This is a genomic window from Nostoc sp., from assembly GCF_036916985.1.
In the GTDB taxonomy this organism is placed as follows: Bacteria; Cyanobacteriota; Cyanobacteriia; order Cyanobacteriales; family Nostocaceae; genus Nostoc.
In genome coordinates this window covers 115,343-162,360 of record NZ_JBALFD010000041.1, presented here as the reverse complement: position 1 = coordinate 162,360, position 47,018 = coordinate 115,343, and the positions used below count along the sequence as shown (strand labels likewise).

Sequence of the window (47,018 nt, the reverse complement as noted above, 5' to 3'; positions counted from 1 at the left end):
TGGGAAGTTCCTCAAACCAATGGAGCGGTTGATAGCGAATAGCCTCTCCATTTTTCCATAAACTCACAGATTTAGTTTTGACAGACCACTAGTCCGCTTGAGCGGACTTCAGCTATGAGCCAGGAAATTGATTTCCTGGCGGTTGTGGGTAAGCTAAGTGGCCTCAGTTTAGTTGAATCTGCTACCACTCACCCCAGCCAACCAGCTAATTATCGAGTGACGACAATTTTAGAATCGTTGCTAGAAAAAGTGTTGATTCAGGAAGAATGGCAAGCAGCGCGACAGCAAGCGGTGAGGGAAATCCATCAAGTTTGGTGGGAAGAGAATCACAACCGCACGGAAGCAGAAGGACTGGAAATTGTGCGGTTGGGACTGCTGGCGAAAGAGCAGGAGATTGCTGTCAGCGTTGGAGATAGAATTGGAAAAAATTGGGTAAACAATTCCCGCTTTTTGGAAGCTTTGGAGTTATGTAAGCAAGTTCTGGCAGTTTTTCAGGATTACCGCATCTTGGGAACAGTCTCCTATGCTGAAGAAGTTTTGGGTTTTGTGCAAGAGGCTGTTATCCATTATCAGCAAGCTTTAGACCTTTGCCCTGAAGAGGAATTAACAACAAAAGCCACTACCCTTAACAATATGGCACGGATAATCGCCCAACAAGGAGACGTTGCAAAAGCAATCGCACTGTGGGAAGAATCCTTAGAACTATTTGAGCAGATTGATTATGCCAAAGGCAAAGCTGCTACTATCAACAATATGGCACGGATAATCGCCCAACAAGGAGACGTTGCAAAAGCGATTGCACTGTGGGAAGAATCCTTGAAACTATTTGAGCAGATTGATGATGCCAAAGGCAAAGCTGCTACTATCAACAACATGGCACAGATAATCGCCCAACAAGGAGACGTTGCAAAAGCAATTGCACTATGGGAACAATCTTTGGAAATAAAAGAGCAGATTGGCGATGTCAAAGGCACAGCCACTACCCTCAACAATATGGCACAGGTAATCGCCGACCAAGGAGATGTTGCAAAAGCGATCGCATTGTGGGAGCAATCCTTGGAAATAATTGAGCAAATTGGTGATGTCAAAAGCAAAGCCGCTACCCTCAACAACATGGCACTGGTAATCGCCCAACAAGGGGACATCCCAAAAGCGCTCTCACTGTGGGAGCAATCCTTGAAAATATCTGAGCAAATTGGTGATGTCGGTGGCAAAGCTACCAACCTCAACAACATGGCAGGAGTATTCGCCAACCAGGGGGAAATCTCAAAAGCAATAATGCTGTGGGAACAATCCTTGGAACTATTTGAGCAGATTGGTGATCCACAAGGCAAAGCTTCTAACCTCAACAACATGGCACGGGTAATTGCCCAACAAGGCTATATTTCAAAAGCTCTTGCACTATGGGAGCAATCCTTGGAAATAATTGAGCAAATTGGTGATGCACAAGGCAAAGCTTCTACCCTCAACAACATGGCAGGAGTATTCGCCAACCAGGGGGAAATTTCAAAAGCGATCGCACTCTGGGAGCAAGTTGTTTCCACACTTGCACAAATAAGTGCATACAGTGATTTGGTAACAGTTCTGAGTAATTTAGGCTTAACGGATGAAAGCAACGGTTTGGTTTACTTAGCTCAAGCAATCTGGCTAACGCTGAGAATTCAAGCACCTTTAGTAGATACCATTCAGTTAATCAGTGCTTTATATAATAAAGTGCCTCAAAGCGATGAACTAGAAGCCGTGTTAGGAGCAACGGCAATGTTCTTGTGCAACAGCCGAGGTGAAGGTCATCCCCAGTTAGAGAAACTTCAAGAGGATAGTTTCAAAATTATATTAGGTGCAGCAAATGCCCAAGGAATTGAAACACAGGAAGCGTTTGGTAATTGGTTTACTCAGCAACGGCTAAATGATCCAGAATATTTCCTCCCCCGACTCAATCAACGTCTAGAGGAGATAGTCGGGGATGGGTGGTTGTTTGACCCCAGTCAGGTTGTGGGGGAGTGAGGGAGTGCGAATATCTCGGCTCAATACTGGGTTGGGTGGTCATAATTTACACAAGACTGTAAGGATTCATAATTTTAACTGGTGTCAGTTTAAAAGTCTATTAGATAAGTCATAGTTCAAAATTCCTACCTGTGTCTCTATCACGTTCAAACAACGAGGCGATATCATCTTCAGCAGATTCGTCGTCTATAAAACGTAGTCGCTCAAATAAAGGCAGTTCTTTTTTTTGTTGCTGCAAGTAATTGGATAATATTTTAATGACTGCTTCCTGTGGATTTTTATAGTGACTTACTGCGATAATTTCATTAATTAATTCATCATCTATTGTGATAATGGTCATCGTTTTGTCCTCGGTTGTGTAAAATACAATTTATGCAATCTGAATAATTTTTTTAAGCTTATTGCATACTTATAGAAAAGATTCTTCACGCATACACTCTGCTGTAAAAGCAAATACTGCCCTTAATGCTTCTGGAGTTAGAGTAGGATAGTTCTCTACCACTTGTTGTTCTGTCCATCCTGCTGCAAACAAACCCAATAAGAACTCTACAGATAAACGAGTTCCTTTGACAGTCGGCTTACCCAGCAGAATTTTGGGGTCTGAATGAATGTACTGCTGCCAGTCCATAGTTTGTACTCCGACTAAGCTACAGCTATTGTTGCACAGGATGATGATTGGTTGGCTTGGTGAAGAGGGGATGCGATCGCGTTAATCTTAAATTAGTTGCTGACAATATAACCAGCTTATGCAATCCCTAAATATCACACTGCCAGATGCGATCGCTAATGCTCTCAGTGCTTACATCGGCGATCAAGAAGTTTCCTTACCTGCTAACGCGATCGTAGAAAATGCCCTCGAAGAATTCCTCAGCCAACGTGGTTATTTACCTCCACAAAAGCAAGGTTTACGCCTTACTCCTGCACCCAAAGGAAGCGGATTTAAAGATACGTCAGTAAATCACGATAAAATTCTAGCTGAACAAACGTTTTTGCAGTCATTGCCACCAAACACACCTTGAGAGCCGTAATTGCTGACACTGGGCCTTTATATGCTGCTGTAGATATAGACGACCAATATCATGAGCGCTCCCAAGCCGAACTACAACGTATAAATACAGAAAATTTAATAATCCTAGTTCCCTTTCCTGTTTACCTGGAAACATATAATCTTTTGCTATATCGTCTCGGAACTGAACAAGCGATTAGCTTTGCTAGACAATGCATAGGAGCAGTTCATTTTGTCAATCCTTCACAGGAACAATATATGGCAGCAGTTGAAAAAGCTGCAAGTTTTTCAGATCAACGGATTACCATCTGCGATGCTGTCACTGCCGTTTTGTCAGAAGAATTGAAGCTACCAGTGTGGACGTATGACTTTCATTTTGATCTGATGCTGGCTCAGGTATGGCGGTAAACAACTATGATTATTGTTGGATTGCTCAGAGACGAAATGCGATCGCGTTAATCTAGAATTAATTGGCGACAATATAACCCAATACAGTTCAGTTAAGCATTTCTTCCTTATCTTTGCGTCCTTCTCTGACGAGACGCTGCGCGAAGGCGTCCTTGGCGGTTCGTTAAAAAAATTGACTTTAACAAAGAGTTTTAGCCTTAACTGAACCGTATTGCAATATAACCAGGTTATGCAATCCCTCAATATCACACTGCTAGATGCGATCGCTTAGGCAACTATGATTATTATTGGATTGCCGAGTGGGGAAATGCGATCGCTATAAGCCAAAATTTTTATAGATACTCACACAGGTACAGTCAAAATGGATATTAAAAATGGCTTCGTCGGCACTGTTGGCAACACACCTCTGATTCGCTTAAACAGCTTCAGCGAAGAAACAGGGTGTGAAATCCTTGCTAAAGCAGAATTCCTCAATCCTGGGGGTTCCGTCAAAGACCGTGCCGCACTTTATATTATTGAAGATGCAGAAGAGAAAGGTTTACTCAAACCTGGTGGCACCGTTGTCGAAGGAACTGCTGGTAATACTGGCATTGGACTAGCTCATATTTGCAACGCCAAAGGCTACAAATGTCTAATTATCATTCCCGATACCCAGTCACAAGAAAAAATAGACGCACTGACAGCACTAGGCGCAGAAGTTCGTCCTGTTCCTGCTGTACCCTACAAAGACCCAAACAACTACGTCAAACTATCTGGCAGAGTTGCTGCTGAGTTAGAAAATGCCATTTGGGCAAATCAGTTTGATAACTTAGCTAACCGTCGCGCCCACTACGAAACCACAGGGCCAGAAATTTGGGCGCAAACAGATGGTAAAATAGATGGGTGGACAGCTGCAACTGGTACTGGTGGTACGTTTGCTGGTGTGTCGTTGTACTTGAAAGAACAAAATCCGGCGGTTAAATGCGTTGTTGCCGATCCCCTGGGTAGTGGACTTTATAGCTATGTCAAAACTGGCGAAATCAAGATAGAAGGAAATTCCATAACCGAAGGCATTGGTAACAGTCGTGTCACAGCCAATATGGAAGGCGCACCGGCTGATGATGCCATCCAAATAGATGACAAAGAAGCTTTGCGGGTAGTTTACCAACTGCTGAGGAAAGATGGGCTGTTAATGGGCGGTTCAACGGGTATTAATGTTGGGGCAGCTGTTGCCTTAGCGAAGCAGTTAGGTCCAGGACATACCATTGTCACCATCTTATGTGATAGTGGTTCTCGGTATCAGTCGCGGATATTTAACCCGGAATGGCTAGCCTCAAAAGGACTTTCAATAGATTAGTCATTGGTCACTGGTCACTGGTCATTAGTCATTAGTCATTAGTCATTAGCTTCCAACTTTTGACAAATGACAAATGACAAAGGACAAAAAACAAATGAACAAGATAACTCAATCATCAAACTTCTCCACAAGTAGATGTGTGCAAGTTTGTCAAAATCGCACCTGCAAAAAGCAAGGTGCAGTCAAGGTATTAGCCGCTTTTGCAGCTTTGCCAATCCCTGATGTAGCGGTAATAGCTAGTAGCTGTTTGGGACAATGTGGCAATGGGCCGATGGTGCTGGTATTACCCGATATGATCTGGTATAGCAGCATTCAACCAGATGAAGTATCTCTACTGGTAGAACATCATTTGCTAGGTGGTCAAATAGTCAAACAGATGCTCTATTATCGGTTTCATCCCCAAAAATCAAACTAAATATCAATGTCTGCAATCTTGTTGACTAAAGAGAGGCATCTAATGAATATCCAACAGCTGCGTCAATCCTTAAAACAAAACTGGCTGAGTTACTACGAGCAAAATATTCCCTGGTTGGTCAAAATGCGAATTTGGGGCACTTACGATGGTCTGCGTCGTCCTTTGTCCGGTTTTATTTTGGCAACACTGTCTGTTTTGGAACCCCAGTTTGATGAAATACTTTCTTTTATGGTGGATCTGAATAACGATCCAGATAAAATAGTCACCGCTTTAGGTCTTAACTTTAATCCTGATAAAGAGTTACGTTTAATAAAATCAGAGTATTCTATGGCTACAAGCCAAGCTGAAAACGAGTCGCCAGATGAAAAGTATTCTGAGGATAAACATCTGTCATCGGTTGCAACTGCTACCAAGATTGCACCTGATTCTTCTGCTAAGACTCTAGACTCCAAGTCGCCACGCACCGATCAACTTGTGCCATCAGTTACAGCTACAACGGAGGTTGTTCGCACACGCAAACCTGAGTTGTTAGTTGCATTTGCTACTAAAATTGCTCCAGATACTCCGGTAAAAACGCCATCCTCCAGTTTTCTAAGCGAATATCAACCACTACGTAGCAGCTTTGCAGCTTATCGTCAGACATCGCCCCTTGAACGCCTCCCTTCAGGAACCTCGCTCACAATGACTGCTGAGGTTAACAGCAAAGCCAAAACTATGCCATCTGTGGCATTAGCTACACAGGCTAAGAGCAACGCGGTATCTGCCCGAATCCCTGTAGGGGCATTGCTGGCAATTACCACGGAAATTAATAGTAATGGTAAACCAGTGCGATCGCTAGCAATTACTACTGAGCTTAAAAGCAACGGTAAACATCAGAATATTCCACCACAAGAAGTTAAAAGCAAAGTGAATTTACCAACTACTAATGCCCGTAATCTAGCTTCTTGGGTAGATGAATTTTGTCAAGGTACTAAATGGGATGGGAAAGAGGATATTTTGATGTGAACTGGGGACTGGGGACTGGGGATTGGGGACTGGGAAAATACAGCAGTTTTCGATCAAACCCACTACAAAAATAAATCCTAAAACAAAGCCTAGTATTGCTTTTAGTACTTTTATCTGTGGCGCGTTTGATTGCAATTAGCTGTAAGTATGTGGATTCAGACCCCAAGCAATTACAAATTATGGATACTCGTGAGAGACAAACGGGATTTCTACTATTTCACCCTCAGTTTCTCCTACTTGGACTTTTAAGCCTACACCACCAGCTTTAGTGCGAATGTAACCTAGTCCAAAGTAACCATCAGCGGTTTCTGTGTAACTGGTAAGTTTGCCGACCTTTTCATCTCCAATTGCGATCGCACTTCCCACTGACGCAGGGGCACTGAGATGTATCCCAAAAAGGTGTTGTTTTACACCTTTATAGGTATTTAACCGAGCAATGGTTTCTTGCCCAATATAACAACCTTTATTAAAAGAAATTGTTTGCCACAAACCAACTTCTAGGGGATTGTAATCATCTGTGAGTTCCGAATCTGGGGCTGGGCGTCCTTGTAAGATTCGTAAAGTATCCCAGGCGCGATCGCTCATTTCGACTGCCCCAGCTTCTAACAATTTGTTCCACACTGAAGATTTATCAGTATAGGGGAAAGTAAAGGTGTATCCGGGAGCAGCTAACCCGCTACCCACAGCAATCCGCACTCCCTCGGCAGGAGCAATTGTATATACTTTGTGACTACCATAAGGTTGGCCAATGAGTTCGCCAATACCCAGTTTTTCTAAAACAGCGTCGCTTCCTGGGCCAATGAGGCTGAAGGTGTTGGTGTATTGCGTGATATCAGATAATTCCACCTTATCGGCAAAGAAAATATATTTATCTAGCCATTCCATGAGAAACTGGCGGCGGTTAGGCGAAACCAGCAAGATTACCGCGTCTTCTCTAATGTAGGCGGTTACTAAATCAATTGTTCTGGCTGTGGAAGTGACAAAAACTGTATCACAACCTTGTCCTGGCTTGAGTATTTGGAAATTGTTAGTACTTTGGTTGTGTAAGAAATTGAGGCGATCGTCGCCAGACACTTTGATGCGTCCCCAGGCGGTGCGATCGCATATTGCAACCCCAACTCTGGCGGCTTCGATAGCTGCTGCGTCTTGATCGTCGATTATAGATGTTGGCATAGTGATGAGAAGTTGCCCTGTTTCAATGTTGTCGCACTGGAAATCTTAGCAAATAAGCGTTTGCAGCTTCAACGAAGAGGCAGGGGGAAGAGGGCAAGGAGTGGGAGCAAAATTTCACCCAGGATTACGGAATTGAGATTACATTGCTTGGAGTCATAATTATCAGAAGAACTTCTTGCTTGATCCACTTTCAAGAAGAAATCTTGAAAACAGCCAAATGATGAAACCGATAAAGGAGATAAATCAACATGAGCGACAATAATAACTCACAACCCACAGAAGATAAACCACAACCTCCGAAGACAATAGGAAAACCAATTAAGACCGAATTCATTAGCCCACGACAGCAACCAACAGCAGAGAAACCATCAGATACTAATACTAATTGAGAATAATGAGTCTGGTGAGCAAAAGTTAGTTAACAGATGCGATCGCATCGGTTCATCTTCAAATTACCCAAATGGTTGGAGGATAAGGCAATGCTGCAAAATCTGATTACTCAACAACATTATTTCGTGTTGAAGCTTTTCTCAGCACTGGGATGTGGCTTAATAGCCGGAGTTTTCTTTGCCTTCTCGTCCTTTGTGATGAGTGCCCTTAGCAGACTCCAGCCAGCACAAGGCATTGCTGCTATGCAATCCATCAATATCACAGTGATCAATCCATTGTTCATGGTAGTGTTCTTGGGAACAGCTGTGGCCTGCATCCTTCTGGCTATCTCCTCGTTATTAAAGCGGCATCAACCTGATGCCGTCTACTTGCTCCTTGGCAGCTTGCTGTACCTCATTGGTACTTTTGGCGTGACGATCGTTTTCAATGTGCCACTCAACGAAGCGCTGGCGAAAGTCGAGCCTGACACTGCCATAGGTGCAAGCCTATGGTCTAGCTATCTTACCAACTGGATAATCTGGAACCACATTCGGACGGCAACAGCCATTACAGCAGCAGCATTAATCACCATCGCGCTCCATTACCCTGCGGCGAAATCGTAATATTTTACTTTTCTTCACCGATTACTAAATCGGTGTTCTAGTATTATTTAATTTTGTGCCAATAATTGATTGTTCTTTATCCTTTATAAAAAATTTAGAACTATTAATTCTAATAACGTCATAATTTTCTGGTATAAATACAGAACCTAAAGTAGCTGCGATATCTGCAAGAGAAATCTTAAAAGCTAATGGTATCTTGAAATTAAAAAATGATCTTGGCATTGTTCTAACATTTAAATGCAATTTTTTTTGACTTACATACCATACCCCAGTAAATTTATTACCTGTTATGAGTTCTTTAGGTTTAGAGAGAAGAAGTATTTGAACTTTGGTTTGTTCATAAGTCATATCATCTCTAAATTCAATAGTGATTTTTTCCGAAAACGTATCAAAACGCCATTTTCCCAAAAGTAAAATTTCTATTTCTACATCAGAATGCTTACTATTATCCATATTTATCCTCAAAGTTAGCTTTATCTCTAATTTTTGCTATAAATTATACGAAAGTTTCGTTACAAGTTTTTATACGAGAAAAGAATAAGTGCATTTGCCAAACCAACCAAGACTTTACCCGCCAAGCACCCATTGAAAGGTTTTCTGTAGATGATTTTGGGGATAATTCCAAGCTATCTTGGTCATAGTGCAACCATTTGGCTGGTAAGTGTCCCATTGGTGTCATCGGGGACAATTTAAAAGTTAGTTGCTCATAATCTAACCAGTTTCCCTCTTTTCGCCAACCAAGGCGATCGCCAAGTCTCTTTTCTGTTTCATAATCTACTTGGCCACCCATTTCGCTCCAAATAGTTTGCTGAATACTAAAGCCAAAATAACCATAACTATATTCCTCCCAAAGTCGATCGATGGTGTGGATATCTTGACAAGAAAAGTTTTCAATATCTTCCTTATAAACTTCATTCCAATAATTTTTATTCATGACTTTTAGCATTAATTTAGTGGTTTCAATATCAGCTTCTTTCCATTTATGCTGTGCGAGGAGATCCTGCAATTGGGTATAATCAATATTTTGATTGTCGAGAAATTCTTTTGTTAAAATAACATTGTGATTACTCAACCCCATCAATCCTGTTTCTTCAACAGCAGATAGAGGTGTTTTAGAGACAAAATTTACTCCTGCTATGCCTAGCACTTTTCTTTGATCGGTGAGTTCCTTGGATATATAGTTAGATATTAAATCAATACCCTTATCTAAAAATACGCCATTTCCGCTCAAATCAAAATTATTGATTTCCCAATCTAATAATTGAGATTGAATAAAAGCATCCTTTAATCTAGCTTTTTTCTCATAGCTTGCCACCATAAAATCGAGAAAAGTTTCAGAGATTGCCTCATTATCTTCAAGATTAAATAAATTGGACTGATACTTTAAAACATTATCCCCTAGATTTTTAATATCTGCGACAGTTGCATAAAAGTATTCATCTACTTTTACAACTTCATCTATTAAAGATTGAAAGGGACTAAAGTAATCTTGTAAAGAATTTTCAAAATTGATTGCTGTATGGGCAATTTTTGCTATTTCTTGACGAATCTTATAGGCTTTTCTTTGATATTCGTAAATCTCTTGATAAACTTCTAAATCTTTAACTATTTGCTGAACAATTTCTTTTTGATTTTTGGTATCTTCTGCAAGCTTTTTAAGCCCTTCACCAATCAAATTTATTTTCTCTAACATTAAGAAATAAGCATTGCTCAACAATAAAACTGCTTTAAAATTTTCTTGCTTTTCCCATTTTAGCTCATCAAGTATTTTGGGATTTTTATGATTTTTTAATTCTAATTTTATTCTTTCATCCTCTAAACTTTTTATTTCTAAATATTTTTCTTTGAATAAATTTTTTAATTCGTCTGCAAGGCTTAACAAAAAATTATGATAACTATCCTTATAACTTTCTAAAAAATCAATAATATGACTGTAGTCTTTAATAAATAACTGGACTTCCTCAAAAACTTCTCCCTGACTAATTTCTTCTTTTCGCTTAATTATGCCCCCAAGCTGATGATGATATCTAACGCCTTCCTTAATTAATTTTTGACGTTCTCTAATGTTTTGTTGAATTTTTTTTACAGCCTTACTTTTGAGAACGGGTAATTGATAGGTTCGTTCGTAAATTGAAATAGCTTCATAAGTAATTAGTTGTCTTTGTTGTTTAGCTAGCATAATTATGATTTGCAAAAGTGTGAGCAGACACCAATTAATCTATGATTCCTGGTTAAGGGTTACTGGCAACAATTGTGGGTTTTATAGAAGCGACAAATCGCCGTCTCTACAAGTGTTTTGGGCTTACATGAACTGTATTACTTTATAAATAACCTCTAAAATACAGGATTTTAAAACCTATGACTAGCGGCTAAATTCTCACCCATTTCAATACCTCTGGGTCTTTGTCATAGTGGTATATCAAACCATCTTTAGTAGTTATAGACTTACCTTCACTAGCCTTGTTTTTGATAGTGCTAAGGGAATAGTTAGTTAATGTGTTCATTTCCTGATGAGAGAGATTTGTAAATGTTCCTATTTCTGGTTTTATTCGGGATTGGCTATTGGGTAAATTATCTATTTTAGTTTGACTATGACCATTTCTAGATGAATTAGTAGTAGTTGCTTTTTGAAGTTGATAATCCTGCACGGTGACAAGTTGCCAACTAGAATCTTGTGAGAGTTCCAGAACCCATTGATGATAATTAAACAGACTTTCTCGATGTCCAACACTGATGAAAGTTGTTTTACTTTGTTGTAACTTTTGATATAAACTTTCTTCGTTATTTAAATCTAAAGCACTTGTTGCTTCGTCTAATATCGTGAAGCTAGGACGAGTAACTAATAATCGTGCGAAGGCAAGGCGTTGTTGTTCTCCTAATGATAATATATTCTCCCAAGGGAGTTCTGCATCAAAGCCAGCAACCTTTGTTACCACATTTTCGAGGTTAACTTGTTGCAAAACTTCTTTGAGTTCTGCGTCGCTCATTTGATGGTTTGTATGAGGATAGAGTAACTGTTCGCGCAACGTTCCCAAAATTATATAAGGACGTTGGGGCAAAAACAACACATCTTCTAAAGGAGGTCGCAACAGACGACCACTTCCCGCATTCCACAAACCTGCGATCGCTCTCAAGAGAGAACTTTTACCTCGACCACTTGGCCCTACAATCAATAAACCTTCTCCTGGCTGAACAGACAGTGACAAATCATCGACGATTACCTGCTCATAGTTAGGCGTTTGTAAGGTGACATGCTCAAAAGCCAGACGGTTTTCTTCGATTGTTTTAATCGTACTGACTTTCTCTGGTTGTTTCGTAACAGCTTCTAACGCATCTGACAACTGAGATAAGCGTTCAACATAACTAGAAAATCTTCCAGAAGCTCCAAATTCACTGATTAATTGTCCCAAAGCACTAGAAAACATGAAACAAGCTAAACTAATTTGGTTAATTTCTCCAAAATCAATTTGATCTTGAATAAATAAAGGTGTAAGTACAAACATCGAAAATACAGTAATAGCGGACTGATATGCTCTGTTAAAAATATCCTGATTTATATCCCATTTCAGCCTCCGCTCTGCGTTTTTTTCAATCTTACTAAATCTGCGTTTAATTATATTTTCTTCTTGGTTCTCTCCATTAAAAAAAGCTATTGATTCCGCATGATTCCGAACATGAGTTAAGGCATATCTGTAGTCAGCTTTAACTTCCAGTTCCTCTTGATTAATCTTATTTGCTTGTTGATTTAAGTAAACAGCAATTAAATTACCTGCGATTGTATAAACAACTAAAATAAGTGCAATCTGTTGCGAAATTGTCCAAATAATTACTAAAAAACTTGTGAGTTGCAGGATTTTCTCTAGGAAAGTAGCTGAAAAGTTGAGAGCATTACTGGTAATCGGTTCGATTTCTTGGGATAGACGTTGATCTGGATTATCAATATCGGATTTAAAATTGATTTTATAATAGGCACGATGACGAAAATACTTTTCTAAAGTGTGATTATTTAGCCATTTGTACCAATCAAGAGCAATTTTTTTTCTGACAAATTTAGAAGATGCTATCAAAAGTGTTTCCACAACAATTACAAGTATGGAAATCCATAACGTACCAAAATACTTAGAAATATCTTTCTCTTCAATAACTATATTGAGTACGTAGCGATTTAAGAAGCTGCCTGAAGCCGTTACGCCCACGAGGGCAATTATTAATAAGATTAGAATAATGAGCATTCCCCAGGCGCGAATCACGTCTGAAAATGCTCTACCTTCTGGCTCTGTTGGATACCAGTATGACCCAGCGATCGCTCTGACATCCCGCCAAAATTGGGTAAAAGCTACAAGAGGATTAGTTGAGGGTTGATTGCGAAAAACTTGAGCCTGCATGTTCTAAAAATATAGTGGTTCTGATCTGAGTTAAATAATCGCTTAATTTAATACCATTGAAATTGAATAATCACCGCGACTATTTCAATTGTTTTTAGAGTCTTAACCTTTTCATAATAAGTAATGCTTTCGGGGTAAAGTTGACTTTTCAGTTTGAGTTTTAGATCCTCTGTAATGGGTAAATCTTTGATTTCTTTAAGGAGAAGTTTCACCGATTCGGTTTTGCTACGTTCTGCATAGATGGACTGAAGAATAGCTTCAATTCCATATCCCGCGATAATATCTCCCACAACGGTTATCAGACCCAGTAAAGCTATACTTCCTAAAATGCCAAAGGGCCCTCCTAACATTGTGAGAGTAGCTGCAACGGCGGCGGAACTACCCCCTGATGCAGCTGTTAGAACTACCAGAATTACGCCAGGAAGACCTAGACTAGCCAGTTTTTTCACAATTTCGTCCATTGTAATTACCTCAAATCCTGACACTTTTGATTAAAACATGATTTCTGAGTTCAAATAACTGAAGCTGAGAAATTCCAAAAAAAGTTGGAAGTTATTCACAACAAAATCCCACTACCAAGTATTAAAGTAGGTAGAGGATGTAGACACGCCTGTTTCGGCTGCCACAACGCTCTTAACCCGCGTAAGGCACTTCTCTTCTCTACGAGACGCTAAGCGAACGTCTGAAATTTCTTTAATTTTGAATTTTGAATTGTTAACGATGCCCCATACGCTAATTTTTATTAGTCAGTAGAATTTCAGCGATCGCACCAGAAATCGGGTAGTGTGGTGAATATATCTCCATCCAGAAAAACTCCCCAACTGGGTTAACCTCAAGGAATACGTGCCGACCATCAGGTGTAACGATAATATCGATCGCTCCATAATTTAAGCCAAAATAAGCCATTAGTTGCAGAAGCTTTTTCTCAACATCTTCCGGCAAATTGTAGGGTTTCCAATTCTTACTTAAGGCTTTCCCTTCTTTGCGCCAATCGTAAGTAGATCCATCCAAACTCTGAGAGTTCACAGCCGCAGTAAATAGGCGGTGTCCGACAATAGTTGTCCGCAACTCCAGCGCCTTCGGCACCTTTTCCTGAAACGTCATCGGACAAAAACGCAATCCATCAAGATGTTCCAAATCCTCATCTTTAATGGGACTGGTAAACACAACGTTTTCTCGTCCGCGATCGTCATAGATAGCAAAGGAAGAAAGCATTTTTGTAACTATACCTTGCTCTTGACACTCTTGAGCAAATTGCTTCACTGCCTCTGGATTGTTTGAAGTCAGGGTGCGCGGAGTCACAAGTCCAATCTCTCGCGCGACTTGTAACTGTAGTTGTTTATTATTGGTTATATCGACATTTGACATTTTGTCGAAGTGGAATGCTTTCAGACTGGCAATCATCCCCCTAACAGTGCGGCGACTTTCTTCAATTGAAGCGTCTCTAAATTGCTTGTCCATCGTTTCAGGAATTTTTGCCCCGTAGCGCATTCGCCGATACCAAACTGAGGACACTTCACTCAAATCTAGCTTCTGTTCGCCATCAGTAATAATTACTCGTTCAGAATCACCTTGATAAATATCCAACTTCACTTCAGTGGGATATCTGTCTGTGTCAAAACGAAATGCTTTTTCTCCTTGAGCCTCAATTGCTTTGATTACTAGAGGAATGCTTTCGTTATCGTTACTAAAAGTAATGATTAATACTGTCATGCGATTTTGGATTTGAGATTTTAGATTTTAGGAAAGTGCGTTAGGCGATCGTGTCATGTTTTTCGTGACAAATCATATCGAGATATACGCCTAAAACACACTAAATTAACTGTTTTTTAGGGAATAAGAGCATCTGCGATCGCACTTGCAATCGGCAAGTCTAAATCTTTCTCCAGCATTCCCCATTCTCCTATGGGGTTAACTTCCAAAAATACATATTCTCCTGATGGTGTGAGAATAAAATCTAACGCTCCAAACAACAACCCAAATTTACCCATAAAGGCTTGGAGACGACGAACTACTTCATCAGGAAGCTCATGATGTTGCCATGCACCAACCTCAACACCAGGTTTACGCCAATCAACTTTGGCTGCTGCATAAACAGACGCTTCTAACGCCCCAACAAATACATGGCCATTCACATACACCACCCGCAATTCCTGATGCTTAGGGATTTGCTCTTGAAAAACCATTGGGCAATAGCGCAGTGATTCAGCATCTTCTAAGTCTTCTTCTTTGACGGCGCTGGTATACATAAAGAACGAGGAGTTAGCTTCCATACTGCGGGAAATAGCAGTTAATAACTTGCTCACCATTTTTCCGTTGACTTGGTGAAAAAACTCCCTTGCTGATTCAGCTTTGTTGGTGATCACAGTCTGGGGGATGACAAAACCTACCTCAGATGCAACCCGCAGTTGGCGCAGCTTGTTATATGCAGCATTTATCCGCTCCAAATCGTCTACCCACCTAGCTCCTTTCAAGCTGTCCCAAAAACCATCTAAGGTTGCAAGTGATTCTCTAATGCAGGCTTCTCGATACTTTGGAGCCAATTCTTGACTAAATTCTGGCTCCCATATCCGCCGCATCCAAACAGCTTGCACCTGCTCTGTGCTGATCGAGTGCGTGCCATATTCCAGCTTGTGATAGCTTTGGGATTTGTCAAAGTGTGCTGTTAATTGCACTTCTAGGGGAAACTTATCGGTGTCGAGGCGGAATGGTTGTACCCCTTTTTTTGATAAGGCTTCTGCCACTCTATCTATTGTGAAGAAATCACCACTATGAGTGATTAATAAAACAACATCACGCGACAGGTGCATAAGATTTTTCTGGTTTTAATTAAGGAGGTAGATGTTAATAACTACCTAAAAAAGTTGTTTTTTAGATCCCCGACTTCTCTCAGAAGTCGGGGATCTAAAACTAGAGGCGATCGCCACAATATTATGGATACTTTAATATGAAAGCAATTAAGCTCCAATAAGTAGCTCTCAGTTATTTAATAACTGCGATTACTTTAATTTCAGATGGAGATTACTATATTTAGCGGTCTTCCCAATCTGAAGGATACTTTAAAGTATAGATTGGTGGGGGAGTCTCATTTGGTGGCTGTTGTGGAGGTTTTTCTTCCACCAAGAAGCGGGCAAAGAATGGTAATGTTTGAATATCCAATGCTTTTATTACGTTGGTAGACATGCTATTTCCTCCACAGGAAGTTACTTTAACAATTTAATATGTATCACTAATTTCATCTAGAAGCAAGGACAGTTAAGACAGTTAAGACAGTTAGGGTTTTTATATTACCCACATTCCGCACCCAAACTGTTACTTCGTAAATTACTGAGATTAAAAGCCAGTAAAGAATAAAATAATACATCTGAGCAGGGATAATTTATTTGTTGGAGTTCCCTAAACTCTTATCCATTTCAATACCTCCGGGTCTTTATCGTAGCGGTAGGTAAAGCCATCATTGGTAGTAATGGACTTTCCAAGGCTAGCCTTGCTTCTGATAGTGTTAATACTAAAGTCTGTTAATGTCTGCATTTCCTTATGAGAAAGACCTACGATTGTGTCTATCTCTGGCAATACTTCTGGTTGAGCTTGGGATTCATTATTGGGGAAAACATCTATTACAATTTCAGGATTTTCAGGGGAATTCTTAATAACAATTTCTCTTGCTTTTTGCCGTCGATAATCCTCTACAGTAAGAAGTTGCCAACTGGAATCTTGTGATAGTTCTAAAACCCATTGATGATAATTAAATAAGCTTTCTCTATGTCCAACACTGATAAATGTTGTTTTTATCTCTTGTAATTGTTGATATAAATTCCTTTCATTGATTAAATCTAAAGCACTCGTTGCTTCATCTAATATAGTGAATCTCGGATGAGTAACTAGCAATCGTGCAAATGCAAGGCGTTGCTGTTCTCCCAGTGATAATATGTTCTCCCAAGGAACTTCAGTATCAAAGCTATCCACTCGGCTCAACAAGTTTTGTAGATTGACTTGTTGTAAAACTCCTTCGAGTTCTGCATCGCTCATTTGACGAGTTGTATTCGGATAGAGTAACTGTTCGCGCAAAGTTCCCAAAATTATATAAGGGCGTTGGGGCAAAAACAACACTTCTTCTAAGGGAGGTCGCACCAGACGACCAGTTCCAGCATTCCACAAACCTGCGATCGCTCTCAACAGAGAACTTTTACCTCGACCACTGGGGCCAACAATCAATAAACCTTCTCCTACTTGGACAGAAAGTGATAAATCTTCAACAATCATCTGCTCATAGTTAGGTGTTTGTAAAGTGACGTTCTCAAAGGTAAGATGGTTGTCTTCTATGGTTTTAATAGTACTTACATTCTCTGGCTCTTTGGTAACAAATTCTAGCGAATCTGAAAACTCACTCAAACGCTCAACGTAAGTGGAAAATCGTCCAGAAGTTCCAAGTTCATTGATTATTTCGGCCAAAGCATTAGCAAACAGATTGCAAGCTAAACTGGCTTGGCCAACTTGTCCAAAATCAATGTCATCTCTAATATGTAAAGGACCGAGTGCTATAAATGGAAATATTTGGATAACAGCCTGATATCCTCGGTTAAAAATATCCTTATTTCTCTCCCAATCAATTTTGCGTTTAGCACTTTTTAGGAGATTACTAAATCTTCGTTGAATTATATTTAACTCTTGGTTCTCTCCCCGAAAAAAAGCTATTGATTCAGCGTGATTCCGAACATGAGTTAGTGCATAATTATAGTCAGCTTTATATTCCAATTCCTCTTGAGTAATCTTATTCAATTCTTGAGTTAAGTAAACAGCAATTATATTACCTACGATTGTATAAGCAACTAGACAAACTGCAACCAATTGGGAAATTGACCAGACGATGATTAAAAAAACCGTCATTTCCAGCACTTTTTCAAATAAAGTAGCTGAAAAACTGAGAGCATTTCTGGGAATGGGTTCAATTTCTTGGGCTAGACGTTGGTCTGGGTTATCAATATCAGATTTAAAGTTGATTTTATAATAAGCACGATTGCCAAAATATTTCGCTAAAATACGATTGTTTAGCCATTCATACCAATCAAGAGCAATTTTTTTTCTGACAAATTTAGAAATTCCTACTAAAAAGGTGACACAGATCAGGGCAGCGCCATAAACTAATAACGTATCAATAAATTGAGTAAAATCTTTTTCTTCAACGATCGCATCCACTAAATAACGACTAACGAAGCTATTAAAGGCACTTACAGCCACGAGCATGATAATTAATAATATCAGCAGAAAGAGCATTGCCCATGCACGAATCACGTCTGAAAATGCCCTACCCCGTGCCTCTGTGGGATACCAATAAGGCCCTGCGATCGCTTTGACATCCTCCCAGAATTGAGTAAAAGCCGAAGGAGTATTCGTTATGTTTTTATTAAGAACAGTTTTGGATTGCATTTTATAAAAATAAGTTGAGGCTCTTGAGGCTGACTGAATAACTTTGGTATTTTACATTAAAGCTTGTAATTGTGTGGCTAATAGTTTGACATTAGGTTCATAAAGCATAAGACCGTGGTTTCCCGGTACAGAAATTACCTTTACAGGCTTTTGAGTATAGGTTTGCCATCCCCAATCTGGTAAATCGTAATCAGAAAAAGCTTGGAGTTCTTGCAAAACAATCTCCTGAACTTCTTGAGCGCGGAATAAAACAATGGGGGCAGAAATTGAATAATTTGGCTGATAATTTGCGTAATTTAGTGTTAGCACTTTCATCACTTTCAAATTGTTTTTGAGCAAAGATATAGTTGAGTGTTCCGGGAGGATATTATATCGGTACAAATATTCTGCGGCCAGATCCCACCTAGCTTGGTCATCGCTTTGGGCGGACAAATCTGAGTATTCCAAACCTAAAGAGACTCCCTTTAAGGCTTGAATACGTTGAATCCATTGCCAAATCCAATCAATATCTGTTCTATTAGTTAAATACTTAGGTTGAGAAACTAGTCCAGCATCCAAGATAGCTAGTAAACTCACCGTTTCACCTTGATATTCAAGTTGAGAAGCCATTTCAAAAGCAACGGCACAACCTGAAGAGTATCCTACTAATATGTATGGACTTTTGGTTTGCTGTTGACGTAATACATCAATCAGTTGACTCGCATGGGCTACTACTGATTCAGGAAGTAGGCTAAGTCCATCTCGTCCTGGAGTTTCGAGTCCATACACTGGACATTCAATTCCTAAATTGATTGCCAAATCTCGAAAATAGAAACCGTGTCCGTTTGCGCCAGGTAGAAGAAATATCGGGGTTGCTTTTCCTTGAGGTTGAAGTAAAAGTAAATCGGAATTTAACTGTTGAACCTCAGTATTACAAAGTTGTTCTGATAGTTGAGCAATAGTAGGATTTTGAAATAAACTACTTAAAGAAATTTGTTGACCAAATACCTGTTGAATATTATTGAGCAGTTGAATTGCTAATAAAGAATGACCGCCTAAGTCAAAAAAATTATCATGAATTCCAATATCCTGACGTTCGAGTACGGTACACCACACTTGCGTTAGTTGTTGTTCAACTTCGTTACGCGGGGCTTCATATAAAGCTTCAATTACAGAATTTGGGACAGGTAAAGCTTTACGGTCAATTTTTCCATTGGCAGTTAAAGGTAACTCATCCAGTACGATGATCTGAGCAGGGATCATATAATCGGGCAGATGGGATTTAAGATGATTCTTCAATTGGGTAGAAAAATCAGTGGTGATTCCCGTTATGTAGGCAATTAAACTCTGGTTACTCTCAGTTTTATATAAGGTGACAATTGCTTCTTTAACTGATGAATGTTGCAACAAAATCGATTCAATTTCACCAAGTTCAATTCTAAAACCCCGTAATTTAATCTGCTCGTCAATGCGGCCTAGATACTCAAGGTTTCCATCAAACCCCCATCTTGCTAAGTCGCCAGTTTTGTAAATTCGCTCAGTTTTACCGAATAAATCAATTTTGATAAATTTTTCGGCGGTTAAATCAGGACGGTTAAGATAACCTCGTGCTAAACCCACACCAGCGATGCACAATTCTCCAGGTATGCCAGGTGGTAAGGGTTGATTGTGAGCATCTAAAATGTAGATGCGGATATTAGATAATGGTTGACCAATGGGCGGTTTTTTTCCATTAGGATGACAGAGTGCGATACTTGCACAAACTGTAGATTCTGTAGGGCCGTAGCCATTGAAAAAACTTCGTTCAGTTGCCCATTGGGTAACTAATTCTGTTGGGCAAGTTTCACCAGCAACAACTATAGTTTGGCAATCGGGTAAATCAGCTTGAGGTAATAGGGATAAGACTGAAGGGGGTAAGGTGATATGGGAAATTTTGTGATTTGCTAAGAAATTAACCAAAGCTTGACTTGGTAATAAGGTTTCTTTCTTTGCTAAATACAAACAAGCACCTGTGGCGATCGCAGTAGCAATTTCCCAAATTGAAGCATCGAAGCTGAAAGAAGCAAACTGAAGCAATCGGCTTTGAGGTTGAATTTGCAAAACGGTGGCGATCGCCACAGTCAAATTCACCAGTCCTCCATGCTCAATCATCACCCCTTTCGGTCGTCCCGTTGAACCAGAAGTATAAATCACATAAGCCAAATCGTTAGGCGCACTTCGAGGATCGGGATTATCTGTTAATTCTTCGGCGAAAGTTTCCCGATCTAAACAAATTATCTGACAGGGGTTTTCGAGGTTAGCTAAGGGTAATTGATCTACTAAAAAACTTTGAGTAAGTAACATCAATATTCCACAGTCTTGTAGCATGAACTCAATTCGTTCTTGAGGATAATTGGGATCAATCGGCACATAAGCTGCACCTGCTTTCATGATACCGAGTACACCAATAATCATTTCTAAAGACCGTTCAACGCAGATACCAATTAAAGTATCTGGCTGAATTTTATGATTTTGAATTAAATAATTAGCCAGTTGGTTGACTTTTTGATTGAGTTGTTCATAAGTTAAACTTTGGGATTCAAAGACTAAAACGATATTATGAGGACTTTTTTCAACTTGTTGTTCAAATATCTCAACTAGAGTTTTATAGTGGGGATAGTCAGTTTGAGTTTGATTCCAGTGTTGTAGTTGCAGAAGTTCATACGCTGTCATCAAAGGCAGGGTCTTGATAGCTTGCCCTGGGTTATCAACAATTCCCCTAAGCAAAACTTCAAACTGTTCCGCCATTCTTTGTATAGTAATTTTCTCAAAGAGATCGGTGGCGTATTCCCAAGTTAAATTTAACTGGTTATCATATTCTATGACCAGAAGTGTTAGGTCAAACTTAGCAAATGGATAGGTTAATGGGAGCCATTCAATCTCTAACCCTGGTAAACTTAAGTCGGTACTTTCATTATTTTCCAGTGCTAACATCACCTGAAATAAGGGGTTATAGCTCATACTGCGTTCTGGTTGCAACTGTTCTACCAGATACTCAAAGGGAATGTCTTGATGAGAGTAGGCATCTAAACAAGTTTGACGAGTTTGTTGCAAGAAATCGATAAAGCTTTGTTCCGGCTTAATTTGGTTACGCAGTATTAAGGTATTGACAAAAAAGCCAATTAACCCTTCCGTTTGGCTATGGGTGCGGTTAGCGATCGCAGAACCAATACATAAATCTTCTTGGCGACTGTAACGAGAAAGCAGAATGCTGAAAGCCGCCAACAAAGTCATAAATAAACTTGCGCCTTGCTGTTGACTGAAAGTTTTAATGGCAAGAGTTAAGTCAGGTGATAGGGAATAGCGATCGCGATCGCCTCGGTAGCTTTGCAGTGCTGGACGGGGATAATCGGTAGGTAACTCCAGTAATGGGGGAGCATCCTTGAGTTGATTTTTCCAGTAGTTGATCTGGGTTTCTAATACTTCCCCTTGTAACCAATTTCGTTGCCAGTTTGCGTAATCGCTGTATTGAATAGGCAATGGTGAAAGGTTTGGAATTTGACCCTGGGAAAAGGCTGTATAAACTTGTCTTAGCTCACGGACAAACACCCCCATTGACCAGCCATCGCTAATAATGTGGTGCATATTGATGAGTAGCACATATTTCTGCTCCTTGAGTTGCAGCAGTTTTGCTTTAAACAAAGGGCCAGTACTCAAATCAAACGGTTCTTGAGCATGAGCATCAATCAAAGGCTGGATATTTGGGGAGTCGGAAATCGCTATTGGTAAAACTCTTTCCCAGTCCCCAGTCCCCAATCCCCAATCCCTTAAAACTTCGATGCCGTCTAAATTTTGGATCGCAATTTGAGGTTGTCCCGCCACTGTGGGAAAATACATCCTGAGACTGTCATGGCGGTTAAGCAGGTAAAGCAAACTAGAATGCAGAGAATCAATATTGAGGTTTCCATCTAGTTGCAAAGCGATCGGCATATTGTAACTAGCTGATGGCTCTTGCAGTTGCGCTAACAGCCAGAGGCGTTGTTGAGCAAAGGAAAGAGGCTTCGGAGCATCATGTGGTAAGGTCGGAATTTCGTCTGCTATGACAGTTGTGGCTTTGACAGAATTTAAGAATGCTAATATATCTGCTTTGTTGGCTTGAATTTCCTGCTTTAGTTCAGAAGTTAAGGCGTTTTTACTAGTACGAATTCTTAACTTATTATCTTCAGCCCAAATTCGGCATCCTATGTTCTGCAAACGAAGCATTAAAGAAACCAATTGCTCATTTTTTGTCATAATTTCGGGACAATGTAGAGTATTCACCAATTCTGAATTCTGACTCCTTAACTCAGTTCTGCTTTTTGGGCGATCGCTTCCAATTCTACATCCTGGTAAAGGTCAGTAAATGGAGCAGTTAGGTTAATACTTTGGAGTTCAAAAGTTTGGTCATCGGGTGTATAGGTTTGTAGCACCCATAAGCCTTGTTCATTACGGCGGAATGTTTCAACTCGTTGATGTTTAGTGTTAACTAAAACGTATTCCTCTAGACTGTCAAGGGTTTGATAGTCATTGAATTTGTCACCTCGGTCAAAGGCTTCGGTGGAATCGGATAGAACTTCAATAATAAGTTTAGAAAAGCGTTTATAGGTAGGAGTTTCTGGGTATTGAGGGTCGCAGTTTACGAGAATATCAGGGTAATAAAAGCGGTTACGTTTCTCAATCCTGGCTTTAATATCGGCAAAGTAAACTCGACAGTCTGATCCTCGGAAGTGGTTACGAATCAAAATAAATAGGTTTCCGACAATGGTGTTATGAGTGTCAGTTGTTCCCGCCATTGTGTAAACTTGACCATCAATATATTCGTGTTTGATATTGCTTTTTTCTTCTAGTTGGAGGTATTCTTCGGGAGTGATAAAAACTGAATCAGATAGAGCAATCATGGGTTAAGTTAAAGGTAAAGTTTACTTGAGGACGTGTTTTAAACCGTAGTACTTTAAAGTTCGATTTCCTCTTCATCTGAGTTGAGAGGCTGCATACTTTCATCAGTGGAATTAACCCAAATACAGGTATCAATATAATTCGCTAATTCTGTGAGAGTGGGGAATTCAAATATCTTCCGCAGAGGCAGTTCTACCTTGAATTTATCACGGATACGGGCAATGAGTTGAGTTGCTAATAAAGAATGACCTCCCAAGTTAAAGAAATTATCATGACGGGCGATTGTTTTATATTTAAGCAATTTAGCCCACAATTCGGCAAGCAATTTTTCTGTAGCTGTTAGAGGTAATTCAATGTCTGTTGATGAAACTGTTGTATTTGGTGCAGGTAAAGCTTTACGATCTACTTTTCCATTTGGTGTCAGTGGTAGTTTTTCTAACACAGTGAAATGGCTAGGAATCATATAATCAGGCAAAGTTTTTCCTAGAAAATCCCGCCATTCTTCTAATAACGCTGAGTCAACTTGATTAGTGCGATATTGTAACGGCTGATTTGCGTAATATTGCCAAGGTTTTATCTGCAAATTTTTACCCTGAGCAAATCTTGGCAATATCGCCTTTCCGGGAATTTTTCGTTGAAAAACAACATCGTAATCAGCAAACCCTGTGGGGCTATATTGGATGAAAGTAATATAGGGCAAATCTCGCACGAAAGTTCGGAATGATTCGGGTTCTATTCCTAATTTAGCTTGGGCAACTACCGCTTTTAAATCTGAAACATTATTATCTAATTTTCCAATTTCTTCTAGTAGTAGCATTTCTGAAACAAGGTGAGCATTCGGAATATTTTTAATGCATAATAAATCTGGTTGCTGAGTTGTTAAAATTTTCTCAATTTTCTCTAAATTCAGTTGCTCAATTTGCCAATCTAAGCATTCTGGTTCTACCACTGGAGTATCTGTACAATCTAGATGTAAAATAACATCGTAACGAAAACGGCTCATTTCCGTGTGAGCATAACCCCGTTTCAATTCAATTTGTACGTGACTAATTCGAGGAAATCTTTGTTTTATGGCGATAAACAAATCAGGGTCAAATAGTAATTCGCTTTCAGTGTCAATGCTTTTTTGAATCTGTTGATGCAAGTCTTTAATTGATAACTCATTGGGAGCGCAATAAAACTCAACGGCGGTGTAGAAAGCTTCTAATAGTTGAAGATTACGCACATCGCCAATAAAGATTGATCCCTGAGTTTTCACAGTTTTGATAGCCCCCTCCAAAACTTGTAAAAAGTAATCCAGAGAGGGAAAATACTGGATAACAGAATTGATGATTACCAAGTCATAAGCATTTATCTCTATACCATCAAACTGGTTAGCTGCACTCGTTTTTAAAGTAACTTTATCATTGAGAGACTGCTGTTTTAAATGTTGTTCAATATACTGCAATGCTTCTGATGAAAAATCTGTACCCAAATAATGTTGACAATGGGGTGCAACTTTAAACAATAACAGTCCTGTTCCACAACCTATTTCCCAGACCCGTTTTGGTGCAAGTTCTAGAATTTTGTCAACAGTTGTATCGCGCCATTCTTGCATTGCAATTTTGGGATACGGTTCTCCTGTATAACTGTCATTCCAACTAGCCAAATTCAGAGTAGGATCATCTTCTGGATCTTGTGGTTGGTGGTAGGCATCATTAAAAACTTGTTGCCATAATTCCACCTGCTCACCTTGAATATATTTATCCTCTATCTTTATTGGCACAATGTATGCTACTAGACGTTGAGCAAAATCAGTTTCTTCCCTTACGATGACAACAGCTTCTTGAATTTGTGGATGTTTGACTAAAGCTGCTTCAATTTCACCTAATTCAATACGGAAACCACGAAGTTTGATTTGGTGATCAATCCGTCCTAAATATTGCAAATTACCATCAGGTAGCCAACAGGCTAAATCGCCAGTTTTATAAATTCGCTCAGTTTTGCCGAATAATTCCACTTTGAGAAATTTTTCGGCGGTTAAATCGGGACGATGCAAATAACCCTGTGCTAAACCTGAACCCGCTATACAGATTTCCCCAGGAATACCAAAGGGAAGGGGTTGATTGTAATTATCTAAAATATAGATGCGAGTGTTGGCGATCGCTTTACCAATAGTTGGTTGATATGGGGAATTTTTGGCAACTTTCGTAAATGTCGAATAAGTTGTGTCTTCAGAAGGGCCATACAGGTTATAAACTTCTCTTACAGATGTGGTTTGATATAAAGCCTGTACCAAACTATTTTTTAATGGTTCGCCAGCTAAATTAATTACCTGCACACTGGACGGAATCGCATTCATATTCAGCAGTTCCGCAGCCGCACTCGGTACAGTATTAATTAAAGTTATCGGTACAAAACTCTGATGTGCTTGCTCAATGTAGAGTGCATTTTCCACCACAATCACACTACCACCTTGAGTCAGGGGGACGAAAATCTCAAAAATAGAGAGATCGAAACAAATTGAGGTTGATGCTAAGACACCTGCAACCTGTTCTGCACTAAAGACTGAATGCGCCCATTTTACGAAGGCTACCGGACTAGATTGTGCAATGGCAACACCTTTGGGCCGCCCCGTAGAACCAGAAGTATAAATTACATAAGCTAAATCATTATAAATACTGCTTAATTGAGGATTATCGGTTGGCTGATCAGCCCAGGTTTCTAGCTCTATAAATACTACTTGACAGGGATTTTGTAGTTTTTCTAGAGGAAGTTGCTTTTGGATGAGGCTTGTTGTTAATAATACTGCTGTATTACTATCTTCGAGCATTAAATGAATGCGCTCTTGGGGATAACTCGGATCAATTGGTAGGTATGCCCCGCCTGCTTTGAGGATGCCAAAAATACTAATGAGCATTTCCAGGGAACGCTCTACACAAATCCCAATCAATGGATTATTAGGTAATTGTTGCTCACTTTTTAGTTGCAACAAATAATGCGCCAGCTGATTAGCTTTTTGGTTGAGTTCTTGATAACTCAGGCTTTGACCTGCAAACACCACAGCTATTTTATCGGGCGTTTGTGCTACCTGTTGTTCAAACAGAGTCACCAAAGTCTGATCTTGAGGGTAATCTGTGTCTGTTTGATTCCAAACTTGCAGTTGTTCGATTTCTGCTGTGGTGATGATGGGTAGCTGATGAATTGGCTGTTGGGGATTTTGGGTAATTGCTGTCAGCAAAACTTCAAAATGTCCCGCCATGCGCCTAATTGTTGATGCCTCAAATAAATCTGTGGCATATTCCCACATACAATGTAGTTGGTCGTTCCTTTCGCACAAATCCAGCATTAGGTCAAACTTGGCAAATGGGAAACTTTGTTCCAAGTATTGAATATCCAGCCCTGGTAAACTAACATTCGCCCCCGCCCCTACCGCGTTTTGCAACACCATCATCACTTGGAATAAGGGATTATGGCTGAGACTGCGTTCTGGTTGGAGTTGTTCTACCAAATACTCAAAGGGAATATCTTGATGAGCATAAGCATCTAAGCAAGTTTGGCGGGTTTGTTGGAGTAACTCATGAAAATTTTGCTCCGGCTTGATTTTGCTCCGCAATACTAAAGTGTTGACAAAAAAGCCGATTAATGACTCTGTATTGCTATGGGTGCGGTTAGCGATCGCACTACCCACACATAAATCCTCTTGACGACTGTAGCGGTATAACAGAATATTAAAAGCCGCCAACAGAGTCATAAACAAACTAACCCCGTGTTTTTGACTAATAGCTTTAAGTTTCTGAGTCAGTTCATTACTTAAAAGATATTCCTCACGCCCACCTTGGTAACTTTGTTGCGCTGGACGGGGATAATCGGTAGGTAAATCCAGCAAGCGGGGGGCATCACCTAGTTGTTGTTTCCAGTAATTTTCCTGATTTTCTAAAATTTTCCCTTGTAACCAACTGCGCTGCCAAGCTGCATAATCATTATATTGAATCGGCAACGCTGACAAATTCGGAGTATCCCCCGCAGCAAAAGCAGCATAAGCCTGTTCCCATTCACGCTTAAATACTCCCATTGACCAGCCATCACTAATAATGTGGTGCATATTAATTAGCAGCACATTTTTCTGTACGCCAAGTTGCAGCAGTTTGGCTTTGAACAAGGGGCCAGTATTTAAATCAAAGGGTTCTTGGGCGTGGTTATCTGATAACCGTTGTACGGTTTCTGCTTGAGTTTGGGGGGAAAGTTCTCGTAAATCTGCGATAGTCAGTACTTCTATATCCTCTAGATTTTGAACGATTACTTGCGCCTCTCCCGACCGGGCGGGGAAATATGTGCGTAGAATAGAATGGCGATCGAGGAGATAATCAAAGCTTGCACGCAACGCATCTATATTCAACTTGCCGTCAAGTTGCAGCGCTGTTGACATATTATAGGTAGCGGAGGTTCCAGTACCTTCAAGTTGGGCTAAAAACCAGAGTCTTGATTGGGCAAAGGACAGAGTTTTCGGAGCATTTGCAGGTTGTGGTGTGATGAGAGGTAAAGTAATTACTGAAGCGGCTTTGTCAATTTCTGTTGCCAACTCAAACAAAATGCTCTGCTCAAATACCTTGCGAACAGGTATTTCCACTCCAAAAGTGTCACGAATGCGGGCAACCAATTGAGTAGCTAATAAGGAATGTCCACCCAATTCAAAGAAGTTATCTTGGCGACCAACAGACCTAGCTTTCAGAATAGTTTGCCATAAGGTAGCCAATAGTTCTTCAGTTGGTGTCACTGGTATTTTAAAATCAGTGGAAGTGGCTGGTTCTGGCGTTGGTAATGCTCTACGATCTAGTTTACCGTTAGGGGTAATGGGCAACTGAGCCAATACTATCATCTGGCTAGGAATCATATAATTCGGCAGGTGAATTTTCAGGTAGTCTTTGAGTTGACCACCTAAATCTCTGGATTCTTCTGCCGCCGTGACATAAGCTACTAACCTGGGATTATTATCAGTTTCATATAAAATAACAACCGCTTCTTTAACTAAATAGTGTTGTAATAATAACGATTCAATTTCACCAAGTTCAATGCGAAAGCCCCGTAATTTAACTTGAGCATCAATGCGACCTAGATATTCAAGGTTTCCATCATCTCTCCATTTTGCTAAGTCGCCAGTTTTGTAAATTCGCTCAGTTTTGCCAAATAGTTCAACTTCAATAAATTTTTCGGCAGTTAAATCGGGACGGTTGAGATAGCCTCGTGCTAAACCCACTCCCGCGATGCACAATTCTCCAGGTATGCCAGGTGGTAAGAGTTGATTATGAACATCTAAAATATAGATGCGGATATTAGATAAAGGTTGACCAATTGGTGGTTTTTTGCCATTGGGTTGACAAATTGCGATCGCTGCACCAACTGTAGATTCTGTAGGGCCATAGCCATTCAAGAAACGTCGCCCTGTTGCCCATTTTGTCACTAATTCGGCTGGGCAAGCTTCACCACCAACAACTATGGTTTGCAAATCTGGTAAAGTCGCTACAGGTAACACCGATAAGACCGAAGGGGGTACAATAATGTGGGAGATTTTGCGATCGCTCAAAAAATCGATCAAGCCTTGACCGGATAACAAAGTCTCTTGTTTCGCCAAATATAAACAAGCACCTGTCGCTAGAGTGGGAGCAATTTCAGCAACAGAACTATCAAAACTAAAAGAAGCAAACTGAAGAAAACGGCTTTGGGGTTGAATTTGAAAAGTGTTAACCAATGCTAAAGTCAAATTGGTTAACCCTCGATGCTCAATCATCACTCCTTTGGGTCTTCCCGTCGAACCAGATGTATAAATTACATAAGCTAAATTATCAGGTGTAGTTTTTGGACTGGGATTTTTTGTGAACTCTTCCGCAAAAGTTTCGTCATCCAAACAAATTACTTGAACAGAGTTTTCCAGTTCGTTTAGGGGTAATTTCTCTATGAGAAAACTTTGGGTTAGTAACACTGATGTTCCAGAATCTTCTAACATCAGCCTAATCCGTTCTTGAGGATAATTGGGATCAATTGGCAGGTATGCCCCGCCCGCTTTCAAGACACCGAGTACACCAATAATCATCTCCAAAGACCGTTCAACGCAGATACCAATTAAAGTATCTGGCTGAATTTGGTGATTTTGAATTAAATAATGAGCGAGTTGATTAGCTCTTTGATTAAGTTCTTGGTAAGTTAGACTTTTCAACCCATAATTACTATTCCCTGTTCCCTGTTCCCTGTTCCCTCTTGTACGGTATTCAAACACCAAAGCGAGATTATTAGGGTTTTTGGTAACTTGAGTTTCAAACAGTTCCACCAAAGTTTGATTCAGGGAATAATCAGTTTGAGTTTGATTCCAAATTTGCAATTGTTGACGTTCCTCCTCTGCAATTAACGGCAGAGTATTAATGGTTTGGTGAGGATTATCAACAATTCCCTGAAGTAAAACTGCAAAATGTCCCGCCATCCGTTGAATGGTTTTAGCCTCAAATAAATCTGTCGCATATTCCCATTCCCCTGTCAACCCTTGGGGCGTTTCCCGAAAAATCAGCGACAAATCAAACAGAGTTGTGGTGTTTTCCCATGTAAAACGGGTAAGGGTTAATCCATTGATTTCTAGTTGCTGCTGGGTTTGAGTTTGCACGCCAAAAGCCACTTGAAATAGGGGATGATGAGAAAGCGATCGCTCTAATCCCAATTCATCAACCAGTTTCTCAAAGGGTAAATCTTGATGGTCATAAGCATCTAGAGTTACTTGCTTGACTCGTTCCAGTAACTCTAAGAAAGTTGGATTCCCTTGCAGATTGGTACGTAATGCTAGGGTATTGACAAAAAAGCCAATTAATAATTCAGTCTCACGACGATTGCGATTAGCGATCGCAGAACCAACAATAATATCCTCTTGACCACTGTAGCGCGAAAGTAACAAGTTAAATGCCGTCAGCAAAGTCATAAACAAGGTTGTTCCAGACTCTTGACTCAAACGCTTCAACTTCTGGGTTAAATCTTGATTGAGTTTCAAAAACTCGCTACGCCCTCTGAAACTTTGAACTGATGGGCGGGTTCTATCTGTGGGTAATTCTAACAGAGGCGGGACTGCGGCTAATTGTTTTTGCCAGTAATTGAGTTGGGTTTCGAGTACCTTTCCCTGTAGCCATTGTCTTTGCCAGTGGGCGAAATCGGCATATTGCAGCGCTAATTCAGTTAAAGGAGAAGGTTCGCCGGTGCAAAATGCAGTATAAAGGCTGAACAATTCACGGCGGAATATATCAATTGACCAACCATCACAAACGATATGATGAATAACGAGCAACAGTAAATGAGATTGGTGACTCAGTTGCAACAATTTTACCCGTAGCAAAGGTGGGTTTGATAAGTTAAAGGGTTGTTGCAATTCTTCTTTTGCTAACTGTTGCGCTTTGCTTAACTGGTTTTCTTCAGTCAATTGTCGCCAATCTAGCACTTGCATTGTCAGTTGAGGATGAGGGTGAATTACCTGTATCAGTGACTCATCGACAATACAAAAGCTGGTGCGTAAGACTTCATGACGTTGAACAATTTCTTTAATAGCTTGTTCTAAAGCAGCTATATTTAGAAATCCGTCAATCTGCCAGAAAAACGGGACATTATAAACACAATTTTCGCCCTCTAATTGGTCGAGAAACCATAGTCTTTGTTGGGCAAAGGAGAGGGGAAAGGATTGTTCTCTCGATACAGATGTAAGAAGGGTAGATTGCTGTTGATTTTTCAGTTTTTGTAAAACTAATTCTCGCTTTTCTGGAGAAAGGGCTTCTAGACGTTTTAATAAATCGCTCATAATAATAATTATTGTTGAAATTTTTTATCTAACCACAGAGAACACAGAGAGATAAAAAGTACAATATTTCATTGTTTTATAGTGAATTCTCTCTCAAAAAACTCTGCGTATCTTTGCGTTTACTCCGCGTTCCTCTGCGTTTAAAACCTCTACAAACTTATACTCACAAAAGCAATTGCTGGATTACTTCTTCTTCTGATAACTGATCAACTTCCCCTACAATCTGTGCAATTGCATCATTTTCTGCTTTTTCAATTTTTTGACCAAGTTCAGCAATGGTCGGATTTTCAAATAAATAACGCAGAGCAAAATCTAGAGAAAAGGCTTCTCTTAATCGAGAAATAACTTGGGTAGCTAGTAAAGAATGTCCACCTAACTCAAAAAAGTTATCGTGAATTCCAACCTGTTTTAATTTCAGAACTTCAACCCAAATAGTGGCTAATTCTTGTTCGGTAGACGTGCGAGGAGCAACAAAATCAATTCTTTGCTCAACGTCTGGAGTAGGCAAAGCACGGCGATTAATCTTACCATTAGGTGTTAGGGGTAATGCCTCTAGAAATACAAAGACACTGGGAATCATGTAGTCAGGCAACTTTGTCTTGAGGAAGTTTCGCAGGGTGCTAGGCGTTGGTTGATTATTCTTGGTAACGAGATAGGCTACTAAATACTTGTTTCCATGTTCATTTTTATATGCAATAACTACGACTTGTTTTATGTCAAAATGTTGATTTAAAACTGCCTCAATTTCTCCTAATTCAATACGAAAGCCGCGAATTTTCACCTGTGTATCAATTCGCCCGATAAATTCCAGATTTCCATCAGGGAGACGGCGAATTAAATCTCCAGTTTTGTAAAGTGTATCGCCCTCAATAAAAGGATTGGCAATAAATTTTTCACTAGTTAATGTTGGTTGATTTAAGTAACTTCTAGCAACACTCGCCCCACCGATATAAAGTTCCCCAGTAACGCCAATCGGGACTCTGTGTAAATCTTTATCTATGTGTAAATCTTTATCTAGTAGATAAACTTGTCTATCACCGATGGGTTTTCCAATGGGAATTGAATGTACATTTTCAGCAAGTTGTTGAGGAATCGGATAACAACAGGTAAAAACGGTACATTCTGAAGGGCCGTAAGCATGAATTAATTGTGTTTTAGGCAATAATTCTAAGGCGCGACGAACATGAGGTACAGAAACAGATTCTCCCCCAAACAGGAGTTGTTTAATCCCTAACAACCCTTGTGGCATCGTGTCAATCATGAGATTAAATAAAGCGGTAGTCAGAAACAGAGTGTTAACCCCTTGTTCTTGGATAATCTTGCTTAAGTCTTCAGGTGTGGGGATTGTGCCTGGGTAAAGCACACAACACCCACCATAAAGCAAGGGCGGCCAAAGTTCTAGAGTTAGTCCATCCCAAGAAATCGATGAATGTTGCAGCCAAATCTGTTCTGCATCAAGATGAATATAATCAACCCCAAACATAAAACCAATGATGCTACGATGAGTAATTTCTGTTCCCTTTGGTGTTCCCGTTGAGCCAGAGGTATAGATGATATAAGCTAAGTTTTCTGGATTAACTTCACTGTGTAAATTATTTTCTTTGTTTTGAGAAATTATTTCCCAATCTGAGTCAAGATTCACCACAGTTTGATTATGGATTGGGAGTTTATCTTGCAAATGAGTTTGCGTTAATAAAATCGGTGTCTGCACATCTTCCATCATGAATGCCAGTCGATCCGTTGGATAAGCAGAATCTAGCGGAATGTATGCTCCACCCGCTTTGAGGATAGCCAGTATTCCTATTACCATTTCTAGTGATCGCTCAACACAAATTCCCACTCGTACTTCAGGTTTAACTCCCAGCGCTTGTAAATAATGGGCTAATTGATTAGCGCGGTTATTCAACTCCCGATAAGTTAAATATTTATTTTCATATACAATTGCTACCGCATCAGGTTTTTTTTCTACTTGTTCTTCAAATAAAATATGAATACATTTGTAATGAATAGAATCTATATTTTGATTATTCTCTTGTAGAATTATTTTTTCTTCTTCAGCTTCACTGAGCAGAGATAATTGGGAAATATCTTGTTGTATATTGCCTGCCATTCCTGCTAGTATTGTTTGGAAATGTCCAATCATTCTGACAATTGTTTCATACTCAAAATGACTGGCATCATAGATAATCCTGCCAGACAATTGTGATTTAGGATTAACCACCATCGTTAGCTGATAATTGGTACGTTCAAAACAACGGATATTACTAATTTCTAAAGTTATTTTGGTATCCTGTTCAGCAGAATCTAGCGGATAATTTTCAAACACTAAAAGGCTCTCGAACAGCGACATTCCTTGGGGAAGATCACTCAAGCGCTGAATTTCTGCTAGGGAATAATAAGCATATTCTTCCTGTTCAAATCCTTGGCTTTGTAATTGCTTGAGCCAGGGTAATAATTCTGCCTTTGGTGTAATTTGTACCCGTATAGGGAGTGTATTTATTAATAACCCAACCATAGAATCTACTCCCGCAAGCGTTGGTGGACGGCCGGATACAGTTGCACCAAAGACCACATCGTTTTCACCACTGTAGCGGGAAAGTAGCAACGCATAAGCTCCTTGTACCAAATTATTCAGAGTTAAATGATGCTGCGCTGCCGCATATTGCAGTTTCTCAGTTACCGTTTGAGATAATTGAAAAGTTTGCTCGTTGTATGTTTGCTGTTTCCCGTCCCCATTACCCCTTATTCCCAGTCCCCATTCCCCTATTAATGTAGGAGTTTCAAATCCCTGGAGTTTTTTTTGCCAGAAGTTCTTTGCTTGAGTAATATCCTGTTGCTGTAACCAATTAATATATTCTCGATAGGGGCGAGAGGGTATCAGGCGTAAATGTTCACCTCGCTGATGTGCTTCATAAAAAGCTAAAACTTCTTTGAGGATAATTTGCATCGACCAGCCATCAAAAAGGATATGATGATGACTCCAAATAAATTGGTAAGTATACTCCTTTAGATGGATGATGGTGAAGCGCATCAGGGGAGCTTGAGATAGATCAAATTGTTTTTGGCGATCGCATTTCAAAAAATCCTCTAAATACTGTTGTTGTTCATCGGTAGTGAAATTCTGCCAGTCCAGTTGTTCCCACGAGAGATCCACTTGCTTACTTACCATTTGCAAGGGCTTTTCTATCTCCTCCCAATAAAAGGAACTGCGTAAAACTGGGTGTCGCTTAACAACCTGTTGCCAAGCTTGCTTAAAGGCAGGAAAATTTAATTCTCCTTGCAGGATGCAAAGCAACTGTTCAAAATAAACTTCTGACTCTGGCGCATAAAGAGTATGAAACAGCATCCCCTGCTGCATGGGCGAAAGTTCATAAAGATCATCGATGTTGTTCATGACAATGGGGATTGGGTACTGGGGACTGGGGATTGGGGACTGGGGGAATGACCAATGACTAATGACTAATGACCAATGACCAATGACTACTTTCTTTTAATTTTGGCAAGGAATTTGTCAAGCTGTTTTTGGCTGAGTTTGGCTGCTGAGAAGTCTGAAGGTGTATAACCGATCGCATCAGGGGATTGACAGTGGGTAATGAGCGATCGCAATTTCTCCATGAACCCAAAGGCTAAACCTTGGATGGTGTCTCGTTTATGAATTTTCTTGCTGTAATTCCAAGTCATTTCCAGTCTTCCTGCACGAATAAAGCCGCTTACTCCTAATAGATGGCTGCGCTGATTAAGTAAACTCTGTTCAGCTTTGAATTCTTCAACTAAACCCAACACAACAGATGCTTTAAGCACCTGATCGAACTGACCAAGATAGTTAAAACTTACTTCTGCTTGGGGTAGTGCTTGTAGTTGTTTGCGTTTACTTTCATCCTGTTGCAAATATCGCAACACGCCATAGCCAATGCCTCGGTTGGGAAGACGCCGTAGTTGTTCTTTAATTAACTTTAAAGTCTCTCCTGGATGGTTAATTTCTTCTAGCTGTAAATGAACGGGGAATAAGGTAGTAAACCAGCCCACAGTGCGCGACAAATCTACATCTTCAAATAAGTCTTCTCGTCCATGTCCCTCTAAATCAACCAGTAGCGAAGGTTGTCCCGTCCATTGGGCAAAGCTTTGCACTAAGGCTGTCAACAGCACATCGTTAATTTGAGTATTGTAGGCAGAGGGTACATCCTGCAAGAGGGCGCGGGTGTGTTCTTCAGTTAAAGAAAGTGACACAGAAGCGGTTGAGGCTAAGGTGTTATTTTCTTTATCTGAAGGATAATCTACTGGTAAGGCGGTAACTTTCAAACTAGACTGACTTAGCCAGTAATTCAACTCATCTGATGATTGGGCGTATTGTGTGAGGCGATCGCTCCAATATTGCCAGGAAGTTGTTTTAGGTGGTAATTTAATAGCTTCGCCACGACTGATTTGCTGATAACCAGTAGCCAAATCTTCAAGCAAAATCCGCCACGAAATGCCATCTACTACTAAATGATGGATGATGAATAGTAACCGACCTGGTTGATCGCTGCCTAATTGAAACAGTGCTACTTGTGCGATCGCTCCAGTAGATAGGTTCAAACTAGCTTGAAGTTCCGCATCCGCCGCTTTTATTGCTGTTTGTTGTTCTTCTGCCGATAGGTGCGACAAATCGATGACGCTAAATGGTACAGGTTCTTGAGTAGGGGTGTTAAACTGCTGCCAGTTTTCCTCTTCTTGCTGAAACTGCGATTCTCCCAAAGGGAGACGTGCAAAGCGTGATCGCAAAGCATCGTGATGTACTAACAATTGTTGCACAACTTGTTGTAATAGCTCTGGTTGCAAGTCTGGCGACACTTGCAGCAGAACTGATTGGTTAAAGTAATCAGGTTCGGACAATTTCTGCTCGAAAAACCAATGTTGGATGGGTGTCAGCGCCACCTTGCCAGTCAGTAAACCTTGTTCAGCTTTGACAGTGCGAGTAATTCCTGCCACAGCAGCTAACTCAGCAATGGTTTGGTACTGAAATAGCTGTTTAGGGGCAATTTGGATACCCACTTGATTGGCGCGGGAAATTACCTGAATGCTGAGGATGGAATCTCCGCCCAATTCAAAGAAGTTATCGTGGATGCCGACTTGTTTTAATTTTAAGATTTCCGACCAGATTGCCGCTAATCTCTCTTCTGTAGATGTCTGAGGTGCAACAAATTTATCTTCTACACTGCGGGATATTTCGGGTGCTTGTAGGGCATGGTAATCTACCTTCTGGTTCAGAGTCATCGGCAGCGCTTTCAGCAGCACAAAAGCCGAGGGAACCATATAATTAGGTAACTTCTGCTTGAGAAAATACCGCAGATCATCAGTGGTTAGTTGCGACTCTTTAGGTACAACATAAGCCACTAGCCGTTTTTGTCCGGGAATATCTTCACGAGCAATAACGACAGCTTGCAAAACCTGTGGATGTTGACTCAACACCATCTCAATTTCTCCCAACTCGATACGGAAGCCCCGAATCTTCACCTGATTATCGATTCGCCCAATCAACTCAATTTTGCCATCAAGTAGATAACGGGCTAAGTCGCCAGTTTTGTACAGTTTCCCGCCCCCTGCCTCCTCAAAGGGATTAGGGATAAATTTTTCCTTGGTTAACTCTGGACGTTGCCAATACCCTCTAGCCAAGCCGGCTCCGCCAATGTACAGTTCTCCGCTAACTCCTATAGGAACAGGTTGCAGATATTGATCGAGAATATAAACCTGAGCATTACTAATAGGTCGTCCAATGCTAACAGAGGTGGCTGTTGGAGTTAAGCGATCTAAAGTGGTTATAACTGTTGCTTCCGTTGGCCCGTAACTATTAAGTAATTGGGGTGGATTCGAGAGGTGAGCAATACTACTATGCCAGTGCTTCACTTTTTCAAGTTGAGCTTCTTCTCCGCCAATAATCACCATTCTCAGACTTTCGGCAATTCGGGAGTCTTCAGGGGTAAGTTCTGCAACTAACTGATGCCAGTATGCTGTAGGAAGATCCAAAACAGTTAACTGCCATTCTCGGCAACACCACCAAAATTCATCGCTAGAGTGCAGCATCTCTTCGGTTCGTAATACTAATGTTGCGCCAACTGAAAGACAAGGAAAGATTTCTTCTACTGAGGCATCAAAACAGATAGATGCAAATTGCAGAATATTATCGCTTGCATTAATTCCATATTCATGTATAGCGGTGAGAGTAAAATTTGTTAGCGATCGCTGTTCAATCATCACCCCTTTAGGTTTACCCGTAGAACCAGAGGTATAAATAATGTAGGCGAGGTTATGGAGTTGAACTTCGCTTATGGGGTTGGCTGTACTGTGTTGAGCAATTTCTAACCAATCCGTATCTAAACAGATGATTTTGCCGGCATAATTTGGTAGTTTGTCCTGGAATCTTTCTTGAGTTAGCAGAATGCTCAGTTGCGTATCTTCGAGAATATCAGTCAGTCGGTCTTGGGGATAAGCTGGGTCGAGGGGAATATATGCACCTCCGGCTTTGAGAATGCCAAGTAAACCGACAATCATCTCTGAAGAACGCTCAACGCAGATACCAACTAAGGTTTCTGGTTTGACTCCCAAACTTTGCAGATAGTGGGCTAATTGATTGGCGCGATCGCTCAATTCGCGGTAAGTTAATTGTTCACCTGCTTGCTGAATAGCTACAGCATCGGGTGTTAACTCCACCTGAGCCGCAAATAATTTATGGATACACTCTTTATTGAGATACTCCCGATGAGTTTGATTCCACTCCACCAGCAATTGCTGCTGAGTCTGCGTTAGCAGTGGTAATTCCGAAATTCGCTGCTCCGGTTTATCAACAATACTCGCTAGTAAATTTTGATACTGATCTAATATTTGTTGGATTGTGCCAGCATCAAAAAGGTCGCTATTATATTCCAAGACTAGCGTGATTCCCTTTGCTCCGGTTTTAGAACCGTTCTGCACACGTTGTTCAGAACGCGGTATCACCAATAAATCTAAATCAAACTTTGCTGATTTATTGCTGATTGGTTCATGCAAACTGATATCCAAACTAGGCAGACTCAAATCCGGCATCGGGGAATCATGGAAGCTGAACATCACTTGAAATAGAGGATTGTGACTCAAATTCCGTATTGGCTTGAGAACCTCCACCACCTGATCGAAGGGTAAATCTTCGTTGGCGTATGCTTCTAGTGTCACTTGACGAACTCGACCGAGTAATTCTCTAAATGTGGGATTGCCAGACAAATCAGTGCGTAAAACTAGGTTATTGACAATCATGCCAATTAACTTTTCTACCTCCTGCATCCGCCGATTGGCAACGGCAGTTCCTACGCTCAGGTCATCTTGCCCAGTGTATCGGTGCAATATGATTAAAAAAGCTCCCAGCATCGTCATAAATAAGGTGACACCCTCTTGACGACTCAGAACTCGCAGAGATTCGCACAAGTCGATGGGAAGTTCTACCCTAATTTGATCGCCATTGTAAGTTTGCTCTGTCGGTCGCAAGCGAACGTAAGGTAATGCTAACAACGGTGAACTGCCGGATAACTTCTGCTGCCAATAGGCCTGTTGTCGCTTGGCTTCTTGGCTTTTAACCCACTGTCTCTGCCAATGGGCAAAATCCACAAATTGAAGGAGTGGTTGAGGAAGCGGGGAAGGATTACCCAAACAGAAGGCTTGATAAAGTTCGAGCAATTCACTCAGAAATACATTGAATGACCAACCATCATGAGTTATATGATGCTCAATGTGGATTAACAGATGTTCTTGTTCGCTCAACTTGAACAAAACCCATCTGACCAACGGTAGTTGATTCAGGTCAAAGGGTTTTTGCAATTCTGCCTCAATCAGACATTGAGCTTCTATTTCCCGCTCAGATTCAGGAAACGTCTGGAGGTCAATTACTCTGAAGCTGATTGGTTGTGCTGGGTGAATTACCTGAAATAGTCGTCCATTCACCGCCGGGTAAGTTGTGCGAAAGATTTCATGACGTAGTACAATCTCGTTTAGGCACTGTTGTAATATCGGCACATTGAGTTGACCCTGAAATCGCATAGTTGCCTGGAATTGGTAGGCAATACTTTCAGGAGCCAATTGCTGAATAAAGTACACTCGCTCTTGAGCAAAGGAAACTGGCAAAAGTCCTTCACGCTCAATTCGTTGTATGGTAGGACACTGTAACTGCTGTTCTCGCTGGCTGTGCGGTGCGATTAGTAGAGCTAAACCAGCGATGGTAGGTTTATCAAAGATGTGATGAAAGGACAACTCAACTTGGAAAAGTTCGCGCACGCGAGAAAGGATCTGAGTGGCAATGAGGGAATGACCACCTAACTGGAAAAAATTATCATTGACTCCAATTTGCTCAAGTGCCAGTAACGCAGCCCAGATGACCGCTAACTTTTCCTCAATTGGGTTGCGAGGTGCGACAAAGGTTTCTTCGAGATTCGGGCGGGTGCGATCGCAACCTGGAAGATTTCGACGATCCACTTTACCATTGGGGGTGAGTGGCAGCGAGTCTAGAATTACAAAGACTGCCGGTATCATATAGTGCGGCAGCTTCTCCTGGAGGAAGCATTTTAGGGTAGCGGTACTCACCTCAAGTTTTTGCTTAGGGACAATATAGGCGACAAGACGCTTATCACCAGGGATGTCTTCACGGACGATTACCACTGCCTGCTGTACATCCGAATGTTGACTTAAAAGTGCCTCAATTTCTCCTAATTCAATGCGGAAGCCGCGAATCTTCACCTGATTATCGATTCGCCCAATAAACTCAATGTTGCCGTCTGCCAAGAAACGGGCTAAATCACCAGTTTTGTAAAGGCGGGGATTGGGGACTGGGGATTGGGGATTGGGGATTGGGGATTGAGGACTGGGATTGGGGATTGGGGAAAGGAAAGAGCTATCTGTTTGCCCTTTCTCCCTCTGCTTCCTCTGCTCCCCTGCCCCCTGCCCCCTGCCCCCTGCTGCCTCCTCAAAGGGATTAGGAATAAATTTTTCCTTGGTTAATTCTGGACGGTTTAGGTAGCCTCGTGCCAAACCATCGCCGCCAATATATAGTTCGCCAGGAGTACCAATCGGAACTGGTTGAAGTTGGGAGTCGAGTATATAAATTTGTGTATTAGAGAGTGGGCGACCAATGGGTATATTTGTAACCTCTTCGGGAATATCCTGCACTAGATACCAACAAGCAAATGTTGTACTCTCAGTTGGGCCATAAACATGCAGCAATTGCTGTGGCGCTCCATTGCTCAAAATCAATTTGACTGACTTGGGATCTACAGCCTCGCCTCCAAAGAGCAAGTGTCGTAGGTCTTTAAATGCTTCAGGGACAATGCTTGCTAACTGATTAAATAAAGCTGTCGTCAAAAATAATATACTAATTCTTTGTTCGCGGATGTACGTTGCGAAATGCTGGGGCGAAAGCACAACATTCTGAGGAATTACCACCAGCCTAGCCCCGTGCAGGAGAGATCCCCATATCTCGAAAGTGGCTGCATCAAATGAAGTATTTGAGGCTTGAGCAACGAGTAGTTGACCGCCGTAGGCATCGCTCGGCATAAACTGTATGTAGTTGGTGTTGCATACTAGCCGATTCACAGCCCGATGTGGTACAGCTACTCCCTTTGGTGTTCCTGTAGAACCAGAGGTGTAGATAACGTAAGCCAGATTTTCAGCCGTAACATTGCTAGCAAGATTCTCTTGGCTGTGTTGGTTAATTGATTCCCAGTCAGTATCTAAACAAACTACCTTCGCCCTGCTATCAGCAAACTCTTCAGCGAACTTTTGCTGTGTTAACAGCACCGACACTTGTGAATCTGCAAGCATGAAACTGAGACGTTCTTGGGGATACGTTGGGTCTAACGGGACATAAGCTCCTCCAGCTTTGAGAATTCCCAATAGCCCTACGATCATCTCTAGCGAACGCTCCATGCAAATGCCTACCAGAATTTCTGGCCCTACACCTAGCGAATCTGAATGCAGATAATGTGCTATTTTATTTGCTCGGTGGTTCAACTCTTGGTAAGTTAGTTGTTCCTCATTGAAGACAACAGCGATACTATCTGGAGTTTTTTCTACTTGCGCTTCAAATAATTGATGTATACATAAATGCTGAGGATAATATACTGTTGTATTGTTCCATTCCACTAATATTTTATGTCGTTCCTGCTCAGTTAAAGTAGAAGAATTGTCAATAGACTGAGTAGAGCTAATTCTAATTTCTGACATACAGGTAATATATAAGTTGAGAATTTTATTAAAGTCATTATTATGGCTATAGTAGAAATTCACTAATGTAATTTAAGTCTTGAGCCTCGTTCCCAGTCTCTAGGCTGGGAATGTATTCTCAGAGGCTCTGCCTCTGGTCAAGAGAGAGGAGGCGGAGCCTCCCAGAATTACTTACCAGTCAGGGTAAGGGCTGTATCTTAACTGAGTACCATTCAACTCCGAAGCTATTTTTTGCGTTGACAACAATCAATTAAGCGCGATCGCGACAATGGGAAATCGAGCGTTTTTATAATTGTGTGTACACCATAGCCCTTCTAATGGTGGTCAGGGAGGATAATTAAGTACTTAAATCACAGCCAAATACTTTTCAAACATCCTCTAAAAGTTAAATTATTCCTCAACGATTTCAATTGTTTTTGGCGGCTGAACTTCGTCAGTATCAATAATAACTTCTGGGCTAAGTTCATTTTTCAGTTTGAGTTTTAGCTCCTCTGAAATGGGTAAATCTTTAATTTCTTTCAGGAGGAATCTCACAGATTCGGTTTTACTACGTTCTGTATAGATGGCTTTGAGAACAGCTTCAATTCCATATCCCGCGACAGTATCCCCTACAACCGTTATCAGACCTAGTATTCCTATCCCTCCAATAATGCCAAATGGACCTCCTAAGGCTGTGAGGGCAGCAACAACAGCAACATTACTACCTGCTGATGTGACTGTTAATATCACGAGAATTATGCCAGGAAGACCCAGACCAGCAAGTTTTTTAATGATTTCGTCCATTTTAATTACCTAAAATCCTTTTTTTCTTGGTTAAAACAATTAGTCATTGGTTATTAGTCATTGCCCCAATCCCCAGTCCCCATCCCAACCTATTGAAAATTACTGGTTCAACTCCATTATCATTTATAAAAGCTCAAAATTTAGGCTAATAAAATACTAATCAACTCATCGATTTCTTTACTTTTTTCTTGAATGAGTGTATTAGCTAAAGTTTGTAACTGCCGCAGATTTTCTGGTTTGGCATTATCTATAGCTTCGAGTTCAGTTTTTAAGAACGTTTGGAATCGATAATAAGAAGTTTGCTTACCTTTATTATTAGCCTCAAACAACCGTTCTAATTCTCCAGCGACTACTTCACTACCACCGTCAAGCACAATATTTAACAGGGGTTTAGCCCATTGCAATAGTCCCCATTTTTTAACTTCGTCATAAGGGTAGATACTCGTCAGGGAACCAGTACCCAGGGATACGACCAAGATATCTTCTGTATTCAGGACTTGTTTGTTTTCTTGTCTACTAATTTGCGCTTCTAAAATAGCCAAATTAGCGGGATTATTCGCAACTACTCCACCATCGACTAAAGTATAGAAGCCATTGCTATTATGAGAACTTGCAACGCGATAGGGAGCAAAATAAGTCGGAGTTGCACTAGTTGCCAATGCCGCATCTGTGAGGGTAAAACCTGAAGATAACTTGCGAAATCTTTTTGATTCTGTCTCTTGCTTTTCGATTTTGTTGGTAAAGAATATGGGAATTCGCTGCTCGATATCGTAGCTAGTTACGAAAACTTCTTTGAGATTATTTTCTAGAGGAGTGTCGCCAAAATATTGTCTGATAATTTCTTCTCTGCCTTCAGAAGAATATTTTGGTTGGACAAATATATCTTCTAGCTGACCGAGTATTTGTTCCCAGAATGGCTCGTAAAATATCTCAGCCCCATACTCAAGATATATTTGAACGAGATCCTCGGCGCTGTATTGGGCGGTAGGTGAGCTATCATTGGAATCTAAATTCAATCGGGGTTTGGTTAATCCGAGTGCCAGAATTCCGCCGCTAGAAGTGCCAGCAATTAAATCGAACAAACTAAAAATCGGCTTTTGTGTCCGCTTTTCAATTTCTGCTAGTACCAAGGCTGGGATAATGCCCCGAATACCGCCGCCATCAATAGCAAGGATTTTATATTTGGGATTAGCTTTCGTAGTCATAGTTTTTTGCGATCGCTCCTGAGTTAATATTTGTGGTTGTTCTTGCTGTTGGATATTTACTGCAACTGTTTCAGATTTCTCTTCTTTTGGCTTCGTAGTTTGAATGTTTGCAGATTTTTCACTCTGTCTTTTCGTCCCTTTTTTAGCCTTTGGGTTTACAGTTGTGGCTTGGATTGGGATGCCAGTTTCTACAATTGGCGGAACTTCAACGGGTGCTTGCTGCAACTCAGCTTCACTGACAGCAATTACTTCAACGGAGATAACTTCTGCAACGGGCTGACTTTCTTCCACCAGCACGATAGTTTCCGTAGGGTTTCCCTCGTCAGCACTACTCGCTGACTGATCTTGTCTCTCACTCTCGTTCGATGATTGTGTAATTCCAAATGGAAGTTGTGCTAAATCCCAATTGGGATTCCCACGCAAGTTTCCATCATGGCCATTTACAGTCTGGTCTTTTACAGTTTTTCCTTGTCCTTCATTTAATGCCCAGTAAGCGACTAATCCTTGTTCGTTTCCAACTAGAGGCTGATAGCGATGCCTCTGGATTTCCACTGGAGGGCAAGGATAATTCCAGATGCTAATGTTAGCTAATTGACCTGTGAAAAATACGTTGTTGTGTAAAGTCGCGCCTAGAGTCACAGAACTAGTTGCTTTGTTTAAAGAGTCACCTGTAAAATGGCTAAAATATTCATGATCGTCAAGATATATGCTCAGTTGACCTTTATTAAAAACAATGGCAAAAAAGTGCCATTGCCCAATAGTTAATTCTTCAGTACCAAAAGTTTTAATTTTCTTCTCAATAGTTTCATCAATGAATACATCTAGGTTTCCTGATTCACTGATACCGAACTCAAAATTATCACTATATCGATCTGAAGAACGGGCAAAAAAAACATTGCGCGTTCCATAAGTAGTAGCTTTATCTGTTAGCTGATGAGGATTTATCCATCCCGAAATCGTAAAGGCTGAACTTCCCTGAGCAAAAACACCAGCAAAATCGTTTTTGCCAAAATCTATGTAATCATCTTGACCATCAAATGTCAGAACTGATTGGCTATATACCTGGTTTGTCACGAGATTTTAATCTCCAAATTAAGATAATTTTTAATGACACTCAATAACTCGCTAATGCTGCACTAACGTAATTCGTAATTACTAAATGCAATAGATAAGTTTTTTTATAAAAACTATAGCTGGTTACTAAATCTGTTGAACGACCTCTGTTAAACAGATTTTTGCGTCAATTAAGCAATTTATAGGAAATTAGTAATTTTTTTAGAGCCAAAGATTATTTTTTGCATTATTAAATAAACTAACTTTTTTAAAACAACTTACTTCAATACTTGTCGGCTAAGGATAAAAGGGAAATAAAAACCTTTAACCTATAAGATAAACTCAATTACGAGTCAAAAACACATAAAACTAGTAGTATTGCAATTTGCTTAATCTAGACTCTCAAATAATCTCAGCTTTATCAAGAAAATGCAATAGCAGATAAAACAATCTAAATAGACAGTTAAGACAGTCTAAGTGGACATTTAAGACAGTTAAGACAGTTAAATGGACAGTTAAGACAGTTAAGACAGTTAGATTTTAAATAAATATTCTTACCAAACTTTACTCATATTCAAAATAAACCCAGGCAATACCGACTCGCCGCTAACAGTCGCAGGATTATCTAAACATTCCTCTGGCAATTCAGGACGATAAATATAAACTTTATGCTGCTTACGGTCAATTAACCAGCCTAACTGTATTCCTGGTTCATTCATATATTCCTCCATTTTTTCTTTCAAAGTCTGAAGGTTGTCGCTAGGAGATTTGAGTTCAACTACAAAATCTGGACAAATGGGTGCAAACTTTCGCTGTTGTTCTGGAGAGAGAGCATTCCAGCGTTCTAGTTTAATCCAGGAAACATCTGGAGAGCGTTCTGCACCTGTTGATAACTTAAATCCGGTACTAGAGCTAAAAGTTATACCCGTACCATCTTGTTCCGACCAAACCCACAACTGCCCAAATATATTACCTTCTCGGTTTCCTGTCTCTGAACCAGTAGGAGGCATAATTACCAATTCTCCAAATTTATTTCGTTCAATGCGTAAATCACGATTCACTTGACAAAACTCAAAAAATTGTTCGTCTGTCATTTGCATTGATGACGGAATTTGCAAAACCAAAGGGGATGAAAACATCGAGATATCCTCCAGGTTCGGATGCCTAGCCAACTGACTATATTCTCACGCAAATAAGAAAAGACGCCAAGATATAACTTTGCGTCTAATGCACGAAATCATTTTCAGATTTACTTGTTAGGTTGAGGAGTTAGCCGCAGATAGGGTTTGACTTCCTCGTAACCTTTGGGGAATTTCTGTTTGAGTACTTCTGGATCTTTCAGTGAGGGGACAATTACGACATCCTCTCCATCTTTCCAGTCAGCTGGTGTCGCCACGCTGTAATTATCAGTCAATTGCAAAGAATCAATCACCCGCAAAAGTTCATCAAAGTTGCGTCCCGTACTGGGAGGATAGGTGAAAGTAAGACGGAGTTTCTTGTTAGGGTCAATCACAAAGACCGATCGCACTGTCACCGCCGCATTAGCATTGGGGTGGATCATGTCGTAAAGGTCAGAAACCTTGCGATCTGCATCCGCCAAGATTGGGTAGTTAAGGGTGGTACTTTGAGTTTCTTCAATGTCTCCCACCCAGCCTTTGTGAGATTCAACGTTATCAACGCTAAGTGCGATCGCTTTGACATTGCGCTTGTCAAATTCTGGTTTTAGCTTGGCAACTGTGCCGAGTTCTGTTGTACAAACAGGTGTAAAATCAGCAGGGTGAGAAAACAGCACAACCCAGCTGTCACCTGCCCATTCGTAAAAATCGATGTCGCCGTATGTTGAGGCTTGCGTAAAGTTTGGTACTGTGTCACCTAGACGAACCATTTGAGATTCCCTGTAGTTAGAAAGGCATATATATTCTAGTATGCCATCATCCCATAAAACCCCCATTCCCCAATCGGGCTTTAGCAGTTTGAAACAAAATTTTAGGTTGTCAGCACTCTTGGATATAAAATGAAACAGAGATAAAAACTATTGACTAAAGTACACATATATGCTTTTGAATAGTGTGTTTTTCCTACAGATTTTTATTTACCTAGAGAATTGCAAATATCAGGGTGATATCCGACTACAAGCTATTGCATGTCTAGGCTTATTGAGTTGCAATATTTCCAAATTATTGCAGAATTATGGGAACCTTTCTTGGTATGGATGCAATATTGCGAGAAGTCTCTAAGCTGTTACAAATTAATTTGTCATAAAGTAAGTATTGAGAATAAAGACTACAAATATATTTATAATTTTTGAATTTTGAATTACTTATGATGATATTAATCTTTTTGGTGATTGGTGTTATCCTCAGCACAAGCGCGAGTTTTGTTTTTGGAGTTCCCTGGTTGATGCCGATTTTCGGTGCTGCTGTCCCCTATCCTATTTTCTTTTTACAAGTACGTCGTCAACAATATAAAAGTGCTTTTTGGTGGATGTTACTTTGGGGAGTATTGCAGAGTATTGCTGTAATTGTAGCAACAGCGATCGCACCACAAACAGCCGCAAAAGTCATCCTCCGTGGACAATCATACACTACAGAGATGTTCCACTGGATTCGCACGGGAGAAGGTATGGAAGGAACAATCAGTTTATTTTTACCAGACCATTTATTGCAATACGGAATTTTTTGTATTCTCTGCATTGTCACCTTAAGTAGTGCAGCATTGATATTCGGCACTTGGATGCTGAATTACATGAATTTTTATGTTGCAGAATTAGTGAAAGTTAGTGCTAAACCTTGGTTAGCAGCTATTTTAGGGTGGTATCCTTGGTCACTTCTGCGGATAATCGGCTTTATCGCCACTGGAGTAGCTTTAGCTGCATTAGGATTAAATCTAGTAACTCGCATCAGAGGCGAAG

General features: G+C 40.4%; 29 protein-coding genes (1 of these 29 cut by a window edge). 9 read left to right on the top strand and 20 right to left on the bottom strand.

What is annotated here, in order from left to right:
- The first annotated feature begins 114 nt into the window (after nucleotides 1–114).
- Complete coding sequence (locus tag V7L07_RS15135; protein WP_335059100.1) at nucleotides 115–2,004, top strand: tetratricopeptide repeat protein; 1,890 nt, start codon at nucleotides 115–117, stop codon at nucleotides 2,002–2,004.
- A gap of 109 nt (nucleotides 2,005–2,113) precedes the next feature.
- Here V7L07_RS15135 and V7L07_RS15130 read toward each other — a convergent pair whose 3' ends face one another.
- Together V7L07_RS15130 and V7L07_RS15125 are read right to left on the bottom strand one after the other, a co-directional pair.
- Complete coding sequence (locus V7L07_RS15130; RefSeq protein WP_015131253.1) at nucleotides 2,114–2,344, bottom strand: type II toxin-antitoxin system VapB family antitoxin; 231 nt, start codon at nucleotides 2,342–2,344, stop codon at nucleotides 2,114–2,116.
- A gap of 69 nt (nucleotides 2,345–2,413) precedes the next feature.
- The gene (locus V7L07_RS15125; RefSeq protein WP_335059098.1) at nucleotides 2,414–2,632 is read right to left on the bottom strand and encodes a DUF433 domain-containing protein; all 219 of its coding nucleotides are present in this window, start codon (nucleotides 2,630–2,632) and stop codon (nucleotides 2,414–2,416) included.
- Between the two features lie 118 nt (nucleotides 2,633–2,750).
- On the opposite strand from V7L07_RS15125, the gene V7L07_RS15120 reads away from it, so the two are divergent.
- The 5 genes from V7L07_RS15120 (at nucleotide 2,751) to V7L07_RS15100 (ending at nucleotide 6,174) form a co-directional block, all read left to right on the top strand.
- A complete protein-coding gene (locus V7L07_RS15120) occupies nucleotides 2,751–3,023 on the top strand; it encodes a hypothetical protein (RefSeq protein WP_194141923.1) in 273 nt (90 codons plus the stop codon).
- A complete protein-coding gene (locus V7L07_RS15115; protein WP_335059094.1) occupies nucleotides 3,020–3,418 on the top strand; it encodes a type II toxin-antitoxin system VapC family toxin in 399 nt (132 codons plus the stop codon). The genes V7L07_RS15120 and V7L07_RS15115 overlap by 4 nt, the downstream gene beginning before the upstream one ends.
- A 361-nt stretch (nucleotides 3,419–3,779) precedes the next feature.
- Nucleotides 3,780–4,754: a cysteine synthase A gene (locus V7L07_RS15110; RefSeq protein WP_334731697.1), complete on the top strand. Its 975-nt coding sequence runs from the start codon at nucleotides 3,780–3,782 to the stop codon at nucleotides 4,752–4,754.
- 94 nt (nucleotides 4,755–4,848) lie between these two features.
- Nucleotides 4,849–5,169 carry a (2Fe-2S) ferredoxin domain-containing protein gene (locus tag V7L07_RS15105; RefSeq protein WP_335059092.1) on the top strand — a complete coding sequence of 107 codons (321 nt, stop codon included), beginning with the start codon at nucleotides 4,849–4,851 and terminating at the stop codon, nucleotides 5,167–5,169.
- 42 nt (nucleotides 5,170–5,211) lie between these two features.
- Nucleotides 5,212–6,174: a DUF5331 domain-containing protein gene (locus V7L07_RS15100; protein WP_335059090.1), complete on the top strand. Its 963-nt coding sequence runs from the start codon at nucleotides 5,212–5,214 to the stop codon at nucleotides 6,172–6,174.
- A 177-nt stretch (nucleotides 6,175–6,351) separates the two neighbouring features.
- On the opposite strand, the gene ygfZ is transcribed toward V7L07_RS15100, so the two are convergent.
- Nucleotides 6,352–7,347 (bottom strand): CAF17-like 4Fe-4S cluster assembly/insertion protein YgfZ, encoded by a 996-nt coding sequence (gene ygfZ / locus V7L07_RS15095; protein ID WP_335059088.1) that lies wholly within the window; start codon nucleotides 7,345–7,347, stop codon nucleotides 6,352–6,354.
- A 248-nt stretch (nucleotides 7,348–7,595) separates the two neighbouring features.
- Here ygfZ and V7L07_RS15090 point away from each other — a divergent pair, with 248 nt between their 5' ends.
- Nucleotides 7,596–7,736 carry a hypothetical protein gene (locus V7L07_RS15090; RefSeq protein ID WP_334709200.1) on the top strand — a complete coding sequence of 47 codons (141 nt, stop codon included), beginning with the start codon at nucleotides 7,596–7,598 and terminating at the stop codon, nucleotides 7,734–7,736.
- A 36-nt stretch (nucleotides 7,737–7,772) separates the two neighbouring features.
- Nucleotides 7,773–8,339 carry an anthrone oxygenase family protein gene (locus V7L07_RS15085; protein WP_335059087.1) on the top strand — a complete coding sequence of 189 codons (567 nt, stop codon included), beginning with the start codon at nucleotides 7,773–7,775 and terminating at the stop codon, nucleotides 8,337–8,339.
- Nucleotides 8,340–8,363: 24 nt separating this feature from the next.
- Here the strand turns inward: V7L07_RS15085 and V7L07_RS15080 are convergent, their stop codons facing one another.
- The 17 genes from V7L07_RS15080 to V7L07_RS15000 all read right to left on the bottom strand — a co-directional run bounded on the left by V7L07_RS15080 (nucleotide 8,364) and on the right by V7L07_RS15000 (nucleotide 46,058).
- On the bottom strand, nucleotides 8,364–8,792 hold the full coding sequence (locus tag V7L07_RS15080; protein ID WP_335059086.1) for a hypothetical protein: 429 nt from the start codon (nucleotides 8,790–8,792) through the stop codon (nucleotides 8,364–8,366).
- Nucleotides 8,793–8,835: 43 nt separating this feature from the next.
- On the bottom strand, nucleotides 8,836–10,518 hold the full coding sequence (locus V7L07_RS15075; protein ID WP_335059084.1) for a GUN4 domain-containing protein: 1,683 nt from the start codon (nucleotides 10,516–10,518) through the stop codon (nucleotides 8,836–8,838).
- Nucleotides 10,519–10,708: 190 nt separating this feature from the next.
- Nucleotides 10,709–12,724 (bottom strand): ABC transporter ATP-binding protein/permease, encoded by a 2,016-nt coding sequence (locus V7L07_RS15070; RefSeq protein ID WP_335059082.1) that lies wholly within the window; start codon nucleotides 12,722–12,724, stop codon nucleotides 10,709–10,711.
- A 47-nt stretch (nucleotides 12,725–12,771) separates the two neighbouring features.
- Nucleotides 12,772–13,185, bottom strand: a complete 414-nt coding sequence (locus V7L07_RS15065) for a hypothetical protein (protein ID WP_335059080.1) — start codon at nucleotides 13,183–13,185, stop codon at nucleotides 12,772–12,774.
- Nucleotides 13,186–13,456: 271 nt separating this feature from the next.
- Nucleotides 13,457–14,437 carry an MvdD family ATP-grasp ribosomal peptide maturase gene (locus V7L07_RS15060; RefSeq protein ID WP_335059077.1) on the bottom strand — a complete coding sequence of 327 codons (981 nt, stop codon included), beginning with the start codon at nucleotides 14,435–14,437 and terminating at the stop codon, nucleotides 13,457–13,459.
- 116 nt (nucleotides 14,438–14,553) lie between these two features.
- Nucleotides 14,554–15,534, bottom strand: a complete 981-nt coding sequence (locus tag V7L07_RS15055; RefSeq protein ID WP_335059075.1) for an MvdC family ATP-grasp ribosomal peptide maturase — start codon at nucleotides 15,532–15,534, stop codon at nucleotides 14,554–14,556.
- A gap of 220 nt (nucleotides 15,535–15,754) precedes the next feature.
- Nucleotides 15,755–15,907 (bottom strand): microviridin/marinostatin family tricyclic proteinase inhibitor, encoded by a 153-nt coding sequence (locus tag V7L07_RS15050; RefSeq protein ID WP_335059073.1) that lies wholly within the window; start codon nucleotides 15,905–15,907, stop codon nucleotides 15,755–15,757.
- 213 nt (nucleotides 15,908–16,120) lie between these two features.
- On the bottom strand, nucleotides 16,121–18,151 hold the full coding sequence (locus V7L07_RS15045) for an ABC transporter ATP-binding protein/permease (protein WP_335059071.1): 2,031 nt from the start codon (nucleotides 18,149–18,151) through the stop codon (nucleotides 16,121–16,123).
- Between the two features lie 51 nt (nucleotides 18,152–18,202).
- The gene (locus V7L07_RS15040) at nucleotides 18,203–22,402 is read right to left on the bottom strand and encodes a non-ribosomal peptide synthetase (protein ID WP_335059069.1); all 4,200 of its coding nucleotides are present in this window, start codon (nucleotides 22,400–22,402) and stop codon (nucleotides 18,203–18,205) included.
- A 47-nt stretch (nucleotides 22,403–22,449) separates the two neighbouring features.
- The gene (locus V7L07_RS15035; RefSeq protein ID WP_335059067.1) at nucleotides 22,450–23,046 is read right to left on the bottom strand and encodes a Uma2 family endonuclease; all 597 of its coding nucleotides are present in this window, start codon (nucleotides 23,044–23,046) and stop codon (nucleotides 22,450–22,452) included.
- 53 nt (nucleotides 23,047–23,099) lie between these two features.
- A complete protein-coding gene (locus V7L07_RS15030) occupies nucleotides 23,100–30,848 on the bottom strand; it encodes an amino acid adenylation domain-containing protein (RefSeq protein WP_335059065.1) in 7,749 nt (2,582 codons plus the stop codon).
- A 163-nt stretch (nucleotides 30,849–31,011) separates the two neighbouring features.
- Nucleotides 31,012–34,242, bottom strand: coding sequence for an amino acid adenylation domain-containing protein (locus V7L07_RS15025; RefSeq protein WP_335059063.1), 3,231 nt, complete (start codon nucleotides 34,240–34,242; stop codon nucleotides 31,012–31,014).
- 86 nt (nucleotides 34,243–34,328) lie between these two features.
- Complete coding sequence (locus tag V7L07_RS15020) at nucleotides 34,329–41,066, bottom strand: amino acid adenylation domain-containing protein (RefSeq protein WP_335059061.1); 6,738 nt, start codon at nucleotides 41,064–41,066, stop codon at nucleotides 34,329–34,331.
- A gap of 390 nt (nucleotides 41,067–41,456) precedes the next feature.
- Nucleotides 41,457–41,849: a hypothetical protein gene (locus V7L07_RS15015; protein WP_335059059.1), complete on the bottom strand. Its 393-nt coding sequence runs from the start codon at nucleotides 41,847–41,849 to the stop codon at nucleotides 41,457–41,459.
- Between the two features lie 140 nt (nucleotides 41,850–41,989).
- Entirely contained in the window at nucleotides 41,990–44,128 is a 2,139-nt protein-coding gene (locus V7L07_RS15010; RefSeq protein WP_335059057.1) for a patatin-like phospholipase family protein, read from the bottom strand.
- Nucleotides 44,129–44,661: 533 nt separating this feature from the next.
- A complete protein-coding gene (locus tag V7L07_RS15005) occupies nucleotides 44,662–45,246 on the bottom strand; it encodes a Uma2 family endonuclease (protein ID WP_335059055.1) in 585 nt (194 codons plus the stop codon).
- 110 nt (nucleotides 45,247–45,356) lie between these two features.
- Nucleotides 45,357–46,058 carry a peroxiredoxin gene (locus V7L07_RS15000; RefSeq protein ID WP_335059053.1) on the bottom strand — a complete coding sequence of 234 codons (702 nt, stop codon included), beginning with the start codon at nucleotides 46,056–46,058 and terminating at the stop codon, nucleotides 45,357–45,359.
- A gap of 371 nt (nucleotides 46,059–46,429) precedes the next feature.
- Between V7L07_RS15000 and V7L07_RS14995 the strand changes: the two genes are divergently transcribed.
- A protein-coding gene (locus V7L07_RS14995; RefSeq protein WP_335059052.1) for a hypothetical protein crosses the window boundary here: on the top strand, nucleotides 46,430–47,018 show its 5' portion. Its footprint extends 125 nt past the window's final position; the window shows 589 of its 714 coding nt (coding positions 1–589); the start codon lies at nucleotides 46,430–46,432; the stop codon falls past the right edge of the window.

Excerpts from the sequence above, each read along its gene's own strand:
- V7L07_RS15030 (WP_335059065.1), bottom strand. The coding sequence starts at position 30,848 with ATGAGCGATTTATTAAAACGTCTAGAAGCCCTTTCTCCAGAAAAGCGA.
- V7L07_RS15135 (WP_335059100.1), top strand. The coding sequence starts at position 115 with ATGAGCCAGGAAATTGATTTCCTGGCGGTTGTGGGTAAGCTAAGTGGC.
- V7L07_RS15090 (WP_334709200.1), top strand. The coding sequence starts at position 7,596 with ATGAGCGACAATAATAACTCACAACCCACAGAAGATAAACCACAACCT.
- V7L07_RS15110 (WP_334731697.1), top strand. The coding sequence starts at position 3,780 with ATGGATATTAAAAATGGCTTCGTCGGCACTGTTGGCAACACACCTCTG.
- V7L07_RS15055 (WP_335059075.1), bottom strand. The coding sequence starts at position 15,534 with ATGCACCTGTCGCGTGATGTTGTTTTATTAATCACTCATAGTGGTGAT.
- V7L07_RS15120 (WP_194141923.1), top strand. The coding sequence starts at position 2,751 with ATGCAATCCCTAAATATCACACTGCCAGATGCGATCGCTAATGCTCTC.
- V7L07_RS15080 (WP_335059086.1), bottom strand. The coding sequence starts at position 8,792 with ATGGATAATAGTAAGCATTCTGATGTAGAAATAGAAATTTTACTTTTG.
- V7L07_RS15075 (WP_335059084.1), bottom strand. The coding sequence starts at position 10,518 with ATGCTAGCTAAACAACAAAGACAACTAATTACTTATGAAGCTATTTCA.
- V7L07_RS15085 (WP_335059087.1), top strand. The coding sequence starts at position 7,773 with ATGCGATCGCATCGGTTCATCTTCAAATTACCCAAATGGTTGGAGGAT.
- V7L07_RS15105 (WP_335059092.1), top strand. The coding sequence starts at position 4,849 with ATGAACAAGATAACTCAATCATCAAACTTCTCCACAAGTAGATGTGTG.
- ygfZ (WP_335059088.1), bottom strand. The coding sequence starts at position 7,347 with ATGCCAACATCTATAATCGACGATCAAGACGCAGCAGCTATCGAAGCC.
- V7L07_RS15015 (WP_335059059.1), bottom strand. The coding sequence starts at position 41,849 with ATGGACGAAATCATTAAAAAACTTGCTGGTCTGGGTCTTCCTGGCATA.
- V7L07_RS15130 (WP_015131253.1), bottom strand. The coding sequence starts at position 2,344 with ATGACCATTATCACAATAGATGATGAATTAATTAATGAAATTATCGCA.
- V7L07_RS15040 (WP_335059069.1), bottom strand. The coding sequence starts at position 22,402 with ATGACAAAAAATGAGCAATTGGTTTCTTTAATGCTTCGTTTGCAGAAC.
- V7L07_RS15005 (WP_335059055.1), bottom strand. The coding sequence starts at position 45,246 with ATGTTTTCATCCCCTTTGGTTTTGCAAATTCCGTCATCAATGCAAATG.
- V7L07_RS15045 (WP_335059071.1), bottom strand. The coding sequence starts at position 18,151 with ATGCAATCCAAAACTGTTCTTAATAAAAACATAACGAATACTCCTTCG.
- V7L07_RS15000 (WP_335059053.1), bottom strand. The coding sequence starts at position 46,058 with ATGGGGGTTTTATGGGATGATGGCATACTAGAATATATATGCCTTTCT.
- V7L07_RS15035 (WP_335059067.1), bottom strand. The coding sequence starts at position 23,046 with ATGATTGCTCTATCTGATTCAGTTTTTATCACTCCCGAAGAATACCTC.
- V7L07_RS15050 (WP_335059073.1), bottom strand. The coding sequence starts at position 15,907 with ATGTCTACCAACGTAATAAAAGCATTGGATATTCAAACATTACCATTC.
- V7L07_RS15070 (WP_335059082.1), bottom strand. The coding sequence starts at position 12,724 with ATGCAGGCTCAAGTTTTTCGCAATCAACCCTCAACTAATCCTCTTGTA.
- V7L07_RS15125 (WP_335059098.1), bottom strand. The coding sequence starts at position 2,632 with ATGGACTGGCAGCAGTACATTCATTCAGACCCCAAAATTCTGCTGGGT.
- V7L07_RS15025 (WP_335059063.1), bottom strand. The coding sequence starts at position 34,242 with ATGAACAACATCGATGATCTTTATGAACTTTCGCCCATGCAGCAGGGG.
- V7L07_RS15020 (WP_335059061.1), bottom strand. The coding sequence starts at position 41,066 with ATGTCAGAAATTAGAATTAGCTCTACTCAGTCTATTGACAATTCTTCT.
- V7L07_RS15100 (WP_335059090.1), top strand. The coding sequence starts at position 5,212 with ATGAATATCCAACAGCTGCGTCAATCCTTAAAACAAAACTGGCTGAGT.
- V7L07_RS15060 (WP_335059077.1), bottom strand. The coding sequence starts at position 14,437 with ATGACAGTATTAATCATTACTTTTAGTAACGATAACGAAAGCATTCCT.
- V7L07_RS15065 (WP_335059080.1), bottom strand. The coding sequence starts at position 13,185 with ATGGACGAAATTGTGAAAAAACTGGCTAGTCTAGGTCTTCCTGGCGTA.